This is a genomic window from Streptococcus cristatus (assembly GCF_008369405.1).
Lineage (GTDB): Bacteria > Bacillota > Bacilli > Lactobacillales > Streptococcaceae > Streptococcus > Streptococcus cristatus_G.
Map to the genome: position 1 here is coordinate 1 of NZ_VSJJ01000007.1, position 57,671 is coordinate 57,671.

At 43.5% G+C, this 57,671-nt stretch carries 53 protein-coding genes (1 of these 53 running past the window's edge); 4 read left to right on the plus strand and 49 right to left on the minus strand.

Going from position 1 to position 57,671, the window contains the following annotated elements:
- Positions 1-160: 160 nt before the first annotated feature.
- The 14 genes from budA to FXF62_RS06935 form a co-directional block, all read right to left on the minus strand.
- Positions 161-880, minus strand: coding sequence for an acetolactate decarboxylase (gene budA / locus FXF62_RS06870; RefSeq protein ID WP_149518184.1), 720 nt, complete (start codon positions 878-880; stop codon positions 161-163).
- A 115-nt stretch (positions 881-995) separates the two neighbouring features.
- Positions 996-1,745 carry a PHP domain-containing protein gene (locus FXF62_RS06875; RefSeq protein ID WP_149518185.1) on the minus strand — a complete coding sequence of 250 codons (750 nt, stop codon included), beginning with the start codon at positions 1,743-1,745 and terminating at the stop codon, positions 996-998.
- Between the two features lie 159 nt (positions 1,746-1,904).
- On the minus strand, positions 1,905-2,210 hold the full coding sequence (locus FXF62_RS06880) for a DUF4298 domain-containing protein (protein ID WP_149518186.1): 306 nt from the start codon (positions 2,208-2,210) through the stop codon (positions 1,905-1,907).
- Between the two features lie 100 nt (positions 2,211-2,310).
- Complete coding sequence (locus FXF62_RS06885) at positions 2,311-3,540, minus strand: tetratricopeptide repeat protein (RefSeq protein ID WP_149518187.1); 1,230 nt, start codon at positions 3,538-3,540, stop codon at positions 2,311-2,313.
- Entirely contained in the window at positions 3,533-4,702 is a 1,170-nt protein-coding gene (locus FXF62_RS06890) for an AI-2E family transporter (RefSeq protein ID WP_149518188.1), read from the minus strand. Before FXF62_RS06890 ends, FXF62_RS06885 begins: the two co-directional genes overlap by 8 nt.
- 180 nt (positions 4,703-4,882) lie before the next feature.
- The gene (gene manA, locus FXF62_RS06895) at positions 4,883-5,824 is read right to left on the minus strand and encodes a mannose-6-phosphate isomerase, class I (protein WP_149518189.1); all 942 of its coding nucleotides are present in this window, start codon (positions 5,822-5,824) and stop codon (positions 4,883-4,885) included.
- Between the two features lie 148 nt (positions 5,825-5,972).
- Complete coding sequence (locus FXF62_RS06900; protein WP_149518190.1) at positions 5,973-6,473, minus strand: phosphatase PAP2 family protein; 501 nt, start codon at positions 6,471-6,473, stop codon at positions 5,973-5,975.
- A gap of 301 nt (positions 6,474-6,774) precedes the next feature.
- Positions 6,775-8,205 carry a glycogen synthase GlgA gene (gene glgA, locus FXF62_RS06905; protein WP_149518191.1) on the minus strand — a complete coding sequence of 477 codons (1,431 nt, stop codon included), beginning with the start codon at positions 8,203-8,205 and terminating at the stop codon, positions 6,775-6,777.
- Complete coding sequence (gene glgD / locus FXF62_RS06910) at positions 8,202-9,341, minus strand: glucose-1-phosphate adenylyltransferase subunit GlgD (RefSeq protein ID WP_149518272.1); 1,140 nt, start codon at positions 9,339-9,341, stop codon at positions 8,202-8,204. The genes glgA and glgD overlap by 4 nt, the downstream gene beginning before the upstream one ends.
- Complete coding sequence (locus tag FXF62_RS06915) at positions 9,331-10,473, minus strand: glucose-1-phosphate adenylyltransferase (RefSeq protein WP_149518192.1); 1,143 nt, start codon at positions 10,471-10,473, stop codon at positions 9,331-9,333. The genes glgD and FXF62_RS06915 overlap by 11 nt, the downstream gene beginning before the upstream one ends.
- Before the next feature lie 3 nt (positions 10,474-10,476).
- Complete coding sequence (gene glgB / locus FXF62_RS06920) at positions 10,477-12,390, minus strand: 1,4-alpha-glucan branching protein GlgB (RefSeq protein WP_149518193.1); 1,914 nt, start codon at positions 12,388-12,390, stop codon at positions 10,477-10,479.
- A gap of 378 nt (positions 12,391-12,768) precedes the next feature.
- Entirely contained in the window at positions 12,769-14,193 is a 1,425-nt protein-coding gene (locus FXF62_RS06925) for an NADP-dependent glyceraldehyde-3-phosphate dehydrogenase (protein ID WP_149518194.1), read from the minus strand.
- 236 nt (positions 14,194-14,429) lie between these two features.
- The gene (ptsP, locus tag FXF62_RS06930) at positions 14,430-16,163 is read right to left on the minus strand and encodes a phosphoenolpyruvate--protein phosphotransferase (RefSeq protein WP_061910896.1); all 1,734 of its coding nucleotides are present in this window, start codon (positions 16,161-16,163) and stop codon (positions 14,430-14,432) included.
- Positions 16,164-16,167: 4 nt separating this feature from the next.
- A complete protein-coding gene (locus FXF62_RS06935; protein WP_005589589.1) occupies positions 16,168-16,431 on the minus strand; it encodes a phosphocarrier protein HPr in 264 nt (87 codons plus the stop codon).
- A 442-nt stretch (positions 16,432-16,873) separates the two neighbouring features.
- On the opposite strand from FXF62_RS06935, the gene nrdH reads away from it, so the two are divergent.
- The 3 genes from nrdH to nrdF all read left to right on the plus strand — a co-directional run bounded on the left by nrdH (position 16,874) and on the right by nrdF (position 20,449).
- Entirely contained in the window at positions 16,874-17,092 is a 219-nt protein-coding gene (gene nrdH / locus FXF62_RS06940; protein WP_149518195.1) for a glutaredoxin-like protein NrdH, read from the plus strand.
- A 94-nt stretch (positions 17,093-17,186) separates the two neighbouring features.
- On the plus strand, positions 17,187-19,346 hold the full coding sequence (gene nrdE / locus FXF62_RS06945) for a class 1b ribonucleoside-diphosphate reductase subunit alpha (RefSeq protein ID WP_149518196.1): 2,160 nt from the start codon (positions 17,187-17,189) through the stop codon (positions 19,344-19,346).
- A 137-nt stretch (positions 19,347-19,483) separates the two neighbouring features.
- The gene (gene nrdF / locus FXF62_RS06950; RefSeq protein WP_062004188.1) at positions 19,484-20,449 is read left to right on the plus strand and encodes a class 1b ribonucleoside-diphosphate reductase subunit beta; all 966 of its coding nucleotides are present in this window, start codon (positions 19,484-19,486) and stop codon (positions 20,447-20,449) included.
- A 62-nt stretch (positions 20,450-20,511) separates the two neighbouring features.
- Here nrdF and FXF62_RS06955 read toward each other — a convergent pair whose 3' ends face one another.
- From FXF62_RS06955 to FXF62_RS07040, 18 genes are all read right to left on the minus strand, one after another.
- Positions 20,512-21,510, minus strand: coding sequence for a PhoH family protein (locus tag FXF62_RS06955; protein ID WP_149518197.1), 999 nt, complete (start codon positions 21,508-21,510; stop codon positions 20,512-20,514).
- 90 nt (positions 21,511-21,600) lie between these two features.
- A complete protein-coding gene (locus FXF62_RS06960) occupies positions 21,601-21,816 on the minus strand; it encodes a YozE family protein (RefSeq protein ID WP_005589581.1) in 216 nt (71 codons plus the stop codon).
- Complete coding sequence (gene cvfB, locus FXF62_RS06965; RefSeq protein WP_015604550.1) at positions 21,817-22,671, minus strand: RNA-binding virulence regulatory protein CvfB; 855 nt, start codon at positions 22,669-22,671, stop codon at positions 21,817-21,819.
- 99 nt (positions 22,672-22,770) lie between these two features.
- Complete coding sequence (gene frr / locus FXF62_RS06970) at positions 22,771-23,328, minus strand: ribosome recycling factor (RefSeq protein ID WP_149518198.1); 558 nt, start codon at positions 23,326-23,328, stop codon at positions 22,771-22,773.
- Positions 23,329-23,346: 18 nt separating this feature from the next.
- Entirely contained in the window at positions 23,347-24,072 is a 726-nt protein-coding gene (pyrH, locus tag FXF62_RS06975; RefSeq protein ID WP_005589574.1) for a UMP kinase, read from the minus strand.
- 129 nt (positions 24,073-24,201) lie between these two features.
- A complete protein-coding gene (locus FXF62_RS06980; protein ID WP_149518199.1) occupies positions 24,202-25,416 on the minus strand; it encodes an ABC transporter permease in 1,215 nt (404 codons plus the stop codon).
- Positions 25,413-26,306: an ABC transporter ATP-binding protein gene (locus FXF62_RS06985; RefSeq protein WP_149518200.1), complete on the minus strand. Its 894-nt coding sequence runs from the start codon at positions 26,304-26,306 to the stop codon at positions 25,413-25,415. Before FXF62_RS06985 ends, FXF62_RS06980 begins: the two co-directional genes overlap by 4 nt.
- Positions 26,307-26,486: 180 nt before the next feature.
- Positions 26,487-27,398 (minus strand): magnesium transporter CorA family protein, encoded by a 912-nt coding sequence (locus tag FXF62_RS06990; protein WP_015604546.1) that lies wholly within the window; start codon positions 27,396-27,398, stop codon positions 26,487-26,489.
- Positions 27,399-27,668: 270 nt separating this feature from the next.
- The gene (locus FXF62_RS06995) at positions 27,669-29,213 is read right to left on the minus strand and encodes a peptide chain release factor 3 (protein ID WP_149518201.1); all 1,545 of its coding nucleotides are present in this window, start codon (positions 29,211-29,213) and stop codon (positions 27,669-27,671) included.
- 295 nt (positions 29,214-29,508) lie between these two features.
- Positions 29,509-30,189: a YwaF family protein gene (locus FXF62_RS07000; protein WP_149518202.1), complete on the minus strand. Its 681-nt coding sequence runs from the start codon at positions 30,187-30,189 to the stop codon at positions 29,509-29,511.
- Between the two features lie 108 nt (positions 30,190-30,297).
- On the minus strand, positions 30,298-30,990 hold the full coding sequence (locus FXF62_RS07005; RefSeq protein WP_149518203.1) for a YwaF family protein: 693 nt from the start codon (positions 30,988-30,990) through the stop codon (positions 30,298-30,300).
- A gap of 193 nt (positions 30,991-31,183) precedes the next feature.
- Positions 31,184-31,795 carry an NUDIX hydrolase N-terminal domain-containing protein gene (locus tag FXF62_RS07010; RefSeq protein WP_149518204.1) on the minus strand — a complete coding sequence of 204 codons (612 nt, stop codon included), beginning with the start codon at positions 31,793-31,795 and terminating at the stop codon, positions 31,184-31,186.
- Complete coding sequence (locus FXF62_RS07015; protein WP_149518205.1) at positions 31,782-33,155, minus strand: UDP-N-acetylmuramoyl-tripeptide--D-alanyl-D-alanine ligase; 1,374 nt, start codon at positions 33,153-33,155, stop codon at positions 31,782-31,784. Before FXF62_RS07015 ends, FXF62_RS07010 begins: the two co-directional genes overlap by 14 nt.
- A gap of 104 nt (positions 33,156-33,259) precedes the next feature.
- A complete protein-coding gene (locus FXF62_RS07020) occupies positions 33,260-34,306 on the minus strand; it encodes a D-alanine--D-alanine ligase (RefSeq protein ID WP_149518206.1) in 1,047 nt (348 codons plus the stop codon).
- Positions 34,307-34,454: 148 nt separating this feature from the next.
- Positions 34,455-35,051: a recombination mediator RecR gene (gene recR, locus FXF62_RS07025; RefSeq protein ID WP_005589561.1), complete on the minus strand. Its 597-nt coding sequence runs from the start codon at positions 35,049-35,051 to the stop codon at positions 34,455-34,457.
- 53 nt (positions 35,052-35,104) lie between these two features.
- A complete protein-coding gene (pbp2b, locus tag FXF62_RS07030; RefSeq protein ID WP_149518207.1) occupies positions 35,105-37,162 on the minus strand; it encodes a penicillin-binding protein PBP2B in 2,058 nt (685 codons plus the stop codon).
- Between the two features lie 129 nt (positions 37,163-37,291).
- On the minus strand, positions 37,292-37,984 hold the full coding sequence (locus FXF62_RS07035) for a phosphoglycerate mutase (protein ID WP_045498451.1): 693 nt from the start codon (positions 37,982-37,984) through the stop codon (positions 37,292-37,294).
- A 151-nt stretch (positions 37,985-38,135) separates the two neighbouring features.
- The gene (locus FXF62_RS07040) at positions 38,136-38,588 is read right to left on the minus strand and encodes a Fur family transcriptional regulator (RefSeq protein WP_125373544.1); all 453 of its coding nucleotides are present in this window, start codon (positions 38,586-38,588) and stop codon (positions 38,136-38,138) included.
- A 346-nt stretch (positions 38,589-38,934) separates the two neighbouring features.
- Between FXF62_RS07040 and FXF62_RS07045 the strand changes: the two genes are divergently transcribed.
- A complete protein-coding gene (locus FXF62_RS07045) occupies positions 38,935-40,128 on the plus strand; it encodes an L-lactate MFS transporter (protein WP_149518208.1) in 1,194 nt (397 codons plus the stop codon).
- A gap of 121 nt (positions 40,129-40,249) precedes the next feature.
- Here FXF62_RS07045 and FXF62_RS07050 read toward each other — a convergent pair whose 3' ends face one another.
- The 17 genes from FXF62_RS07050 to FXF62_RS07125 form a co-directional block, all read right to left on the minus strand.
- Positions 40,250-41,521: a TRZ/ATZ family protein gene (locus FXF62_RS07050; protein WP_149518209.1), complete on the minus strand. Its 1,272-nt coding sequence runs from the start codon at positions 41,519-41,521 to the stop codon at positions 40,250-40,252.
- Between the two features lie 70 nt (positions 41,522-41,591).
- A complete protein-coding gene (locus tag FXF62_RS07055) occupies positions 41,592-42,209 on the minus strand; it encodes a DUF4947 domain-containing protein (protein WP_262881607.1) in 618 nt (205 codons plus the stop codon).
- A gap of 375 nt (positions 42,210-42,584) precedes the next feature.
- Complete coding sequence (locus FXF62_RS07060) at positions 42,585-42,860, minus strand: HU family DNA-binding protein (protein ID WP_005589527.1); 276 nt, start codon at positions 42,858-42,860, stop codon at positions 42,585-42,587.
- Positions 42,861-42,970: 110 nt separating this feature from the next.
- Positions 42,971-43,804, minus strand: a complete 834-nt coding sequence (locus FXF62_RS07065; RefSeq protein ID WP_149518211.1) for a DegV family protein — start codon at positions 43,802-43,804, stop codon at positions 42,971-42,973.
- Positions 43,805-43,989: 185 nt separating this feature from the next.
- On the minus strand, positions 43,990-47,262 hold the full coding sequence (locus FXF62_RS07070) for an SHIRT domain-containing protein (protein WP_262881608.1): 3,273 nt from the start codon (positions 47,260-47,262) through the stop codon (positions 43,990-43,992).
- 45 nt (positions 47,263-47,307) lie between these two features.
- On the minus strand, positions 47,308-47,580 hold the full coding sequence (locus FXF62_RS10895) for a YSIRK-type signal peptide-containing protein (protein ID WP_262881609.1): 273 nt from the start codon (positions 47,578-47,580) through the stop codon (positions 47,308-47,310).
- 237 nt (positions 47,581-47,817) lie between these two features.
- Positions 47,818-48,549 (minus strand): metallophosphoesterase, encoded by a 732-nt coding sequence (locus FXF62_RS07075; protein ID WP_149518212.1) that lies wholly within the window; start codon positions 48,547-48,549, stop codon positions 47,818-47,820.
- Positions 48,550-48,600: 51 nt separating this feature from the next.
- Complete coding sequence (gene recN, locus FXF62_RS07080; protein WP_149518213.1) at positions 48,601-50,259, minus strand: DNA repair protein RecN; 1,659 nt, start codon at positions 50,257-50,259, stop codon at positions 48,601-48,603.
- Between the two features lie 8 nt (positions 50,260-50,267).
- Complete coding sequence (locus FXF62_RS07085) at positions 50,268-50,699, minus strand: arginine repressor (RefSeq protein ID WP_125370988.1); 432 nt, start codon at positions 50,697-50,699, stop codon at positions 50,268-50,270.
- Positions 50,683-51,507: a TlyA family RNA methyltransferase gene (locus tag FXF62_RS07090; RefSeq protein WP_149518214.1), complete on the minus strand. Its 825-nt coding sequence runs from the start codon at positions 51,505-51,507 to the stop codon at positions 50,683-50,685. The genes FXF62_RS07085 and FXF62_RS07090 overlap by 17 nt, the downstream gene beginning before the upstream one ends.
- Positions 51,500-52,375, minus strand: coding sequence for a polyprenyl synthetase family protein (locus FXF62_RS07095; RefSeq protein ID WP_149518215.1), 876 nt, complete (start codon positions 52,373-52,375; stop codon positions 51,500-51,502). Before FXF62_RS07095 ends, FXF62_RS07090 begins: the two co-directional genes overlap by 8 nt.
- Complete coding sequence (locus FXF62_RS07100; protein WP_037614428.1) at positions 52,372-52,584, minus strand: exodeoxyribonuclease VII small subunit; 213 nt, start codon at positions 52,582-52,584, stop codon at positions 52,372-52,374. The genes FXF62_RS07095 and FXF62_RS07100 overlap by 4 nt, the downstream gene beginning before the upstream one ends.
- The gene (gene xseA / locus FXF62_RS07105) at positions 52,562-53,902 is read right to left on the minus strand and encodes an exodeoxyribonuclease VII large subunit (RefSeq protein WP_149518216.1); all 1,341 of its coding nucleotides are present in this window, start codon (positions 53,900-53,902) and stop codon (positions 52,562-52,564) included. Before xseA ends, FXF62_RS07100 begins: the two co-directional genes overlap by 23 nt.
- Positions 53,903-54,073: 171 nt before the next feature.
- The gene (locus FXF62_RS07110; protein WP_149518217.1) at positions 54,074-54,916 is read right to left on the minus strand and encodes an NAD(P)H-hydrate dehydratase; all 843 of its coding nucleotides are present in this window, start codon (positions 54,914-54,916) and stop codon (positions 54,074-54,076) included.
- 856 nt (positions 54,917-55,772) lie between these two features.
- Entirely contained in the window at positions 55,773-56,483 is a 711-nt protein-coding gene (locus tag FXF62_RS07115; protein WP_005589511.1) for an ABC transporter ATP-binding protein, read from the minus strand.
- Complete coding sequence (locus FXF62_RS07120) at positions 56,483-57,247, minus strand: ABC transporter ATP-binding protein (protein ID WP_125373736.1); 765 nt, start codon at positions 57,245-57,247, stop codon at positions 56,483-56,485. Before FXF62_RS07120 ends, FXF62_RS07115 begins: the two co-directional genes overlap by 1 nt.
- Positions 57,247-57,671, minus strand: partial view of a branched-chain amino acid ABC transporter permease gene (locus FXF62_RS07125; protein WP_149518218.1) — the final stretch only. 529 nt of this gene lie beyond the right edge of the window; the window shows 425 of its 954 coding nt (coding positions 530-954); the start codon falls outside the window, past its right edge — the gene reads right to left on this strand; the stop codon is at positions 57,247-57,249. Before FXF62_RS07125 ends, FXF62_RS07120 begins: the two co-directional genes overlap by 1 nt.

A 57,671-nucleotide genomic window follows, 5' to 3' on the forward strand; every position in this document is an offset into this window, starting at 1 on the left:
AATAGCTACTGTCTTATCTCTTTTTTTACTTAAAGCCTTGATAGACTTGACAAATGGTAGAAAAGAGCCAATTAAAAATTCTAGTTATCTTTCAGAGGTTGGGACCGCGGATTCCTAGCCTCTTTTTTTATCAGAAGTAGACAATTGTCACAGTAATTGACTACTCAACCTTGTCCATATCTGATCTTACTTCATCGACATTGAATTTTGCAAAGAGGAACTTACGGTCTTGAACTGGGAAACGTTGATCCAACTGATCGACAGCACCTAGCTCCACAATCCCTTCCTTGATAACAAAGTCCATAACGTGACCACCAAAGGTATGGTCGTCCGAAATAAAGTGAAGATGATAGCCGGCTACACTGACACCGTGGAAAATTTCGGGTGTCCAAAAACCAACAATGGTGCCGGAGACATTATCAGCATGGTACTCAGGCTGACTTACGGCTACTTCAGCAAACTTTTTCTCTGAGGTTGATTTTGGAATCATTCGCACATGCATGTGGGAAAATTCTCCATGAATCTTGATGGAGCGAAATAGATTTTCCCCATCGTAATAGGATTCAATTCGCTGTTCCAGCTCCTCATCTGTCATTTCGAAGCGTTGGCGGAAAATGACCTCCGCTTGATGTGGGACAACCGCAGCGTAGGGCACTGTCACATCATCTGAAACTTCAACAACTTCAGGCACATTGCCAGATCCCTTAGCCTGATAGGCCTTACCATCAAGAACTATCAATTCCCCATCAATGGAATCCAGTGTACCAATCCCTAAATCGCCGTATTTCAGGAGCTCCCCAATCGTCATGCTCCCACCATAAAGTCCAGCCATCAAAGCTCCTAGGGTATTATACTGAAATAATTTCACTGGCTCTGCCATTTTTTCTCCTATATCAACAAATTTCTGTATTTTCTAAGATAATTAAGTATATCATATTCTGGTCAAAATTCAAAAAATGCGTTTAATGGAGGTTTGAAAAACCGCACGGGATGCCTTAAATCAGCTGGCTTTCCTCAATACCAGCATCAGCGAGGATTTGAGCCACACGGTCAAACTTCAAGCGGAAATGTTCTAGTTTATGGCCATCGGAGCCAACTGAAAAGCGCTGACCACCCAGCTCCTTGACCAGACCAAGAGCATAGATATAGAGTTCCTCGTGACCGTAAAGATACATGGACTTACAGTTGAGCTCAAAGGCCAGTCCATGATTAATCATCTTTTGAAAAAGCTGTCGCAGCTCTGGTTCAAAAGTTTTTAACTCCTCTACGGTAAGCGCAAATTTTCGGAAACCATAATCAAAGTGAGCTAGTACATCTGCTGGCACAGCCTCGATAGCCTCTTCTAACTCTCTCAGGTAGCGGGGAATTAACTCCATCTTATCCAGCTGCAAGACTGGCTCTTCCAGATAGTCAAAACTGCCATTGTGGTGAACAGATAGGAGCTTGAGATCATAGTCCTTGTCCGCTAGGAAAGCCAGAATATCCTCCTTACGCGGGGCGTAATAGCCAATTTCAATGCCCTTTTTGATGCGGTTGCCATATTGCTGTTTCAGCTCTGCTATTTTTGCTGAATAGGCCTCATAGTCAGGCACATCATCGTGGGGCGAGTCAGCTTCGTAAGGGTAGGGATTGGACAAATCATAGTGCTCTGTGGTGACAATCTCGCCCTCGTAATGGTCCAGATAGTCACAGAAATCTGCCTCAGAATCATAGGAAAAATAGGTATGAAGATGGTTGTCGCGCATGCTTGTCGCCTTTCTGCAAATCTTGTGTCCTTTAATAATGTCAATAGTTGGTCGGATTTTGTTTAGGATTTTCTACATTTCCGACTTTTTAAGTTACCCTTATTCCATGCTCTAGCTTTTCAACAGAAGTCATTTTATTTCACGAATCTTCCTAGGATTCTACCTTTCTTTCAGCATGGCACTGGATAGATCTAGTAGCTGCAACGCCATCTCAAAGTGCTCTCCCATCAGGTCATAGACAGCATCTTCGCTAAGAACGCCACAGTCCACATCCTCAGGAAAGTCAGGTCGATTGGAAAATTCCAAATCGTCAAAGAAAGCTTGGCTGGTGTAATAATCTCGGAGCTGGATATAATGCTTCTGGCTGCCCTCTAGCTCAGCCAAAGCTGATTGAGCTGCAGCCAGCGTCTGAGCGTATTGATTCAAATGTTCTTCCATTTCTTGGATTCGTTTCAATTGGGACATTATATCCACTCCTTCTTTAATCAAACTATCGTGTCCGTAAGAAAATATTCTTGCTAATATGCCCCAAAGCTAGCAAGGCAAGAGATTTTCCAAAAAAACTTTACAAACTTTCGTACAAATCTGCCATAGTAGTATCATCTGGAACCAAACGCAGGTACTTGCCAGCCTGTATTTTCGCTTCTTCCACACGCCCTAATTCACGTAAGAGATAAACATATTCTTCCAGAAATTCAGGATTTTCCTGCAAGTCTACTGCCAGTTCCTGATAAAGCTCCCCAGCTTTCTCCAGATTTTCCAATGCCTGATAAGCACGTGCCAGATTCCAACGGGTCAAGACATTGTCTAGCTCTTGTTCCTCAAAAGCTAAGACCTCATCGTAGCGTTCCTGCTCCAGATAGAGATTGGTCAGGCGCAGAGCAATTTCCTCCAAATCATCTGCGTTTTCCTGAGCTGACAGCAAGTAGTTTTCAGATTTTTCCACATCATGCAGTTCATAAGATAGTTGGGAAGCAAAGAGAAGAAGGCGAGTCTCGAAAGGATTTTTGGTCAAGCCTTGCTCAGTCATTGCCAAAGCTTCCTCGATCTTATGCTCCGCATGGAGAGACTGCGCGTAGGCATACTCATAGCCTTCAAAATCTGGCGAAATCGTATCCAGCTGCTTGAAGTACAAATTAGCTTTTTGGTATTCCTCTTGCTCATACAAGATAGCTGCTAATTCATAGACCGTCTCTTCGTCATACTCTAGCTCCACAGCCTTTTCCAAAAATTCTATGGCAGCTTCAATTTTCCCCAGACTGGCATAGCAAAGACCGATGCGCTGATAGGTAGATACGCCTGTCTGCTCGTAGATAGAGCGATTATCTAGCTGGGCATATTCCTTGATAGCCTGGGCAAAATTTTCCAATTCAAACTCAATTTCTGCTAAACCAAAAGTCACCAAAGGTTCGTCCGACAGTTTGGTAGCTTCCAGCAATTTCTCGCGAGCCACATCTGGCAATCCTTCTAGCTGATAGAGGTCAGCCTTGGCCAAGAGAGCAGTCACATACCATTCACTAGCCGGGTCAATTTCCTCTAAATAAGCAAAAGCTTCTTCCAAGTCACCATCGTCAGTAGCGATCGTTGCCAGACTGATATAGGACTCGGGGAAAATCGGAGCCAATTTTTCATAAATTCGCTTGGCTTGAGGGAAAAAGCCGATACTTTCCAAGTAATCGGCTAATTCTAATAACTCTTGATCGGTATCTTGGCTCAAAGCCTCTTCAAAATACTTCTCAGCCTGCGCTAAATCCTGATTTTGCAGGGCTGTTAACATTTGTTCACTCTTACTCACTGCCTTCTCCTAATTCTTGAACACTTTCTTCATACAAACCGCTGACCTTCTTGTACCACTTAAAGAGCGCTGTGATGGCAACCTTGGCTGACGCATAAGCTGGAATCCCCAGCAAGACGCCCCAGATACCAAACATGGTTCCTGAAGTCAGCAAAACAAATAAAATCGTAATCGGATGGATGCTTAATTGGCTTCCCAAGATCAATGGAGACACGAAGCGCCCCTCAATAGTCTGCTCCACGATAAAGACAATAATGACTTTCAACAGCATGATCGGACCAGCAATCAAGCCAAGAACCAAGGCTGGTAACATGGCAAGGAAGCTTCCCAGATAAGGAACTAAGTTCAAAACTCCTGCCACAACGGCTAGAGTCACACCGTAACGTAAGCCGATGATCTTGAAAAGAATCATAAACATAAAGGCCACAATAATCGCTACGGTCACCTGACCACGAACATAATTGGCCAGCTGGGTGTTAACATCCGTCATAACCTGACCAAATGACTCGCGGAATTTCGTTGGCAAGAACTGAACTACATAGCCTTTGAGATTTTTCCCATCGCGCAGCAAATAGAAAAGAATAAAAGGCATGATGATAATAGCCACAATGATTTGTGAAGCCGTACTAATCAAATTGCTGGCCCAATTGACTGCCTTAGATGAAAAATTGCTAGCCCATGAAGTAATCTGGGTCGAAAGCTTATTCGTAACTTGCTCGATTTGTGGCTTCAAATCATCTGAAATATGATTGGCCAAAACATCTTCAATCATTTTATTGGCTTGCTTGAGATAGGCGGGAACATTCTTTGAAAAACTCACTATCTGATGCTGCAAGCTAGGAATAGCAACTGCCAAGCCCCACACAATCAAGATACCAATCAAGACAAAGACAATCGTAATTCCAGCCACACGGCTAATCTTGCGCTTTTCCATCCAGTCGACAATGGGATTGAGCAGATAGTAAAGCAGCCCAGCCAAAATCACTGGCAACATAATGACACCAATAAACTCAATCACTGGTGTAAAAATAAAGCTAATTTTGCTAAGAATAAAAATGTTCAAACCGATGAGCAAGGTCACCAAAAATACGGTAATGGCCTTATTATCCAAGAACCATCTAAAAAACCAGGATAAACTAAAATCTTTTTCTTTGTGTTCCATATTCGACTCCTTTGGATATTCCTCTTCATTGTAACATTTTTCAGAAAAAATATCTTCAAGCAACCATGATGAAATGCCTTATTTATTAGACTTTTTCACTGATTGTAACTAAAGGCCTATTTTTCTGCGAAAATAAAGAAAAATAGACCGAGATGAGCACTCGGTCTATGTATTTTTTCACTATGGATGGCTGACAATTAGTTGCAAGTCGCCAGACAAGGTCCATTCTGTGACATCGCTCGGCAGGATGAAATGAGAGGCTTTTTCGATTGGATACACTAGTCCATCCACTGTCAACTCGCCAGTACCTTCCAAAACGCTGAACAGACTGTAATCTGCTGTCTTTTTAAATTCAACAGAACCGGCAATATCCCACTTGTAAACAGCAAAGAAGTTATTGGCCACCAAAAGAGCAGAAGTCAAATCATCTGCCTGAATGGTAACGGGACGGCTATTAGCAGGCTCGCCGATAGTCAAAACATCAATAGATTGCTCCAAATGCAACTCACGAAGATTGCCAGCATCGTCCTTGCGATCAAAGTCATAGACCCGATAAGTGGTATCACTAGACTGCTGAGTTTCTAAAATCAGAATGCCTGAGCCGATGGCATGCATGGTGCCACTTGGCACATAAAAGAAATCACCAGCCTTGACCGGAATTTTGGTCAAAAGATGATCCCAGTCCTTGCTCTCGATTTGCTGGCGTAGCTCTTCTTTGCTCTGGGCATTGTGACCATAGATAATCTCTGCTCCTTCGTCTGCAGCGATAACATACCAACACTCAGTCTTGCCAAGTTCTCCTTCGTGCTCCAGTCCATAAGCATCATCTGGATGGACCTGAACACTGAGCCAGTCATTGGCATCTAAAATCTTGGTCAAAAGCGGAAAGACAGGCTCTGGACGATTACCAAAGAGCTCACGGTGCTCGGCATAGAGCGCATCTAGCTTCTGACCTGCAAAACGGCCATTCTTGACGGTTGAGACACCGTTGGGATGAGCCGAAATCGCCCAATACTCGCCCACATGGTCGCTGGGAATTTCATAGCCAAAGACATCGCGCAGCTTAGTGCCACCCCAAATCTTCTCCTGCATCACAGACTGTAGAAATAACGGTTCTGACATAATAGTCTCCTTACATATTTTTCATCTTCCAAAATCCCATATTCCTTGGAGATGAAAGTTTGGTACTGCTTACATTATAATATAGACTCGGGTCCTTTGTCTACTCCTACCTTACTTTACATAAAAAAATCTGGCTCTGGCCAGACCTTTATAATAAAAAGAGTAAAGCTCCCCAGCAAATGCCACAAAGATATCCGACCAGCACATCCTTTGGATAGTGCACCCCGCCAATCACGCGCACCGCAGCCAGCCCTGCTGAAAGCAAGAGGCAGATAAGCCCCGGCAGCCAGAAAAAGTAGAGTAGGCACATGGAAATCACTGTCGCCGAAAAGACATGGCGGCTGGGCATGGACTTTCCTGATGTATCCTTGGCCAGCAAGGGTTGAATAGCCCATTTTTCGTAAGGGCGCGCTTGATTCAGCCGTTTACGAATCGCTGTCAACAGGCCAAATCCGATAGCTGGCAGGAAGAATAAAGCAAGCAGCCCTTTCCAACCTTCTATCAGAAAGGCATCAATCAAGACCAATCCATACACTAGAGGCATAAAAACAGTCATCCCCCTATTAAAATAGGCCATCCCTTTCACTATCCTAGGGCAACTGCGAAAGGGAGCCGTTAATTGTTGATAAAAAATCGTGTAGTCTTTCATGCTTGCTTACCCTGCTTTTCTAAAAGTTGGACTCTCATACTTTCTTTACTATAGCATATTTTTAGACAAGATGGTAGATGGATAGCAAAAGAGACTGAGACCCAAGCCCCAATCTCTTATTGTTCATGTTTTTTGAAGAGGTTTATTTCTCCAAGTTCCAGATTTCCTTTTTTACGAATCAACTTCCTTTCTTTTAGGAAAAGGCATCAGTCTGGATAAGATGTCAACATAAGAAAGACCACTTACCCGACAAATCCTCTCTTGTCAAAACAAGAGAGGATTGCTGTTCTAATGCAACATACTAGAGTAGTGACTCATATAAATCACTATATGCTCGACTGGCTGTATCCCAAGAGAAATCTCTTTCCATAGCCTGAGTTTGCAGACTGCGCCAAGCTTCTCGGTCATGCCAGTAAAGATTGAGGGCTTCTTTGAAAGTCCAGGTTAGCCAATAACCAGAGAAGTTATTGAAGCTAAAACCTGTTCCCTGTCCACTATAAACATTGTAAGGTTCAACCGTATCCCGAAGACCACCAACCTCGTGAACCAGTGGCAGTGTCCCGTAACGCATGGACATCATCTGAGACAGACCACAAGGTTCAAAGCGGCTCGGCATGAGGAAAATATCACTCGCTGCATAGATTTCCTGAGCCAAAGTAACATCAAAAAGGATATTAGCGGATAGTTTTTCAGGATAAGCCTGGCCAAACCAAGCGAAGGCACGTTCAAATGCAGGGTCACCTGTTCCAAGTAGCACAATTTGTACATCTTCCTGAAGTAGATTATGCAGCTCTTCCACCACCAAATCAAAGCCTTTTTGACGTGTCAAACGAGAGACGATACCAACGACAGGAACATCATCCCGAACTGGCAAGCCTACTTTTGCTTGAAGAGCCCGTTTGTTTTCCAATTTCCCAGTCAAATCATCTTTATTAAAGTGGTAAGCCAGCAATTTATCGGTTTCTGGATTGTAGATATCTGTGTCAATACCATTGACAATACCGATCAACTTGCCTGACTCCATCCGAAGAATCTGATCCAGACCGCAACCAAACTCAGCCGTCCGAATTTCGTTGGCATAGCTTGGTGAAACAGTTGTCACACGATCTGCATAGAGAATGCCCGCCTTCATCCAGTTGAGGCAGTCGTTCCATCGGAGAGTTCCGTCCGCATAACGTTCATAGCCGACACCAAAGAGTTCCCAGAGCATGCTGTCCGAAAACTGTCCCTGAAACTCTAAGTTGTGAATCGTCAGCACTGTCTTGATGTTATTATAGGCCTGAATCCAGCGATATTTTTCCTTGACCAAGAAAGGAATCATAGCCGTATGGTAGTCGTGCGCATGGAGAACATCTGGAATAAAATCAATGCGCTCCATCAGTTCGATTGCTGCTAATTGGAAGTAGGCAAAGCGTTCGCCGTCATCAAAATCACCATAGACATGCCCACGGAAGAAATAATGCTGATTGTCGATAAAGTAGAAGTTCACACCTTCCAACTCAATCTTTTTGACACCGACATACTCCCGACGCCAGCCGACACTGACTTCAAAGGAGAAGAGGTCTTCAACTTGATCACCAAATTTAGCATCCGTCATGTCATAGTATGGCAGAATAACCCCAACTTCATGGCCAGCTTTGACCAAGGATTTGGGAAGGGCGCCGATAACGTCTCCCAAACCACCCGTCTTGGAAAAAGGTGCTCCTTCTGCTGCTACAAATAAAATTTTCATGAAACGATGTCCTCTGTAACTTTTTGACCTTTCTTCAGCACAACTGGATGTTCCGCTGTACCTCGAACGACTACTCCTTCAGCAATCTCAACGCCCTTGTCCACAATTGCATATTCTACCACTGTATTTTTTCCAACGACAACACGTGGGAAGAGAAGACTGTCTTTGACACTGCTACCCGCTAAAATTCTTGTATTCCGCGAGATAACAGAGTTTACAACTTCACCTTCTACAATACTACCTGACGCAAACTGAGAGCGATTTACTTTTGATGTAGTTGCATAGTAAGTCGGCTCTTCATTTTTCACCTTTGTATAAATCTTGTGATTTGGTGAGAAGAGAGAATAGAATTTCTGCTGTTCAAGCATGTCAATGTTAGCTTTATAGTAAGAACCAACAGAGTGGATATTTGCTAGATAGCCTGTGTATTCGTAAGCAAAAGCTCCAACTTCAGCTGCCAAGTCCCGAAGAACATAGCGCAGTTTTTGCGGGAATTCTTTTTGGGCTTCTTCTTCCAATTTTTCAATCAACCACGGCGTATCTACTACAAAAATATCTGTAGACATATTGAAAAGCTCGCCCTCGTCTCTATCACTATGCAGCTTATGTCCTAGGACATGGTCTGTTTCACTGACTTGCAGAACTGCATTGACATCTGAAATATCTTTAGATGGCAATTTCTTGTAAACCACTGTCATCGGTTGTTTGGTTGTATTATGCAAGTGGAAGACTTGATTAAGGTCAATGTTGATCAACACATCACAGTTGAGGGCTACAGTTTGGTTAGAGCCTGAACGCTTCAAGTAAGTCAATAACTGTTCATAATATTCCTTACCAACTGTGCTGCTTTCTACACGAGTATTGTAAATGCCTAGATAGTAGTGGCTCAAAAGTGTGGACAAGCCCCACTCACGACCTGAACGAATATGGTCAAATACAGAGCTGATATTGTCTTGCTGAAAGATACCAAAGACGCTACGAACACCAGCATTAGCAAGGCTAGAAAGTGGGAAATCAATCAAACGGTATTTCCCACCAAATGGCAAACTGGCAACTGGACGATGCTCTGTTAAGGTTGACATGTCGTGGAAACCGACCGTATTTCCTAAAATCGCTGAATATTTATCAATCTTCATCTGTTGGTACCCCCACTTTTTCATTATATCCGACTACTTGCACTTCATCTGTTCCGTCAATCTCTACACCATCAGAAACGACTGCGCCCTCACCAATGATTGCACGTTTAATCTTAGCTCCCTGCCCGATAATAGCGCCACTCATAATGACAGAATCAGTGACTTCTGCGCCTTCACGAACTTGAGCGCCTGTTGAAAGAATAGAATGCTTAACAGTTCCATCCACAAAACAGCCGTCAACTACTAAAGAATCTTCAACATGAGCATTTGCACCAAGGTAGTTTGGTGGTGAAATCAAGTTACGTGAGTAAATTTTCCACTGACGATCACGACTGTCTAAAGCATTTTCTGGACTAATGTATTCCATGTTCGCTTCCCAAAGTGACTCAATCGTACCAACGTCTTTCCAGTAGCCACTAAATTCATAAGCATAAACGCTTTCGCCAGATTCAAGATAGTTAGGGATAACATTTTTACCAAAGTCGGACATATCTACATTGGTCTTTTCAGCAGCAATCAGCATATTGCGGAGACGTTGCCAGTCAAAGATATAGATACCCATAGAAGCCTTGGTTGATTTAGGATTTTCCGGTTTCTCTTCAAATTCAACGATTCGATTGTTGGCATCGGTATTCATGATACCAAAACGGCTAGCTTCCTTAAGAGGCACATCCAAGACAGCAACCGTCAAACTAGCGCTGTTATCCTTATGGGATTGGAGCATATCATCATAGTCCATCTTGTAGATATGATCTCCAGATAGGATTAAGACATATTCAGGATTGATACTGTCAATATAGTCAATATTTTGGAAAATAGCGTGGCTAGTTCCCTCAAACCAACGATTTCCTTCACTGGCAGAGTAAGGCTGAAGAATGGATACACCTGTGTTGATACCATCCAAGCCCCAGCTTGAACCGTTCCCGATGTGGCTGTTCAAAGCAAGTGGTTGGTACTGTGTAATCACACCGACATTGTTAATCCCAGAGTTGGCACAGTTTGACAAGGCGAAATCAATGATACGATAACGACCGCCAAACTGTACTGCTGGTTTCGCAATACTTTGTGTGAGCTTTCCAAGACGAGTTCCTTGCCCACCGGCAAGAATCAAAGCTAGCATTTCATTCTTCATATCCTACTCCTTTGTGGAATCTTTTTTAGCATTTTTACGAACATTCACACGACGCTTGATTTTCCAAATACTTGCTCCCAAAGCTGGTAGTGTAAAGGTCAAGGTCTGCGGATAATCTTTCCATAGTCCCTCTTGAGACTGAACTGTTTCGTTGTGTTCTTTCCAAACACCTCCCCATTTCTCTAATTCAGTATTCCATACTTCTTCATAAACGGCTGCCACTGGCACACCAATTGTAAAGTTTTTGCGCTCTACTGGCACCATATTGAACACACAGACTAGCATATCCCCTTTTTCCGTCTTACGGATAAAAGAAAGGACGCTCTGATCGGTATTGTCGGCATCAATGATTTCGATGCCATCATAGCTCAAATCAATCTCCCAAAGCGGTCGATTGTCTTTATAGAAGGCATTGAGCTCAGAAGTGAAGGTTTGCATCTGCTTATTCATATAATCGTCCAGATTTGACCATTCCAACTGCTCTTCTGACTTCCACTCTAGGAATTGACCAAATTCTGAACCCATAAAGAGCAATTTCTTGCCTGGATGGCAGATTTGATAGGTCAAGAGGTTGCGGAGACCAGCAAATTGATTATAGCGGTCACCCCACATCTTATGCATCATACTCTTCTTGCCATGAACGACTTCGTCGTGAGAGAAAGGCAAGAGGAAATTTTCAGAAAAAGCATACATAAAGCTGAAGGTCACCAGATTAAAATCGTACTTGCGATAAATCGGGTCTTCTTCGTAGAAACGGAGAATATCGTTCATCCAACCCATATTCCACTTGAAGTCAAAGCCCAAACCGCCCATCTCTCTCATGCCCGTAATCTTGGTTTCGGACGAGCTCTCTTCAGCAATCATCATAACATCTGGATGAAATAGCTTGATGACTGTGTTCAAACGTTGCAAGAAATAATAGCCTTCATAGTTACGATTACCCCCGTCCTTGTTTGGCTGCCAAGGACCACTATCGTAGTCTAGATAGAGCATGTTGCTAACCGCATCCACACGAACCCCATCTAGATGGTAGAAATCAATCCAGAACTTGATGCTAGAGATCAAGAAGGATTGCACTTCATTTTTTCCTAAGTCAAAATTCAAGGCACCCCAGCCATAGTTGTGAGCTCGGTCATGATCCTGGTACTCAAAGGTTGGTGTTCCATCATAGTAGGCCAAGGCATCGTCATTGATGGTAAAGTGACCTGGAACCCAGTCCACAATGACACCAATATTATTCAAGTGACATTCTTCGACGAAGTCCTGAAATTCCTCTGGCGTTCCGTAAGTATGTTCAAAGGCAAAGTAACCCATGAGCTGGTAACCCCAGCTGAGTCCCAAAGGATGAGCCATGAGCGGCATGAACTCAACATGCGTGTAGTTCATTTCGACCAGATAAGGAATCAACTCCTCCTTAAGCTGAGCCATAGAGTATGGACTGCCGTCAGGATTGCGTTTCCAAGAACCGGCATGCACTTCATAAATATTGACTGGTCTTGAGAAAAAGCCCCAACGCTTTCTCCGAGCCAACCAAAGCCCATCTTGCCACTTCTTCTCTGGAATAGTCCGAACAATAGCTCCCGTACCTGGGCGCTCTTCCAAATAGATAGCCAGCGGATCAATTTTCAAGATTTCCTGACCACTACTGCGTTTGATATTGTACTTATAAATATCTCCTTCCTTAGGCAAATCCGTGAAGACCTCCCAGACACCGCCTTCATTGCGAGTCATAGGAATCTGCTCTCCATACCAGTTGGTAAAATCTCCAATCAGATGCACATTCTGCGCATTTGGAGCCCAGACTCTAAAGGTGTAGCCAGCCTTACCATCCACCACATCCTGATGCACTCCTAAATAATGCTGCAAATGAAAGTTTTCACCTGTTGTAAAGGTTCTTAATGCTTCTTTTTTGTCCATTTAGTCACCTTTCTATTTGTAAGCGTTTTCTATGTTTCTATTTTACCCCATTTTCTTATATTTTTCAAGTAAATTTCCAAAAACTATCTCAAAAATTTCAAAAGCCCAATTTCTTCAAAAGAATGAGTTGCTATATCAATAGATCGTTGAAGAAGATCTCATAAAATACTGATTCTACAGGCTTTTACCCGAATTATTTGATATAAAATTAGAGATAAAACGATTAAAAATTGTATAGACCAATATGTAAATTTACATTTTAAAATGATAAGCAATCAAAAATATAAATGCTTACTTATTTTTATATTGTTCGAACACTTGTTAGATTTACAAGTTCATCAGGATAAGAAAAAAGGCCGCACAAAGCCGCCTTTCTCATTATTTCACATCAAACACGATGGATTTCACTTGTGTCATCGCTTCGATACTGTAACGAATCCCTTGCACTCCGGCTCCAGACCCTTTAACACCAAGGAATGGGAAGTTATCTGGACCACGCTGGGTCTTATTATTGATATGTACAGTACCCACTTCCAGCTTTTCAGAAATTTCAAATGCTTTCGGGAAATCATTTGTAAAGACTGAAGATTGAAGACCAAATTCTGACTGGTTACAAATCTGAATAGCCTCTTCAACGGAAGTCACACGAATAATCGGAAGAACAGGACCAAATGGCTCTTCCCAAGCTAATTTCATATCCAGTGTCACATGGTCAAACAAGGCAGGCCAGATGAGATTTGCTTCACGTTTGATTTCTGTCAAGGCTGACGCTCCCTTTTCTTGAGCATCTTCAATCAAGCCCCAGATGAAATCTGCTGATGCATTATCAATGACTGGTGTGATATCCGCATTATCAAAGGGATCCCCAACCGTCAGTTTCTCTACCTCTGCCTTAATCAGCGCTACTAATTTATCTGCAACGCTCTCCATGACAATGACACGTTTAATAGCCGTACAGCGCTGACCGGAATAACTGTATGCCCCGCCAACAATCTGCTTAGCTGCATGCTCCAAGTCAGCATCTTCCAGCACAACTGCAGCATCCTTACCACCCAATTCTAACATAATTGGACGCATACCAGCTAACTTACCGATGCGTTCACCGATTGGAGTGGAGCCAGTAAAGTTAATGTAGTTTACTTCCTTATGCTCAATAATGTAGTCCCCGATTTCTGAACCACGTCCTGTGATGGTATTGAAAACACCAGCAGGCAGACCAGCCTCAGCAAAAGCCTGAGCCAAGAGCAGACCAGAAATTGAACCTTGTGTAGGTGGCTTAAACATCACGACGTTTCCGCCGATAAGGGCAGGAGCAATCTTAGAACCAGACAAGTTGACTGGGTAGTTGAATGGCGCAATAGCCAAGACAACTCCTACAGGCTCACGACGAACCATAGCCAGTTTTTTCTTGCTGGCAGCTTCAAAGCCGCCACCTTCCATAACCTGACCGTGAATACGAATTCCCTCTTCAGCCGCATAGCGAATCAAGTCTGCTGTCCGAACAACTTCTCCAATCGCCGCTTTAATACCCTTGGCAACTTCTTTTGCAAGGATTTCTCCAATCTTCTCCTGATCGCGCTCCAAAATATCCGCGGCCTTATGCAGATAAGCTGCACGTTCGACTGCTGAAAGGGCGCGCCAAGCTGGCAAAGCCGCACGAGCGCTCGCCATCGCATAATCAACCTCTGCCTGACTCATGGCAGGCACAGTTCCTAAAATCTCATTATTGATAGGAGATGAGATGGTGATTTCATTTTCAGAAGCTCTCCACTCTCCATTTATATAGCTCTTATATTGTGTCACGTGTCCCCTCCAAAATGTTATTAAGTATCATTTTATCAAATTTTCTGAAAATTTCAACTAAATTTTATAAATTTAAAGAAATTTTTCACAAATTTCATGAATCATCTTCTTTTGTTCATATGAACTTTCTATATTTCTATCTTTTTTATCGATCTTCATTTTCTACACTAGGTCTACTATAACGCTGAAGAAAACTAAAAAAGACCAGGAAAATTTTCCTGATCTTAATTTTCAGATTAATCGAAGTCAAGATATTCTTTTTCAAGTTCAAGGACTTCTTCCATCGTTGCACATTCAGTCAATGCGCGTTGTGCAAGTTCTTCCATCTTCTTCGTATCCAATTTCTTCATAAGGCTACGAGTCCGAAGGACAGAAGTGGCACTCATAGAGAATTCATCCAAGCCCATTCCGACAAGAAGCGGCACAGCTGTTTGGTCACCAGCCATTTCTCCACACATACCTGCCCATTTGCCTTCAGCGTGAGCTGCCTTGATAACGTTGTTGATCAAGCGAAGGATTGATGGGTTGTATGGTTGGTAGAGGTATGAAACTTGTTCGTTCATGCGGTCAGCAGCCATTGTGTATTGGATCAAGTCGTTAGTACCGATAGAGAAGAAGTCAACTTCTTTGGCAAATTGATCCGCTAGCATTGCTGCTGCTGGAATTTCAATCATGATACCTACTTGAATATTGTCCGCTACAGCAACACCTTCAGCTTGCAATTTTGCTTTTTCTTCTTCGTAAACTGCTTTAGCTTTACGGAATTCTGTCAAGAGGGCAACCATTGGGAACATGATACGCAATTGTCCATGTACAGAAGCACGCAAGAGAGCGCGGATTTGTGTACGGAACATGGCGTCACCAGTTTCAGAGATAGAGATACGCAATGCACGGAAACCAAGGAATGGGTTCATTTCATGCGGCATATCGAAGTAAGGAAGTTCCTTATCTCCACCGATGTCCATCGTACGGACAACCACTGGTTTTCCATTCATGCCTTCCAAGACAGCCTTGTAAGCTTCGTATTGCTCATCTTCTGTTGGAAAGTCTTGTGAATCCATGTAAAGGAATTCTGTACGGTAAAGACCTACGGCTTCAGCACCATTTGCATTGACACCTTCAACGTCTTTTGGTGTACCGATATTAGCAGCGAGTTCAAAGTGTTTGCCATCAGCAGTCACTGTTTGAGCATCTTTCAAGAGAGCCCATTCAGCTTTTTGCTTCGCATAAGCTTCACCAGCTGCCTTGAATGCTGCTGCCTGCTCTTCAGTTGGGTTAATGATAACTTCACCAGTGATACCATTTGCTGCAATGATATCGCCGTCTTTAACGAGTTCAGTGATATTATTGGTTCCCAATACCGCTGCGATTTCAAGCGTACGCGCCATGATTGCAGAGTGGCTTGTACGTCCACCGATATTGGTTACAAACGCTTTAACAAATTTCTTGTCTAATTGAGCTGTATCAGAAGGAGTCAAGTCATGTGCAATGACAACTGATTCTTCATTGATAGAAGCTGGATTTGGTAATTTCTTGCCCAAAAGGTTTGCCAAAACACGCTTCGTCACGTCACGAATGTCTGCCGCACGTTCTTGCATGTATGGATTGTCTTCCATACCTTCAAAAATAGCGATAAACATGTCTGTAACTTCTTTCAGACCAGCTTCCGCATTTACTTTCTTAGTACGGATCGTTTCTTTGATTTGACCAACCATTTCAGGGTCAGCGAGTACCATTAAGTGAGCGTCAAATACTTGAGCCGCTTCCTCACCAAGGCTATCTACTGCTTTCTCACGGATAACAGAAAGCTCGTTCTGTGAAGCTTCAAGAGCTGCATCCAAACGAGCCTCTTCTGCATTCGTATCATCGACTGAAACAGTCTCAAATGACAAATCCGGTTGAACTAATAGATATGCCTTAGCAACAGCAACACCATCAGATGCCGCAATTCCTTTAAGCATTTCTGTCATTTTCTTATGCCAATCCTTCTTTTTCCATTGTTTCTGAGATAGCAGCGATAGCATCATCCGCGTCTGCACCTTCAGCTGAGATTGTAACGTCAGCACCTTGGCCAACGCCAAGACTCATAACACCCATGATTGATTTAAGGTTTACTGATTTACCTTTGTACTCAAGAGTGATATCTGAAGCAAATTTGCTAGCTGTTTGTACCAACAATGTTGCTGGACGCGCGTGAATACCTGTTTCTGCCACAATGTGGAAATCTTTAGAAGCCATAGTTAGACTCTCCTTTAAAATAATTCTTTTTGAGTTAAAGTGATAACCCTTACAAATTGATATTATATCACTTTTTGAAATCTTTTTCAAGAATTTTATAGCCCGCTTACAAAATATTTCGTTAGAGTTTGAAAATGAATTCTGTTTTAAAATAGTAAATTAAATCGTCAGCTCCCTCTCTTTTCTAAATAGTTTCAAGGCTTTCTTCCTTATAATGAATTCTTCTTGGTCTAGCTTCCCTTAAAGTACAGTAAGCGCTGTTACTTCTTGTGGTTATTTCTCTTTGTTTCGATGTTTTACACACTATATATTGTATCTCAATAGTTTCTATAAGAAAATATCATACAATATTTAGTTCAAAACTGTTGACATCGAATTCGCTTTTAGATATACTAGTTTCAGATTAAAATTTAAGAAAATGAAAGTATAGAGGAATTATCTAATGGTAACTATTTACTCTAAAAACGATTGTGTTCAATGCAAGATGACCAAACGTTTTCTTGATACCAACAATGTGGAATATCGCGAAATCAACCTTGATGAGCAACCAGAATACATCGACCATGTTAAAAACCTCGGTTTCAATGCAGCGCCTGTTATTCAAACGCCAACTGAAGCATTCTCTGGTTTCCAACCTGGCAAACTTAAAAAATTATCATAATCTCGTCAGTATTTAGAGCTTTATTGCCGCTCCTATCATTCGTAGGAGCCCTTTATATTGTTAAAGCAAAAACCATTTTAGAAAAAGGAAAATTATGGGACTCAAACACTTAGAAGATGTGACTTACTTCCGTCTAAATAACGAAATCAATCGTCCAGTCAATGGGCAAATTATGCTTCACAAAGACAAAGAAGCCTTGGATGCCTTCTTTAAAGAAAATGTTGAACCAAACACGATGAAGTTTGCTTCTATTACTGAAAAAATTCAGTATCTAATTGAAGAAAACTACTTGGAAAAAGAATTTATCCAGCTCTATTCACCTGAATATATTGAAGAGTTAGCTGCTTTTATCCATGCTCAAGATTTCAAGTTCAAATCTTTCATGGCAGCCTACAAATTCTACAACCAGTATGCGCTGAAGACAAATGATGGTGAATACTATCTGGAAAGCATGGAAGATCGGGTACTCTTTAACGCCCTCTACTTTGCTAACGGAGATGAAGCCATTGCCAAGGATATTGCCAATGAAATTATTCACCAGCGCTATCAACCGGCTACACCAAGCTTCCTCAACGCTGGTCGGGCTCGTCGCGGCGAATTGGTTTCCTGCTTCCTCATCCAAGTAACAGATGATATGAACTCAATCGGCCGCTCCATCAACTCTGCCCTGCAATTGTCTCGTATCGGAGGCGGAGTCGGAATTTCCCTCAGCAATCTGCGGGAAGCCGGGGCTCCTATCAAGGGCTATGAGGGTGCTGCGTCTGGCGTTGTGCCTGTTATGAAACTGTTTGAAGATAGCTTCTCCTATTCTAACCAGCTGGGCCAACGTCAGGGGGCTGGGGTTGTTTACCTCAATGTCTTCCACCCAGATATCATCGCCTTCCTTTCTACCAAGAAAGAAAATGCTGACGAAAAAGTTCGGGTTAAAACCCTCTCACTCGGTGTCGTCATTCCAGATAAGTTCTATGAATTGGCGCGTAAGAATGAAGATATGTACCTCTTCAGCCCCTACTCAATCGAACATGAATACGGTGTACCATTTGCCTATATCGATATCACAGAGAAATACGATGAGCTAGTTGCCAATCCTAAGATCACCAAGACTAAGATCAAGGCCCGTGATTTGGAAACAGAGATTTCTAAATTGCAACAAGAGTCTGGCTATCCGTATGTCGTAAATATCGATACAGCTAACCGTTCAAATCCAATTGACGGTAAAATCATCATGAGCAACCTTTGCTCTGAAATCCTGCAGGTACAAGAGCCTAGCCTTTTAAATGATGCACAAGAGTATCTCCACTTGGGAACAGATGTGTCATGTAACTTGGGATCTACAAACGTTGTCAACATGATGACTTCGCCTGACTTCGGAAAATCCATCCGAACCATGACACGCGCTCTTACTTTCGTTACTGATAGTTCACACATTACAGCTGTGCCTTCGATTGACCATGGTAACAGTCTGGCCCATACCTTTGGTCTGGGAGCTATGGGACTGCACAGCTATTTGGCGCAGCAACTGATTGATTATGGATCAGCGGAAGCTGTAGAGTTCACTAGCATCTACTTCATGCTCATGAACTACTGGACCTTGGTTGAGTCTAACAATATCGCTCGCGAGCGCGGTGTGACCTTCCACAACTTTGAAAAATCTGACTATGCCAACGGCACTTACTTTGACAAATACCTGACGGGTGAATTTGTACCTAAGTCTGACCGTGTCAAAGAACTTTTCAAAGATATCTTTATCCCAACCGCTGCTGACTGGGCAGAACTTCGTGACAAGGTAAAAGCGGACGGTCTCTATCACCAAAACCGCCTAGCTGTTGCACCAAATGGCTCTATCAGCTACATCAATGACGTTTCTGCTTCAATTCACCCAATTACCCAGCGGATCGAAGAACGTCAGGAAAAGAAAATCGGTAAGATTTACTATCCTGCGGCAGGTTTGTCAACTGAAACCATTCCTTACTATACTTCTGCCTATGACATGGACATGCGCAAGGTTATCGATGTCTACGCAGCTGCAACTGAGCACGTTGACCAAGGACTTTCACTGACACTCTTCATGCGCAGCGATATTCCTAAAGGCCTCTACGAGTGGAAAAAAGAAAGCAAGCAAACAACCCGCGACCTTTCTATCCTGCGTAACTATGCCTTCAACAAGGGAATCAAGTCCATCTACTACGTCCGCACCTTTACTGATGATGGCGGCGAAGTAGGCGCTAACCAATGTGAAAGCTGTGTGATCTAGCAAGTACCGAATTGCCAAACTAGGTCACTTAGTTCAACCAAATAAGCAATTTTTGAAAACGCCTATCGCAATGTTGCTGAAGGAAACAGTTTCCTTCACGACATAAGCAAGTATTAAAAATTTAAAGCGAGATTATCATGGAAACTTACTATAAAGCCATAAACTGGAATGCCATCGAAGATGTCATCGACAAATCAACTTGGGAAAAGCTGACGGAGCAATTCTGGCTCGATACTCGTATCCCTCTGTCAAATGACCTAGACGACTGGAGAAAACTTTCAAACAAAGAAAAAGACTTGGTAGGAAAAGTCTTTGGTGGGTTGACTCTTCTTGATACCATGCAATCTGAAACGGGTGTACAGGCTCTTCGCTCAGACATCCGTACACCGCATGAAGAAGCAGTTTTCAATAACATTCAATTTATGGAATCTGTCCACGCAAAATCTTATTCTTCTATCTTTTCTACCTTGAATACCAAGGCTGAAATCGAAGAGATCTTTGAATGGACTAACACTAACCCCTACCTACAAAGAAAAGCAGAAATTATCAATGAAATCTACCTCAATGGTAGCCCCCTTGAAAAGAAAGTTGCCAGCGTCTTTCTTGAAACCTTCCTCTTCTACTCTGGTTTCTTTACTCCCCTCTACTATCTTGGCAATAACAAGCTGGCCAACGTTGCGGAAATCATCAAACTGATCATCCGTGATGAGTCTGTTCACGGAACTTACATTGGTTACAAATTCCAACTTGGTTTCAATGAATTGCCTGAAGAAGAGCAAGAAAAGCTCAAAGAATGGATGTACGACCTTCTCTATACCCTCTACGAGAACGAAGAGGGCTATACAGAAAGCCTCTATGACGGTGTTGGTTGGACCGAAGAAGTCAAAACCTTCCTTCGCTACAATGCCAATAAGGCTCTCATGAACCTGGGACAAGATCCACTCTTCCCAGATTCAGCGGATGATGTCAATCCTATCGTCATGAACGGGATCTCAACAGGAACATCCAACCACGACTTCTTCTCTCAAGTCGGAAATGGTTACCTTCTTGGTGAAGTTGAAGCCATGCAAGACGACGACTACAACTATGGTTTAACCAAATAATTTGCAGACACTAGAAAACGACTAACTTGCTCATCAAGTTAGTCGTTTTTTATCATTTATCATCAGCTAGTGCTTTCGTCCTTAGCTATTTCACGATCCTCTTTCTTAGGAGCTAGCGGTTCATAGGCACGGATAATCTGTGCCACTACTGGATGGCGAACCACATCCTTGGCTGAGAAATGCACAAAGTCAATCTGTGAGATGTTTTTCAATTTCTCTTGAGCGTCGATGAGGCCAGATTTGACATTGCGAGGCAGGTCGATCTGACTGATATCTCCATTGACAATCATCTTGGACTGGAAGCCGAGACGAGTCAGAAACATCTTCATCTGCATAATGGTGGTATTCTGTGCCTCGTCCAGAATCACAAAGGCATCATCCAGCGTCCGCCCCCGCATGTAGGCTAAAGGTGCAATCTCAATGATTTCTCGCTCCATGAGGCGCGTCGTCTGGTCCTTGCCCAAAATCTGATACAAGGCATCATAGACTGGACGCAGATAAGGATCCACCTTTTCCTTAAGGTCACCAGGCAGAAAGCCTAGACTCTCACCAGCTTCTACTGCTGGTCGCGTCAAGATGATTCGTTTGGCTTGCCCACGCTTGAGAGCCGTCACCGCTAAGGTCACCGCTAGAAAGGTCTTCCCTGTTCCAGCTGGTCCGATCCCAAAGACAATATCATGATTTTTGACACTGTCCACATAGATTTTTTGACCAAGTGTCTTGACCCGAATCGGCTTGCCATAGCTGTCCTTGATAATCTCTTCTTCGTAAAGAGCTACAAACTTATCAATCTCGTCATTTTTGACCATGGTAATGGCTGTTACCACATCGGGCGTTCCGATAGTCATGCCACGATTGACCAAGACCAAGAGAGCCTGAATGACCTGGCGAGTCTCCTCACAGGCAGCCTCCGTGCCCAAAATCTGAACAATCTCGGTTCGGGCATGAATGGTAACCTGCAATTCCTGCTCCATCAGGCGCAGATGGCGTTCGTTAGAGCCAAAGAGATGAAAGGCATCATCTGGATGACCTAGTTTCAATTCTACTGAATGTTCCTGCAAACAAAGAACCTCTCTATATTAATTTTTTGAATGAATTATTTTTATTATATCAAAGCAAGCGGAAAATGACTATCCCCAGCCACTATCCACTCAATGGGCCTGATACTCTTCCCAAATCGCATCGAACTCGCCCAAGTTAAAGGAAAAATTTGCATGCTCCTCTAGAAAGCGGCTGACCTCATCAAAATCATCCGTGTGCTTGGGAAAGGCCGTATCCTGAAATGCCAAGTCCGCCAAAATAGCCTTTGGCTTATTACTTTTGGGATTACGCTCCGTCATCAGCCAGCTGTAAAAAGATTTTCTCATTTACACTAACTCCGTTCCAGTCGGGTCCTGCTTGATTTTACCAGCTTTCATCAGCCCACCCAGAGCTTTTTTAAACTGGCCTTTGGAAATGCCAAAGGTAGCCTTAATGTCGTCTGGTGAAGATTTATCGTTCAAAGTCATGAAGCCGCCATTGCTCTCCAGATAGGTCAGGATCATCTGGGCATCGTTTTCCAGCATTTCAAAGGAGCGAGGCTTGAGGGAGAGGTTAAGGGTGCGGTCTACTTCACGGAAGCCAATTACTCGTGCATCCAATACCTGCCCCAGACGTGGCTCTGCATAACGCTCGCTTGGATGGATAAAGCCCAGCATATTATTCTCTGGCAGGTAGACAAAGGTACCAGAAAGCTTGAGACGATAAACGATGGCTGGCCAATTTTGATTCTGCATGTTATTGTAGGCAGGACGAGCCAAGCGCTGGAAGTCCTCCTGATAGGCCAGCTGTCCCCAGATGCGGTCTTTCTTATCCACATCCAGACGAATATAGAGGCGATCTCCCTTTTTTGGCCAGAGTTCCTTGATTTCTGGCAAGATGTCTAGTGACACCACGATTTGCTTATCTGGCAAACCGGTATCGACAAAGACGCCCAGATCCTTGCGAACCTCCGTCACTGTTCCCCAACCAAACTGCTCTTGAGTAGCTGTGACTTCAAGAGTCGTTAGGCGAAGCTTCTGCTTCATATCGCTGTAAGCAAAGCCCTTGACAGATTGACCGAGCTCATGCGGTCCCTCTTCCTTAGAAAGCGCATAAGTCTGTCCGTCCTTCTGAACGAAGTAAAACCGATCGTTTTCATCTGTGATAATCCCCACGATGAAGCTAGCAAGATTTGTATTCATATAGTCCTATTTCTACCTTGCTTCTTCAAACTGCAAGGATTTTAATGTTAAAACAACTCAGTCAGCCAAAGCCAACTGAGTTTTGATTCTGCTAAAATATTAAACTTCTAGAAGTTCTTTTTCCTTATTCGCTGTCATATCATCGATATGTTTGACAGCATCATCAGTGACTTTTTGGATATCTTTTTCAAGAATCTTCAATTCATCTTCAGTGATTTCTTTGGCTTTCTCCTGCTTCTTAGCTTCGTCCATCGCATCACGGCGGATGTTACGGATCGCAATCTTAGCATTTTCACCGACTTTTTTCACTTCCTTAGCCAAGTCACGGCGAGTTTCCTCAGTCAAGGCTGGAATAACCAAACGAATGACAGAGCCGTCACTAGATGGGGTAATACCTAAGTCAGATGCATTAATCGCACGCTCGATATCCTTGATAGAAGACTTATCAAAAGGCGTCACCAAAAGCACACGCGCTTCTGGAATCGTAATAGAAGAAAGCTGGTTAAGCGGTGTCTCTACTCCATAGTATTCCACATGGATACGATCCAAAAGGCTAGCATTGGCGCGACCTGCACGGATGCTACCAAATTCACGCGCCAAGCTTTGGTGCGAGTGGGTCATTCTTTCTTTTGCTTTTTCTACAATTGCATTTGCCATTTTCTTTTCTCCTGATTTTTATAAATTATTTGAGACAGTTGTCCCGATTTGCTCGCCAAAGACTACTCGTTTGATATTGCCAGGTTCATTCATATTAAAAACAACTAGGTCAATATCATTGTCCATAGAAAGGGTAGAAGCAGTCGAGTCCATGATGCGTAAGCCTTTGTTAATAACGTCACGGTGGGTCAATTCATCAAACTTCACAGCTGTTTTATCCTTGTTTGGATCGGCATTATAGACTCCATCTACACCATTTTTAGCCATGAGGATAGCATCTGCCTCAATTTCCGCAGCCCGCAGAGCAGCTGTCGTATCTGTTGAAAAATATGGTGAACCAATACCAGCACCGAAAATAACGATCCGACCTTTTTCTAGGTGACGAAGAGCACGTCCACGAATATAAGGCTCAGCTACCTGCTGCATGGCAATTGCTGTTTGAACGCGGGTGTCAACGCCCACTTGCTGCAAGGAATCTGCCATTACAAGTGCATTCATGACGGTTCCCAACATGCCAGTATAGTCCGCTTGAACGCGATCCATGCCTGCTTCTGCTGCTGGCTCGCCTCGCCAAAGATTACCACCACCGATAACCAAGGCAATTTGAATGCCCAGTTCATGGACTTCCTTGATTTCTTCAGCCATTTTTTGGACAGTGGCGATGTTGATACCCACACCTTTTTCGCCAGCCAAAGCTTCTCCAGATAGTTTAATCAAAATACGCTTATATTTAGGTTCTACCATTTTTCCACTCCTTGTTTTATCTGTACTATTTTACCATAAATTCCACATTTTACCTAGCCCTATTATTCAAAATATTAAATTAAAATACAAAAAGAAAACTTCACCAGATGACTCTAGTGAAGTGATGAACTATTTATAATTTAAAGCACGTTTGAAGGTCTTCCAAGCTCCCAAATCATCTGTCTGCAGGACAAGGCTGGAGTAAATCCGCGCGATGAAAACCGTCATCATAACCGCAAAAGCAGCTGTAATTCCTAGAGAAATCCAAGCTTCCAAGCTGGTCGCATAACCATTGATAGCTCGGAAAGGCATGAAAAAGGTTGAGATGAAAGGAAGATAAGAACCAACCTTCAAAATCACATTATCTCCTGCTGCCCCCAAAGCTGAAACTCCCATGAAGCCGACTAAAATCAGCATGATAACCGGCGAAAGTACTTTTCCTGTATCTTCTGCTCGCGCCACCATCGAACCAAGAAAGGCCGACAAAACGACATACATAAAGATGCTGACAGCTACAAAAGCTAGGGTATTCAAAGACACAGCTTCTCCGATATACTGCTGAATGGCTGGATTACTCTTCAAGACTTGGGATACAAGAGGAATGCTGTCCGCAAAGAGAAAGGCTGCCAGTCCACCAAGCACATAAATGCCCAGATGGCTAAGAATCACTGCAAAAATCCCAATCATACGGGCATAGAAATAATCGGTCGCCTTAATGCTGGAGAAGATAACTTCCATGATTTTTGTGCCCTTTTCACTGGCCACATCTTGGGCAGTAACGCTGGCATAAGTAATCAGAATCATATAGAGCAGGAAGCCCAGCCCCATTGCAGCAAAGGTCTGAACCATCTTCTTACTTTCTTTATTTTCATCAATTTTCTCTTCAAACTGGACTGTCCGTGCAAGAATCTGACTCTGCTCATCTGACAAATTGGCCTGAGCCAAGTTTAAAGCCTGCTGGACCTGAATAAGGGAATTGGACAGAGACATTTTCGTTGCAGCATTCATACTGGTTTCTGCATAGTAGGTCGCATAAAGCTGTCCCTCTCTTTCCTCAATCGTCAAATAACCTGCGATTTTCTTATCTTTTACAGCTTGCTTGGCTGCGGCTTCATCTTTGTACTGAAAACTCAGCTGATCTTCAGCTCTTAAAACTTCCCTGACAGAATCAAGCTGGGTCAGTACTGCTACCTTTTGAGAGGAAGCCATAGAGCTTCCCTGCAGATAACCAATCCCCAAGCTCAGCCCAAGAAAGAGAAAAGGAGACAAGACCATAAAGACAAAACTCCAAGACTTGACATGACGCAGGTAGGTTTCTTTGATAACGATTAACACTTGTTTCATACTTCCACCCCTGATTCTAATTTGAAAATTTCATCAATTGTCGGTGCCTGCTGGTCAAAAGTTGCCACATAACTTCCCTTGGTCAAGCGATCAAACAATTCAGGACCAGCTGTTTCGTCGTCCAAAATCAATTTCCAGATTCCTTGCTTGGTCTGCGTCGCCTTGACAACGTGAGGCAGGGCTTCTAATTCAGCCTGGGACAGGTCACTTGAAACGAAAAGACGAGTCTTGCCATATTGGTTGCGGACTTTTTGCACATCCCCATTGAGGACCACTTGCCCGTCACGAATCATCAGGACATCATCGCACAGCTCTTCCACATTTGTCATGACATGATCCGAGAAAATAATCGTCGCTCCGCGCTTCTTCTCCTCAACAATGACTTCCTTCAGGATTTCAGTATTGACGGGATCCAGACCGCTGAAGGGCTCATCTAAGATGATCAAGTCTGGCTCATGCAAGAGCGTGATAATCAGCTGAACCTTTTGCTGGTTCCCCTTGGACAAACTCTTGATTTTGTCGGTTAATTTGCCCTTGACCTGGAGCTTTTCCATCCACTGGGGCAGTTTTTCTTTGACAACAGCTGTCGGCACACCCTTTAGATTTGCCAGATAGCGCACTTGCTCAAAGACCGTCAGCTTGGGCATCAGGCTTCTTTCCTCAGGCAGATAGCCAATCCTATTATAGGTCTCCTGCTTGATAGCCTGCCCTTCGAAACGAATCTCTCCACTATAGTCTAGGAAGCGCAAAATACTGTGAAAAATCGTTGTTTTCCCAGCACCGTTTTTCCCAATCAAACCAAGGATATGCCCCGGCTGGGCTTCAAAATCAATACCGAACAGCACTTGCTTTTGCCCAAAACTTTTTTCTAGTTTTTCTACATGCAGCATATGAAACCTCCTATTATGATACTAAGATTATTATACTACTTTGAAAGCAGTTTTTCATCTTTTTGTCCTACTATACAAGAAATTTTCTCTCTATTTTTCATAAATAGAATATGAAATTCACTTCAGCTAGCACCACAAAAAAATGAGGCTCGAAAACCTCATTCGTTTAACGTATTTTATTCATCGCTCTTTATTGACAACCCAGTTGAGAAGCTTGGTCAGAAGAACCCAAAGAACAATACTGATGGTGACAATGTAAAGCCAAGCATTCTTGTCCGTTGCCCAAGGTAGGGGCACATTCATACCAAAGAAGCCAGTGATGACTGCTAGAACTGCCAGAAGAACCGAAATAATGGTCAAGACAGTCAAATTATCATTCAGATTGTTGTTCAGGATATTATTGTAGGAGCCCGAAAGCTGGCTAAGAACCTGAGCAATCAAATCCGTCATTGAAACCAGCTGACGTGCCTCAATCATGGCATCTTCAAACTGCTCGGTTTCTAGTTCATCAAAGCCACGATAAACAGCATGTCTCTTGATGTGCTCCAGAAGTATAGTATTTTGCTTGGATGCCGCCACCAGATAGACCATGGAGGTTTCCAAGTCAGAGAGGGCAAACAAGTGCTTTTTAGTAGTTTTCTGACGCAAAAGTCGGTTAATCTCATCCTTGCGCTTGTCCATCTGCTCAATGACCGGATAGTAGGAATTGGAAATCAACTCCAGACTGGCAAAAAGAAATTTATAAACCGACACAGGCTCATGATTCTCCGTATAGGCTTTCATTATATCAACCACATAGGCATTGTCTTGATTGCTGATCGTAATGAGACGATCCTGCTGCACCACGAAAGTCATCGGAATGGTCTCATAGTAGTCCTTCTCTGTCGCTAAGTTCAGGACATTATAGATGAAAAGAACTGTCCCATTCTCACGATTGTAGTCCATGTGAGCCCGCTCGTTTTTATCCAGCGCATACTCGATGGTTTCCAGGTCGATATTGTAATCCTGATAAATCTGTCCATTCTTTTTAACATCATCTGAGTCAATGTTGATCCAGACAGATTGGTCTTTTAGTTTTCTTTCCAGAAACATAGAACTCCTTTCTGGGATCTAGAATGATTGTCTAATAGCTCACGCCTAATGTCCACACTTAGCCTCATAGCTAAAGCTCCTATATCCTGACAATAACCAAGCAAATCGGTTTCATTTGCCAAACGTAGTTAGGTAGCCTGACTATTACGACGTAAAGTTTTACGAATCGATACTATTCGTAAAACTTTACTAGTGGAGCGCCTAGCCAAGTTCCATAGAAACTTGGCGTTAGTTACTTAGATTGTTACACAATCAAGTAACTTTGGTGATCTACATTTTCTCTTCCAACTCTACATCTGGATATTTATCCGCAAACCAGCGTAGGGCAAAGTCGTTTTCAAAGAGGAAAACTGGTTGGTCGAAACGGTCTTTAGCCAAGATATTGCGGCTTGAGGACATCCGTTCATCCAAGTCCTCAGGCTTGATCCAACGAACGGTCTTTTTACCCATTGGACTCATGACCACTTCTGCATTGTACTCGCCTTCCATACGGTGCTTAAAGACTTCAAACTGGAGTTGTCCGACAGCTCCTAGCATGTACTCACCAGTTTGGTAATTCTTGTAAAGCTGAATGGCTCCCTCTTGTACCAACTGCTCAATCCCCTTATGGAAGGATTTTTGCTTCATGACGTTCTTAGCAGAAACTTTCATGAAAATCTCAGGTGTAAAGGTTGGCAGTGGTTCAAACTCAAACTTGTTTTTTCCAACCGTCAAGGTGTCTCCAACCTGATAAGTACCGGTATCGTAAACCCCGATAATATCTCCTGCCACGGCATTGGTCACATTCTCACGACTTTCCGCCATAAACTGGGTAACATTAGAAAGCTTGGCAGTCTTCCCAGTACGAGGCAGATTGACACTCATGCCTCGCTCAAATTCGCCCGATACGATCCGAACAAAGGCAATGCGGTCACGGTGACGAGGGTCCATGTTGGCTTGGATTTTAAAGACGAATCCTGAGAAATCCTTGTCATAAGGATCGACAATTTCTCCGTCTGTTTTCTTGTGTCCATGAGGTTCTGGAGCAAATTTCAAGAAAGTTTCAAGGAAGGTCTGCACACCAAAGTTAGTAAGAGCTGAACCAAAGAAGACTGGTGTTAATTCACCCGCTAAAATAGCTTCTTCTGAGAACTCGTTCCCAGCTTCGTTTAAAAGTTCAATATCATCTTTGACTTGCTCGTAGAAAGGATTGCTTCCAAAGAGCTTGTCCCCTTCTTCCAGACTGGCAAAGCGTTCATCCCCTTTATAAAGTTCCAAGCGTTGGTTATAGAGGTCATACAAGCCTTCAAAGGCTTTCCCCATCCCGATTGGCCAGTTCATAGGGTAGCTAGCGATACCCAAGACTTCTTCCAATTCTTGCAAGAGGTCTAGTGGCTCACGTCCATCACGGTCCAGCTTGTTCATAAAGGTAAAGACGGGAATTCCACGGTGTTTCACAACCTCAAATAATTTCTTGGTTTGAGCCTCGATACCCTTGGCAGAGTCCACGACCATGACCGCAGCATCCACCGCCATCAAGGTCCGATAGGTATCTTCAGAGAAGTCCTCGTGCCCTGGTGTGTCAAGGATGTTGACGCGTTTTCCGTCGTAGTCAAATTGCATAACAGATGAAGTGACCGAAATCCCACGTTGTTTCTCGATATCCATCCAGTCAGACTTGGCAAAGGTCCCTGTTTTCTTACCTTTTACAGTACCAGCCTCACGAATTTCGCCCCCAAAGTAGAGCAACTGTTCAGTGATGGTCGTTTTCCCCGCGTCCGGGTGGGAAATAATGGCAAAGGTACGTCGTTTCTTAATTTCTTCTTGTAAAGTCATTTTCTTCTCTTTCTTTCATTTTAGGATAATGGTGAATGTAAGTATTTTTATATTTTACATTGGAGTATTCTAATCCTTTCAACCTACCTATTATAGCGGATTTGGCGCTTTTTTTCAATTATCTGAAGAACATAAAAATCGCTCTTCCAAGCGATGCTATTCTTTACATTTGGCTAACTTGTCTTAAAATTTGACAATGACACTGCTAAAGGGGAAAATTGCAAAGGTTAAGATTAAAATCAGATTTAAGAAAAGTCCTGCCAAATTAACTTGACAGGAGCTACAAAATTTCATTTTAAACAATTTCTAGCTGCTTTTTCCAGCGTTTCTTAAATATTTCATCAAAAAGAAGCAAGGCCGCGGACAAAATAATCGACACAGCTAGATATTTTACTAAAAGATTGTGCTGACTGATAAAAGGCGGGCTTTTTAGCAGACCGTAATTCCCACCCGTCACTTGATTGACAGCGACAAGAAAGGCATCAAGCACAAAAGTGTAGAGGACAATCATGTATTTCTTGAGCTGGGTCTTGTCGTAGTGATTCATCAGATAAATCAGGGAATTAACCAAGAGGGCATAGTGACCAATCAGGAAAGAGAAGCTAGTAATATGCGGGAAATCATAAGGATCGAAAACTGGGTAGCCAAGGGCAAAAACTGCTCCGCTGGCTCCTAGAAGAGCAAAATACTGCTTGCTGGGCCATTTATCTGGCAGAAAGACTACCGCAAACATGGCCAAACGACAATGGTACAAAGGCAGGCTATTGGCCAGAGGAAGCTGAAAACCTACATACCAACTATAAAGAATTGCCAGTTGGCACAACTGAAGGATTTTCATGCTTTTGACAAAGCTAGGATTCTTATGGTATTTTATCGATGCGTAGATGGATAGCAAAAGCAGTGCCATCATCAAAGAGTAGGCCAAAGCTGAAACAAAAGGTGGTTCAGTTTGGTTGGTAGTCAAAAAATGATGCATCCAGTTTCCTTTCTACTTTTAAAATCTGTATAATCTAGCTCCTAGGAAACTATGGAGGCTAGCCAGACTTTTTCTAGTTGCTAGAGAAATCAGCTTCTCTTAAAATTCTTATTGGATCAATCGCTCTGCCTGTCTTTCCTTCATTTCTTTGAACAAGTAAGAAAATAGAAGCAAGGCAGCCGCTAAGACCATCGACACAATCAGATAGTTGCCAAGCATACCATGATCTCCTACCAGAGGTGGCTCCTTTAAGAAACCGTAGTTTCCTCCAAATACAATATTTGCAAGCAGGATGAGAAAGTCTAAGCCAAAGGTGATTTCTACAATACGGCGATAGGACAGATTGAGTCTGTCATAATGCTTTATCAGGTAGATAATCGAATTGCCTAATAGAGCCAAATGACCGATGAAAAACGAAAATAGGGTTATATGCGGAAATGGGTAGGGATCCAAAATCGGATAAACAATGGCACAAATCGGTCCAAATACTCCCAATAAGGCGAAATATTGCTTATAAGCTACTTTATCTGGCAGTAGCAAGACAGCAAACATCGCCACTCGACAATGGTACAAGGGGAGACTCTCTGACAAAGGCTCCTGAATAGCCAAGTACCAGCCATACAAAGAGACTAATTGCACGATTTGGGCAACTCTAAAAAAAGTCTGCACTTTCTTTTGCTCAAAATAACGACTAGCAACATAGATGACGGACACTAGGCTCATCATGAGCAGAATATAAGCAAAAGGCGTCATCACAGGCGGTTCTGTTTTGTGACTAGTAAAAAAATCTAGTAAATTCATCTTTAAAATTTTCATCCTAATACATAATTTTTAAGGACATTGGGCTTGCTGTTCCTAGCAAAGTCCTTCATTTCTTTTTAAAAAGTTTTTCAACTTTCTAGAGTAATAGCTTCTGGCCCTTATAACTCTGGACAGATTGAGCTAGATTATCTGGTCTACTAGATATAAGCATCCAGTCAGCATCAACTTCAATCTAGTCTATATATTGTTCTTGCTGATTCTGATAAATATCCCAGAGAAGCTGCATCTGCTCTTTTGTTATCCTTTTCTCGGATAAAAGAGGCAAATCCTGTGGGTCAAAGAAACTCAGCTCAGCGATTTCTAAATTGGGCTGAAAATCTCCCTCTTTCAGCTGACATTCAAACACGAGCTTGACATACTGCTTACTCTGTGGCTGAAATTTATTGCTATCAAAGACAGCCAGCAAGCGTACTACGCTAGCTTGAAATCCAGTTTCTTCCTGAATTTCTTTTACAATATTTTCTTTGGGAGATAAGCCTACTTCGCAGAAACCACCCGGCAGAGCCCATGTCTCCTCTTGCTGTCCTCGTACTAGACAAATCTTGCCCTGCTGAACGATAAAAGCTCGGACATCGACCAAAGGAGTCGCATAAAAATCTGTCGGACGGAGCAAGTCAGACAGCTCATCCGGTTCCAGATGGCTGGTCTCGCTGAGCAGCTGATTCAGATTGTCTCTGATATCCGCATAGCGTTCTCGATCAAAGTCACTGGCTGCAAAAGACAAACCTGTATCCGTTATAGCCAGCAGTCGTTGCAGAATTAAAGCTGTATCACTTGTCCCCATGCTCCAAGACCTCCACTAGTTTATCCAACTTCATCGAATTACTGCCCTTGAGCAAGATTTGGTCGGAGGATTGCAACCAAGTCTTAACGGTCTTGGTCAAATCTTCAAACTGATCTTTGTCAGCATTTTTGACAAAATAATGCACCCGATTTGGTGGGTAGATTTCCCGAGCATAGACATAGAGGGCTTCCATATCCTCTCCATAGAGGAAAAGATCGGTGATAATCTCTGGATTGAGACTGGTAATCATGGCTCCGTGCATCAGCTTGGAGTCAGCACCCAGCTCTTTCATATCGGCTAATACTGCAGCCTTGCGGCCATCCTGACTGGCTGGAATCGTTGAGAAAGTCTCAAGAATCAAGCGCATAGCTGTTGGATTGGCATTGTAGACATCTGACAGGATATCGGCTCCATTAGCTGCCTTCTTCCACTCGGTTCGATTGCGGGTCAATTCCAGCTGGGCAAAAGCCTGACGGATCGCCGACTCACTGACACCCTCCTGCAAGGCAACGTAAGACGCAATCATGGCGTTAGTCGCATTGTATTTGCCAGTCACGGGCAAGTCAATCGCCTGCTCCAGAAAATTCGCTTCAAAGGTCAAGCTGTCTTTGCGCTCTTCCAAGCGAGTCAAGTAAATATCTGCATCTGGCCCAAAGCGAACCACTTTTTGCTGGTCTGGCAGAAAATCATTGACGATCTTATCAGCCGGAGCCAAAAGCAGACCACCTTTCTTCATGCCATCCGCAATCTGCATCTTGCCTTTAGCAATCTCCGTACGGCTTCCGAAAAATTCTAAGTGAGCTTCGCCAATCAAGGTCACAATTCCAGTCTTTGGCTTGGCAATTTCAGACAGAAGATGGATATCCCCCAAGTGATCCTGTCCCATTTCCAAAACTAGCTTTTCTGTATCATCTGGCATATGGAGCACCGTGTAGGGCAGACCGATCTCATTATTATAGTTGCCTTGAGTTTTATAGGTTTTGTAGCTAGTAGCCAATAGCTGTGCCAGCATGTCCTTGGTTGTGGTCTTTCCATTGGAGCCTGTCACAGCGAGCACATCTACGCCTGTCTTTTCCAGATAGTATTGAGCCAAAGCTTGAAAGGCCGCTAGCACATCATCGACCAAGACATAAGGTCCTTCTGCTATTGGACGCTCAGACAAGGTAGCCGCAGCTCCCTGAGCGAAGGCTGTCGCGATAAAGTCATGGCCGTCACGCGCGCCCTTGAGCGGGATAAAAAGATCCCCCGCCTCAATCAAACGGCTGTCAAATTCAGCATTTCTAAAAGTCACATTTTCAAACTGACTGACATCATTTTTCGCAGCCAAGACTTCTGCTATTTCATATAAATCTAATTTCATATTTTTAACTCATTTTTCCGCTTTTTCCCAAAAAAGAAGGGAGTGAGGCCAAACTCAATGTTGAACATTCAGTCTGTCATCTCAGTCCCTCTATTATATCATATTTATAAAAGATGCGCCTCTCTCTTAGCAAAGGCCTCTTCAGCTAGATTTACCAAGTTCTCAATCAAATCGGAATAAGACAGTCCCATATTTTCCCAAAGTAAAGGATACATAGACCATTGGGTAAAGCCAGGCATGGTATTGAGCTCATTGAGGAAAATGTCGCCATCCTCTGTGTAGAAGAAATCACAGCGCGCCAATCCCTGTCCACCCAAGGCACGAAAGGCTGTCTCAGCATTTGTACGCATGACTGCAATAACCTCGTCCGAGATTTTCGCAGGAATGTCCATGGTAATCTTATTGTCAATATACTTGGCCTCGTAGTCGTAGAAAGCCACATCCTTGACTACTTCACCCGGCAAGGTGCTCTTGACAGCATAATTTCCTAAAAGGCCAACCTCAATCTCACGCGCATTGACACCCTGCTCGACCAAGACACGGCTGTCGTACTTGAAGGCTAAGTCCAATGCTGCCCGCAACTCCTCTTGATTATCAGACTTGGAAATGCCCACACTAGAACCCATATTAGACGGTTTGGTAAAAATCGGATAAGTCAATTTTTCTTCGATTTCGGCAATTTTCTCTTCCAGATTTTCGCCCTCAATCACCGCTACATAAGGCACCTGCGGGATTCCAGCAGACTCCAGAATGCGTTTGGTGGTAATTTTGTCCATAGCAACACTTGAAGACAAGATATTGCAGCCCACATAGGGAAGCCGCAGCACTTCAAGAAAGCCTTGAATAGAGCCATCCTCGCCCATTGGGCCATGCAGAACAGGAAAGACAACTGCATTTTCCTCATAAATATCACTCGGTTTCACTTGCCGTGAAAAATCAACCGTTTCATTGGTCATGAGCTTTTCATCTGCAGATGGCTTTTCTGTGAATTCCTGCGTCTTGATAAAATCGCCAGCTTTTGTGATGAAATAAGTCTTGACAGAAAATTTGTCATAGTTGATAGCTCGCATGACACTCTCAGCCGACAAGACTGAAACTTCTCGCTCAGCACTACGGCCACCGTATAGTAAAATCAAGGTTTGTTTGACCATTATCTTATCCTAACATTTCTAGCTATAAGTTCATTTTGGGTTGCCCCATCTTCTTTTTAGACTGTTTCAGTATACCATATTTCCCAGCATTTTTGAATAGAAAAAAGACTTCCAAAGCTGTTTTTCAGCAGGAAATCTTTCTTTCATCTTACAATTCTGTCCGATTTTCAATCGCTCGGAGCAAGGTTACTTCATCTGCGTATTCGATATCAGCGCCCACAGCCAGTCCGCGAGCCAGACGAGTCACCTTGATACCCGCAGGCTTGAGCACACGAGAAATATACATAGAAGTCGCTTCTCCGTCAGCCGTTGCATTAGTAGCCACAATCACTTCCATCACTTGGCTGTCCATCAAGCGAGTCAAGAGACTCTTGAGGTTGATATCATCTGGTCCTACACCGTTCATAGGAGAAATGAGGCCATGGAGGACATGATAAAGGCCGTGGTATTCTTGGATATTTTCCATGGCAGACACATCGCGGCTATCCTCAACGATCAAAATCACAGTCTGATCGCGCGTTTGATCCGTACAGATAGCACAGGGATCATCGTCCGTCAGATTACCGCAGATAGAGCAGTAGGTCAGCTCGCGCTTGGCAGCTAGTAGATTTTTGGCAAATTCATTGACATCATCGTCACTCATTCCGATGGTATAAAAAGCCAGACGAGTAGCTGTCTTGATGCCGATACCCGGCAGCTTGGAAAAGCTATCAATCAATTTGGCGATAGGAGTTGGATAAAGCATAATAGTAATAGTTGAGCAGTAAAATCTCGATCCGATTCTACTGCTTTTCCTTTCTAATTCATAGGGTGCTGTTGATTATAAAGGTTGATAATATCACGGGTAATACTGTGGCTGACCGTTGAGGAAAGGTCAGTATTGTGCGGAAAGACCACGGCTACAGCTATTTTAGGATTATCGCTTGGTGCATAGGATACAACATTGGTGTTGATAGCAGATGTACCACCGTTGACAAAAGTTTCGGCAGTCCCTGTTTTGGCGCTGATAGAAACCATAGCACCCTGCGCAATCGTCCGTCCAGTTGTAAAGCCACTCCATCCATTGACCACCTGATAAAAACCTTGTTTTATCAGAGCCATATTTTCCTCAGAAATATTGACCTGATTTAGTTCTTTTGTTTCCTTCTTCTCAATCAAGTCTCCCAGTCCACCTTGGTCATTGTTGGCGTAAATGCCTTCAACCAGATGCGGAGCTACCCGTTTGCCGTTATTGGCTACCGTCGACGCATATTGAGCCAACTGAAGTGGGGTGTAGTTATCAAACTGACCAAAAGCATCCGTAATATAATTGCTGACTGTGAAGTTTTTGGGAATATAGCCTGTAGATTCTGTCGGTAAATCAATTCCTGTCTCAGTCCCTAGACCATATTCTGCAAAAGTCGAACGGAGTTTTTTCATTGAAGCATCGACATTGTTATTTCCTAAAGCCATATTTGGGCTATATGGAGTCCCCAGCATATTTAGGGCCACCTGAACCATATAGGTATTAGACGAGTATTCCAGAGCCTCCACCGCCGTAATAGAACGTGAACCGTAGGCCGTAAACCAAGAATTGATGGGAGCAGAACCCGCGAAAAGAATCGGCTGATCAACCAAGGATTGATTTCCTGAAATGGCTCCGTACTGCCAACCAGCTGTTAAGGTAGCCGCTTTAACGACAGAACCAGGAACAAAGACATTTGTAATGGTACCCAGCGCATCCGCTGAGATATCGCCTGTTTCCAGATCGTGCTTGACACCAGCCAGGGCCAAGATTGACCCTGTATTGGGATCCATAGCCACGGCATAGACACCTTCTGAATAGGTGGCATTACCTTTGGCTAGCTCCATATTAAAGGCATTTCTGAGAACATCCTCAACTCCCTGCTGGAAGGTCAGATCTACGGTTAGCTTCAGGTTGTTCCCTTTGCTTCCCTCGGAAATGGTCTCAACGCTCTCCATGTTGCCATTTTTGTCCAGCCGAATTTCTTTTTCTGCTCGTTTTCCTTGTAAAACAGACTCATACTCTTTTTCCAGATAAGAAATTCCCACTCGGTCATTCAGAGAATAGCCCTTCTTGACATAGTCATCCGCTTCCTCAGCTGGCAGACCTGTTTTTTCGGTTGAAATTTGACCAACAATTGAAGCTAACGATGTTTCCAAGACTTTTCGATTCCAGCTGGTTGAAATACTAATACCCGGAAGCTCTTTGCCGATGGACGCAATTGTAGCGACCTGCTCCTTCGTCAAGTCATCCGTCTGAATCGTCCCTGTTGAAAAGTTTGGCACGGCATTCATCTGGCTAAATAGAGCGATAATCCTCTTTTCCTCATCTGTATAGCCTAGCTGGCTTGGATCAATACTCTCTGCTGCTGCCTTATAGATCTTAGCTTCAGGCAAACGATTGCCATCCGTATCAAATTTATCTTCCTTAGGTAATTTTTCAACCACTTCACGGTAGACCCTATTATCCGCCAGATAATAGTCAACTTCTTGGCGCTCGGTCACCTTTAGATCCGATACAGATACATATTGCAGTAACTTTTGTGCTGTTTCACGGATTTCTTCTGCTGTCAGTTTATTGTCTCGCGTAAAGGTCACCACTTGCTTGGTTGTATTCTCCACCAGGGGCTTGCCCGAAGCGTCATAGATTTGCCCACGAACCGAACTCGATTTAATCTTCGTTTTACTTGCTTTAGCTAATTTATCTGTATAAAATTCTTGATTGACGACCTGCATGTAGCCCAGACGAGCGATCAGCACCAAAAATAAGGCTCCGACAATTCCAAATAGAAGGTAGAGTCGGCCTGTGATAGAATGACTATCAAATTTTCTCTTAGACATTTCTTCTCTCATCCTCGTAAAAATCTATCTTTTATTTTACCACATTTCCCCAGCAATGAAGCATGGAAATCTAAAAGGATCGAAAAAGAATTTTTCTCCAACAATGAGAAAAAGCCCTGCTAGGCAGAGCTTCATAATCAATTATTTTCCAAGGTAGTATTCAGCAACTACGTTTAATTTTTCGTCAAATTCGAATACCAATGGTGGGAAGTTAGGGATTTCCACATCCATGATTTCGTCATCTGACAAGCGTTTGATGTGTTTTACAAGGGCACGGATTGAGTTACCGTGAGCTCCTACGAATACGTTTTTACCATCTTTAAGTGCTGGAGCGATCTTGTCTTCCCAGAATGGAAGTGCACGTTCCAAAGTCACTTTCAAGTTTTCAGCATCTGGAATGACTGAGTCGTCAAGTGAAGCGTAACGACGGTCAGTGTGAGCTGAATGCTCATCATCGCGATCCATGTTTGGAGGCAATACATCGTATGAACGACGCCAGATGTGAACTTGCTCATCACCAAATTGCTCAGCTGCTTCAGCCTTGTTTTTACCAGTCAAACCACCGTAGTGACGTTCGTTCAAGCGCCATGATTTTTCAACTGGAACCCAAAGTTGGTCAGCTGCTTCAAGCGCCAAGTTTGTTGTTTTGATCGCACGTTTCAAAACTGAAGTATAAGCTTGGTCAAATTCTATACCAGCTTCTTTGATCAATTTACCAGCGTCGATTGCTTGTTGTGTACCTTTTTCAGAAAGATCTACATCAGCCCAACCAGTGAAAAGGTTAGCTTTGTTCCATTCAGACTCACCATGGCGAGCAAAAACCAATTTTACCATTAGATGGATTCTCCTTTTATTTTCCGGGGTTTACCCCGTTTATCTATTCTATTTTACAAAATTTTCTCTCAAAAATCTAGTCTCAGTGAGATATTTGTGAAATTTTCCACTTGCTCAGACTTTTGAAAAAATCAATTCTCACTCAAGACTTCTAGCTAGCCACTTGTTCTTGCTGGGCGCACTCTGGACAAATACCATAAACGACCATCTGGCTCTTCGTGATTTGATAGCCCGTCTGCTCTGCTGCTTCCTGCTGAACGTCTGGCAAATCCAAGTCCATATCTGCAATTCGACCACATTTTTCACAAATAACATTGAGGTGCTGATGCCCCATAAAATCATAATAGGTCGTCGTGTCATTTCGGACTTTGAGCTCAGATACAAAGCCCTCATCAATCAACACTTTTAGGTTGTTATAAACAGTCGCCAAGCTCATATTGGGAAATTCAGGCAAGAGGGCTTGGTAAATCATCTCTGCACTAGGATGGTCATGACTGCTGATGATAAAAGCAATCACGGCCTTTCTCGTCTCTGTAATTCGAACACCTTTCAGCCTCAGATGTTCGATTACTTCCTGATAATTCTTTTCATATTCTTCATGCATCTTCTCTATACTCCATCTACATTCATTTCTAGCTTATTTCCATTATATCATGACAAACATAGATTTTCTATTAAGAATGATTGTAAATAAGGAAAAATATTAATCTGCCTAATAGACCTATTCATTTTAATTAAGTAGATTTTTGCCTCAAAGCACGATATGATAGAGATGTTAACAAACATGTAAGCGCTTAAATTATTTGACATGTCAGCTTTATAGTAAGAAATTCTGTAGCCAATCTTCTGCTATTTTACCTGCCTTGCAGGAAACATGCAAGACAAGTATTTGGGTACAGCTGGTTTTCTATCACTTTTTAGAAAAAAATTATATAAATGAGGATATCATTATGAAAAAAACACCAAATCGCTGGTTCATTTTAGCAGCAGCTATCTTAACCAACCTTTCTTTAGGTGCTGGATACGCCTGGTCTGTTTTTCAAAAAGCGCTGCTGGAAGCCAATGCTAGCCAAGGATGGGTACAAGCTCAAACCTCTCTAGCCTTCAGTATCTCTTTTGCAATGGTACCAATCGGCATGATTATTTTCGGACCTAAAGTCGATTCATTAGGCCCTAAGAAATTTGTCTTTCTAGGAGGAATTCTCTTTGGTGCGGGTATGTTTGCTACAGGATTTGCAACTTCTCTTCCTGTACTCTACTTGACCTACGGGGTTGTCCTTGGTCTCGGTATCGGATCAGCCTATGGCGCTTCAACTTCTGTCGCTACCAAATGGTTCCCTGATAAAAAAGGTCTCGCGGGTGGTTTAACCGCAGCTGGCTTTGGACTTGGACCACTAATCATCGGACCACTTGCCAAAACTCTCATCGCTTCAATGGGCGTCTATTCTACATTTAAAGTTCTGGGTATTGCCCTGCTTGTCGTTATCTGCTGCTCTTCTCTTATCATGGAAAAAGCTCCGGCAGCTGCTCCAGCAGCAGGAAGCTCTGCACCGACAGGAAAAACTCACAAAGAAATGCTACGCGAAGGCAACTTCTGGTTGCTGTGGCTCATTTACATTTTAGGTGCTACTGGTGGTATGATGATTATCGGTTCAGCAGCGTCTATCTCCGACCAATATAAACTAGTTGGAGAGGCAACTCTATTCGTTATGCTAGTTTCTATTGCCAATACTTTTGGACGGATCTTCTGGGGAGCTGTATCGGACAAAATCGGCCGCTATCCGACCGTAATCGCCATGTTTGCTGCTGTAGCTGGTGGCTTGGCGCTGACTGCTCTCTTTAAAGGGGAAGGAAGCATCCTTGCAATCTTAGGCGTTATGCTTGTCGCCCTGTCCTTCGGTGGCTTCCTTGGATCTTTCCCAGGTATTACAGCTGAAAATTGGGGCGTAGCAAATGTCGGCACAAACTACGGCTGGATGTTCACAGCCTATGGTGTTGCAGCTATCGCTGGACCACAATTAGGAGCTCGACTTGCCCAAGCAAACAACGGAGACTATTCAATGGCCTTCTACATCGTTATTGGTATGGCACTCCTTGGTATCGTCCTACAATTATTCTATATTTCTAAATCAAAGAAAGCTTAAATCTATTACTAACTCTGGGGTAACCCAGAGTTTTTCTTTGACAAAGAAACTCTTAGTCAGCAGAAAGTGAAAAGAGCTTTCCTGACTAACATAAAAGCCGAGACAAACTCGGCTTTTCTTTTTAATTGAATGATTCTAAATCAACTGTCAGTACCTGACCATCTCGAACGACCTGCTGCCCTGCAATGTAGACATCCTGAACATCACTGCCCTTGACTGCGTACACTAGGTGCGACAGCATATTTTCCAAAGGATAAAGGTGAAGTCGTCCCTTAGGCTGAATGGCAATGAAATCGGCTTGCTTGCCCGCTTCCAGACTGCCAATTTTGTTATCCAATCCCAGTGCCTTGGCTCCTTCAATGGTCAAAGCTTTCAAGGCCTGCTCGATCGTAAACTGGGTCGCATCTCCTGCTCGCATCTTCTGGAGGAGGGCTGCAGTCCGACCTTCTTCAAACATGTCCAGATTATTATTGGAAGCAACAGAGTCTGTCGCTAGGCCAACGGTCACCCCAGCGGCTAGTAAGTCTGTCACTGGAGCTACACCAGAAGCCAGCTTGAGGTTGCTGATAGGATTGTGGGCGATGCTGACTGGAGAAGCCGCTAAATCCGCAATCTCTGACGGATTCAGCTCAACCCCGTGAGCAAAAATGGCTGGCTGCTCCAAGTACCCCAGGCCTTTTAAGAAAGCCAGAGGACGTTTACCATAGCGCTCCAGGATAATTTTATTCTCTTCCTGAGTCTCTGCCACGTGAATGTGAAGCTTCAAATCCAGCTCACGCGCAAGCTCAAGACTGCCCTTGAGCAGCTCTTCGCCACAGGCATAAGGCGAATGAGGCGCCACCATGACCTGAAAATCTTCATCATTATAAGAGAGAATTTTCTCAATAATGGCACGAGTACGTGCCAGAGTCTCTTCTACTGTTTCAGCTGCTGAGCTAAAGAGGGTCGGTGAGAAATAGCAACGCATACCAGACTGCCGTACAGTCTGATAAATCCGGTCAATCTCCACTCCTTGTGGATTATACATATCGTTAAAAGTCGTTGTTCCCGACTGGAGCATTTCAGCCAGAGCCAGCTGAACAGCCTCGGTCGTTAGATCCTCCGTGAATTGACTTTCTGCTGGCCAGATATAGTCCTCCAGCCATTCATGCAGATTGCTGTCATCACGAATCCCACGCAGCAAGGTCATGGCTGAGTGCGTATGGCAGTTGACCAGCCCTGGCATGAGCCATGCTCCCTCATAATCCACCAGCTCACTGCATTGTTCTAGCCAGGCCTCGTCATAGGGGCCACAGTAGGCAATGCGTTCATCCTCCACAACCAGCAACCCTTCCCGATAAACATGAAATTCGCTGTCACAGGTCACCAGATTGACATTAGTATAAGCTTTCATCCTTGCTCCTTCCCATTTCTTTTTAGCTATTGTAGCAAGCCTAGTAAACTAGCGCAAGAATTTTCCAAGATTATTTAAAATAAAGATAATCAGGATTGGGAGTCATATAATACAACTCTCCTTTAGAGAAAATCAGATTAATTTTATGTTGCTTGTAGCTATATAAAATATAATCACTCTCCAACTGATAGTCTTGGCTCAAGCTAGCTGCCTGTGCAATATCCACTGCTGTTACATAGAAAGCCTTTGCCTGCTCTTCTGTCACACGCTGACCTTGATAGAGCTCTCTTATATTTTCTAACTCCTGAGCTTTAAAAGTGTCCTTAATGTAGTTCGGATCCTTTATGACGGTCTCTGGCTCGCCAAGAACCTTTTTGACTTGCTCCTCCGTATAGCCTTTGAAATCGGGCGCTTGAGCGCTAAATCCTCCCTCAAAAGAACGATAATAAACCTTAGCATTGCCTGTTGCATAGATCTTGTCTTTATTGGCAGACTGCGCATCTTGAGGCAAACCATCTGTCACTTCATCTGGCGCACTTGTCGCCTTGCTCTCAGAAGCTGGAGCACTAGATGATGAGGTCTGACTGCTCTTTGCTCTTTCTTGCTGACTAGAGCCTGTATCCTTTCCTGCTTCCGCTTTCTTTGGTATTTTTCCTTTTTGCACAGAAGAGGCTTCAGACCTTGGCACCCTTTTCCTTGGATAATAGCAAGATGTCAAAGCCATAACAGCTGCAAGCGTGGTTAAAAAGGTTATTACTTTTTTAAAATTCATAGCTCCCCCATTTCTTAGCTACATTATATCATATTTTAAGTTGAGCAGGAGGATCATCCCGATTTTTGCTGACTTGCTTAACAAACAAGTGCTGTAGCTTCTAGAAAGTTAAGAGAAATAGTTGATATACGAGCTAGAAAGCTTAATACAGTTTACACAAAAGATAGAAGCTGACGTCGTTAAACTTTTAAACAAATTATCTTCTTAGCTTTGCCCCTTTCTTGCCCTCGAACAAAAAAAGCCTACTGCACAAGCTAGAAAGCTTGATACAATAGGCTTTTAATTTTTGTCTTATTTAACAGCGTCTTTAAGAGCTTTACCTGCTTTGAAAGCTGGAACTTTAGAAGCTGCGATTGTGATTTCTTTACCAGTTTGTGGGTTGCGACCTTTACGTGCTGCACGCTCACGAACTTCAAAGTTACCAAAACCAATCAATTGAACTTTTTCACCTTTTGAAAGGTATTCTGTAACTGCTGCAAATACAGCGTCAACTGCTGCTGCTGAATCTTTTTTAGTCAATTCTGTAGCTTCTGCTACTTTTGCGATCAAATCTTGTTTGTTAGCCATTTAACAAATCCTCCAATTTTTTTCTGGGTTAATAACCCTAACAGATATTATCATATCTAAAAAAAGCGTCTAGGTCAAGTCTTAAGCAGATATTTTACAAATAATTTACTCTATTTGTAACGAACTAGAACAGCCCAAGCATTTTCTCCAGTGTGAGTCTGAATAATGGAGCCCGTTTCTAAGACAGGAATTGATTTTTCAACAAATTCCTGCAACTCTGCCTTCATTTGATTGGCAAATTCTGGTCCACCTGCGTAGGAAATGCCGATTTCTTCAATTTCCTTCTCTTTCAGAGACTCTTTCAAATCATCCAACCATTTCTTAAAGGTTTTAGCACCCCGTCCTTTGATAATGGGGCTCAAGGTATGATCTGTCATCTGCATGACAACACGAATATTTAAGAGCGAGCTAATCAGACCTGTCACACGACCGATACGGCCACCTTTGACCAAATTTTCTAAGGTTGATACACCGATGTATAGCTCCGTCTTGGCTTTGACTTCCTCAAGTTTTTCTAAAATCTCCTCCAAAGTCGCTCCAGCTTTTGCCATTTTAGCAGCCTCAACGACTTGGAATTTCATAGCTTGGTCCGTAAAAGAACTATCGACAACTGTTACATCAGCCTTGGCTAAGGTAGCACCCTGACGAGCTGCCTCTACGGTGCCAGATAAAGCATGAGACATGTGAATCGAGATAATTTGGACATCTTCTGCTGAGAAATCTTCGAAAACTTCTGCGAATACTCCAACCGGTGGCTGGCTAGTCTTAGGCAGATTTTTACTAGACTTCATCAACTGAAGGAATTCTCCCTCTTTCAAATTTGCATCCGAGTAGACTACACCGTCAATCATGACTGTCAAAGGAACTATTGTAATATTCAAATCTTTTGCTAGTTCAGGCTCAATCGTAATCGAAGAGTCTGTCACAATTTTAATTTTTGTCATATTTTCCCTACTTTTATCCTGTTATTGACTCTATTATACCAAAAAATCCTAATTTTTGTGAATCAATCTTAGCTTAATCCATAAATCCCATAAAAATAAGAGCCTTCTAAGTAAAATACTACTTAGAAGGCTCTTAACTAGTTGATTGAGTCACTAGCCAAAACTTGCATCAAGGAGATGCCCTTTTATGCCTCATCATCTTTGCGCTTGCGACCAAGAATCATGAATCCTAGGCTTGCAAGAAGAGCACTTGTCGTTGCTCCCAAGATTGAAACTGGAGAAATGCTACCTGTATTTGGTAAGGTCGCTTGTTTAGTCTTATCTCCGGCTGGAGTTGGAACAGCTGGCTTATCATTTGAAACAGGTTTGCTTTCAGGTTTCACTAGCTGATCCGTTTGAGCTTTAGCATCAGTCTCTTGATCTGGCTTCACTGATGGAACCGTACTTGGCTGTGGCTGTGGCTGCGGTTCCGGTTGCGGCTGCGGACTAGGAGCTTGCTTGGCTTCAAAGGCCCATATGCCGATGAAGGTTAAACTTGTTTCCTCTTCCACTTTTTCGTAGCCTACGAATTTCCAAGTACCATTTGCAACAGCCACTTCTACAGGCATTGGTGCTTCTGGAACAAAAGCAATCGCTGCTGAAGAGCTTGTCGTATATGTTCCACTTTGTGGAAGTAAGTTCAATACTTCTGCTGGCAAGTTCTTATCTGCTGTAGCACTTTCGAAGCGGTAAGTCACTTTATAGGTTTCAATTACCGGTGCAGGCAAAACATTAACTGGTACAGACACCTCAATAGAAGAACTATCTGGATAATCAACACGAACTGTACCGCTATAAGTACCTGGTTTTGTAGTATCTATTTGACCCGTAGGCGTGATATCGACTACCTTAGTACCAGCTGGAAGACTTGACAAGTTCGTCACATTATCGATCAAGTTCGGTTTGTCTCCAACCTTGATAATTCCTTCCGTTACTTGAGGCGTATAAGTTTCAGCATTTTTCGGATTTGCCTTGAATTCCCACTTACCGACGAAGGATACATCGGACTTGTTGATAACTACATTATCTGCGTCGTAACCCTTAAACGTCCAGGTGCCATCATTCACTGTATCTGTGTAAGTGGTTTGTGATGGTTGTTGAGCTGAAACAGAAGCACCATTCACATATGTTGTACTGTCGCTTGGGGTCAATGCTGCGATGGCTGATGGAAAAGCTTTATCTGCTGTCGCGCTCTCGAAGCGGTAAGTAGCTTGATACTTGTTGGCTTCAAAGGTCCATTTACCTACAAACTCTACATCTGCCTTGTTGACAACGGCGCTAGCTGCGTCGTAGCCCTTGAAGGTCCATGTGCCGTCGTTCACAGTATCTGTGTAAGTAGTTTGTGATGGTTGCTTAGCTGAAACAGAGGCACCATTCACATAAGTTGCACTGTCGCTTGGAGTCAAGACAGTGATGGCTGACGGAAGAGCTTTGCCTGATGTTGCACTTTCGAAGCGGTAACTTGCTTGGTACTTATTGGCTCTAAATTCCCACTGACCAACAAAGGTAACATCTGCCTGATTGACCACTGCGCCAGCTGGAATATATCTCTTAAAGGTCCAGATACCATCATTCACTATGTCTGGGTAGGTAGTTTGGATTGGCTGCTTAGCCAAAACTGCAACACCATTTAGATAAGTCTCACTGTCGCTTGGAGTCAAGGCTGTGATAGCTACTGGAAGATTCTTCCCAACAGTCGCACTTTCGAAGCGGTAACCTGCTCGATACTGGTTTTCCTTAAATTCCCATTTGCCTACAAAATCCACATTAGCCTTGTTGACAACGGTGCTATCTGCGTCGTAACCCTTAAACGTCCATGTACCGTCATTCACAGTATCTGTGTAAGTCGTTTGAGCGGGTTGTTTAGCTGAAACTGCTGTGCCATTCACATAAGTTGTACTATCATTTGGAGATAAGGCCGTGATAGCTGTTGGAAGATCTTTCCCAGCAGTCGCACTTTCGAATCTGTAAGCTACTTGATACTGATTAGCCTTAAACTCCCACTTACCAACGAAAGCTAGATCAGCCTTTTTCACAGTCTTACTCTTAGCATCGTAACCAACAAAAGTCCAGATACCGTCGTTCACATCATCTGTATGCGTCGTTGTAGTTGGCTCTTCTGGTATAACTTTTTGTGTATTGTAGTAAGTTGAGGTGTCTTTTGGTGTTTTCTTCTGGATAAAGTCAGGTAAAGAAAGTCCAGCCGTCCCACTCTCAAAACGATAGCTTACATGGTGCGGTCTAGGCGTTACTTCCCATATACCAGTATAAATCACGCGCTTGCCATCAAAAGTCGCATTCTTGTGATCATATCCTTTGAAGGTCCATATGTAATCTTTTTCAGCTTCTTCTACTGATTCTTTAGCCGGTTGCTTGGCTACAATTGTGTCTCCAACCTTGTAAGAGGCCTCATCTTTTGGAAGCATGTCCAAGATACTTTGTGGCAATGGAACACCTGCTTTAGATGATTTGAATACATATTCTGGATTAGGAGTGGGGGCCCATCTTCCAACAAAAATCCGTCTTCCTACTCCAATAATGACTTTTTCTTTATCATATCCTTCGAACTTCCAAGTCACCTTATTTGCTCTATCAACATAAGTAGTTTCACTTGGTTGCTCAGCATCTACTTCTGTAAGAAACAGACCGCCCATCTTATAATCAGTTGGATTTTTCGGAGTCAGCTTGGCGATATGATCTGGCAATGCAATATCAGGATTAGTTGATTGGAACTCATAGTCGACACCATTTGGCTCAAAGCTCCACATTCCAGTGATGGTTTTGACTTTCGTTCCTGCAATAGCTTTTCCATATTTAGCTGTATCAAAACCATGGAAAGTCCAAGTACCAGTTGGAACGCTTACTGTAGTTGTCTCAAGTTGAATCACATCTTTGTAATCGTCCGCTTGAGCTACAAATTCACTAGCAGCTAGAAGCATTGAGCGAATCTTATTGGACAGAGGATGGATCGGAGTTGAGTTCTTAAATTTATATTCTACTCTGTAGGTAGTATCAGTCTGTTTTGTAGAATCCTCAGGTAATTTTCCTTTAGAGGAAGTGTCTCCAGACTCTGCTTCTTTTGAAGGAATCTTATCCTTTCCCAAGATGATTTTTGAATTTTTATTACGAAGTCCAGAATTAACGAAGGTCACCAAATTTCGGTAAACTTTATCAATTTCTTCTTGCTTTGTAGCAGTTTGAAGTAAATTATCAGCCGCTGTCATCAAATCATTAAGGATTTCTACACTCTCATCTGTTTTCCTTGAAAAATCCTTGTTACGCAACTCTTTAAGATAGTTCTCTAAAGCACTCTTCTTCAGACTAACGTTTGCAGAGGGCAGCTGGGCAGCTCCTTCTGTGGATGGCTGAACCGTTTCAGCAGCTGGTTGAGAATTTCTAAGAGCAGTTGAATCTGTCACTTGACTTGTCTCTGTCATAGTAGGGGTAGCAGATTTTAAGATGGCTTAATTGTCTTCTTTAGTCTCTGCTTTCACTGATGCAGAAGCCATCGCTGAAGTTGTCTCTTGATTCTCTATTTTTGTTGCTTCAGACGCTCCTTCTGAGGCTTGATTATCTGACTTATTTCCCACTTGTGCTGTAGATTCGAGCTCATCGGCGTGGACTGTTTGGTCCACTCCAATCGCAGTGGGTGCAAACAAAAATCCAATTGCAAGGGACACAGTAGCAACTGATAATTTGCGGATCGAATATTTTATCTTTCTATCCTGAAAAGACATCCTTTCCTCCTCTTTTACTTTCTTGGCAACTGTTATAGCATAAATAGCGATAATTGCATATTAGGAGAGCCTATTCTTCGCGTTTTTGATTTCCTATGAAATAAATAATCATCATAAGTAAAAATAGGTATTGACTATATTTCTATCTCCTAAGTACGAAAAAAGATTGAAAAAACACTAAAAAGAGCTTCTTCAATCTTCTTGATTTCTTTATCGAGACGCTAGCAATCAAATATTCTATTCATCCTCCGCAGCAAAACCATCATTTTTTATGGCATACCGCTCTATGATGCCATTATCACCAAAAAGAATACCATGGAGGACTCCGCCATAAACAGCTCCGCCATCTATCCCAATCTTGCCATCCTCAGTCATCCATAGTTGATCTGTTCCTGGCGCCTCATGCAAGAGGTAAAATGTCGGTGTATGACCAAAAACAATCGTTTTTCCAGTCTGATTGTTGCCTTCGTGAAAAGGCGCTCGAATCCAAACTTTCTGATAATCACTGGTCTCTCGCCAGTCTTTCAGCTCCAAATTTAGGCCAGCATGGACAAAAATGTACTGTTCCGTCTCCAATAGGAAGGGCATCTGGCGGATAAAGGCTGCCAAATCAGCCGCCTCCGTCTTAACACGTTCCGCATCCGCCACCCCATCTACAGGAGCATTGAGAGGCCGGCCTAAAAGCGAATTAATCGTCGTATCTCCGCCATTGCGTCGGTAGTGGTCATAAGATTTTTCAGGATTGTCCAGCCAGGTCAGAAACATATACTCATGATTGCCAGACAGACAAACAGCTCCTTCTTGGTCCACTAGGTCCTTGACCCGCTCCAAAACTGCTCGGCTGTCCTCACCACGATCTATCAAGTCTCCTAGAAAGACTAGTTTGCTGCGACCATCCCAGTGCTGGAGCAATTCATCAAGCATGCCTGCCTTACCATGGACATCACCAATTGCAAAATATTCTGTCATATGCGCCCCTCCTAAAGGAGACCGAAACACTAGTGTCTCAGCCTCGCTTGTTTATTTCTTTAATAATTCTCTGGCTTGAGTCAAGGCAGCATTCGTTACATCTTCACCAGCCAGCATCTTAGCAACTTCCTGAACCCTCTCGTCAGCCGTCAGCAGACGAACCGTTGAGACGGTAGAATTCTCATCCGAAATCTTCTCAATAAAGAACTGATAATCGGCAATCGCAATAACCTGCGGCAAATGGGAAATGGCCAAGACTTGGCCGTTGGAGCCAATCTTGTGAATCTTCTGAGCAATAGCCTGGGCCACTCGGCCAGAAACGCCCGTATCTACTTCGTCAAAGACAATACTAGTCTTGCCTTCCTTACGAGAAAAAGCAGACTTGATTGCCAACATGAGACGGGAGAGTTCCCCGCCAGACGCAACCTTAACCAGAGGTTTGAAATCCTCGCCCGGATTGGCTGAGATGTAGAACTCTACTTGCTCATTGCCTTCACGGTTAAACTTGCCCTTAGTGAACTGCACTTTAAAGCGCGCCTTTTCCATGTAGAGGTCCTGCAGCTCTTGCTTGATTTCTGCTTCCAGCTGGGTTGCTAGACCATGGCGGGCCTGACTCAGCTCCTGGGCCAGCTCCACCAACTCTCTCTCCAAGAGCCTCAGCTCTCGATCCATATCCTCTGAGGACAAGTTGCTGTCAGTTAAAAGGCTGTATTCTTTGGAAATCTGAGCAAAGTATTCCAGCACATCATCTACTTGGCCACCGTACTTACGCGTGATGCTGTTAATCAAGTCTAAGCGACTCTCCACTTGCAGCAGCCGATCTCCGTCAAAATCCAGGCCATCTAAAATGTCCTCTAGGCGCTTGCTGACATCCTCTAAGACATAATAAGTCTCTGACAAGCTGTCGGAAAGCTCCTTGTAGGCTGGATCGTAATCCTCGATAGACTCAAGGTCATTCATAGCTGAGCGGACATTGGCCAGACTGGAAAACTCTTCATTATCCAGCATGGTATAGGCGTTCGTCAGCGTATCGGCAATGAGCTTGTGGTTGAGCAAGCGGTCTCGCTCCTGATGCAGGGCAGTATCTTCACCGCTTTTGAGGGCTGCGCTCTCAATCTCCGCCATCTGAAACTCCAGCATCTCAATCCTGGTCTTATGCTCCTGCTGATTTTTCTGCAAAGTCAGGACTTGCTTGCGCAGGCTTCGATAGCGGTCAAAGGTTTCCTGATAGCGGCCCTTGAGATGCAAAAAGTCTGCTGAACCAAACTCGTCTAGCATGGCAATATGAAGCTGAGGCCTCATCAGCTCTTCCTGATCATGCTGACCATGGATATCCACCAAATGCTGGCCGATAGCCTTTAGAACAGACAAATTAACCATCTGGCCATTGATACGGCTGACACTACGGCCGTTTTGTAGAATTTCCCGACGGATAATCAGCTCATCGGTCAGCTCCCATCCCTGCTCCTCAAAAATCTCTCGCAAAGCTCTGCTATTTTCCAGCGAAAAAAGTCCCTCTATCTCAGCTTTGGGTGCCCCATGACGAATAACATCCGTCGTAGCACGGCTGCCCAGCATCATGTTCATCGCGTCAATAATAATAGACTTGCCGGCTCCGGTTTCCCCGGTCAACACGGTCATACCCTGCTCAAAATTAAGGGAAATCTCCTCAATAATGGCAAAATTTTTAATCGAAATTTCTAATAACATAGACTTTCCTACCAATTATTGATTTCAGCCGTGACTTTTTGGGCTGCACTTTCACTTACTGCAACGACTAAAATACTGTCATTATCCGCAATGATACTGAAAATTTCCTCAGCAAATTCTTTACTCAGGTGGCGTTTGACCACCGCTGCACTCCCTGGCACCAGATTGAGATTGAGCATATTTCCTAGATTTTGACAGGCCAAAATATTATTTTCAGCCAACTTCAGACTATTTCCAGCTGTTTTGGGAAGCTCATATATATAGGTATTATCTTTGAAAGGGATTTTTACAATCCCTAGCTCCTTGATGTCTCGTGAAACCGTTGCCTGTGTCGCTGTAATACCAGACTCCCTGAGATGTTCCACAATTTCCTCTTGGGTGCCAATCTCAAATTCGCTGACAAATCGTCTGATTTTCTCTAATCTATCCTTCTTCTTCATCTTTAAATTCCCTGTGGGCTGCCTCTACGACAGCGACTAAGTCTTGCTCCAGCTCATTTTTCGGCTGCTCGTTTTTCTCCAGAAAGGCTAAAAATTCAACATTGCCATGCCCGCCTTGAATCGGAGAAAAGTCCAAACCTTTAACTGAAAAACCTGCTTCTACCATAAAGGCTGTCACGGTTTCCAGCACCGCCAAATGAACTTTCTTGTCCTTGATAATCCCCTTCTTGCCAATCTGCTCGCGACCAGCCTCGAACTGAGGCTTAATCAAGGCCACGACCTGACCTCCCTCTTCTAAAATCTGATAGAGGGCCGGCAAAATCAAGCTGAGCGAGATAAAGCTGACGTCAATGCTGGCAAAGCTGGGCTGAAAGTCAAAATCAGCTGGCTCGGCATAGCGGAAATTAAACTGCTCCATGCTGACAACCCGTTCGTCTTGGCGGAGTTTCCAAGCCAACTGGTTGGTTCCGACATCAACAGCATAGACTAGTCGTGCTCCCGCCTGCAACATGACATCGGTAAATCCTCCAGTCGACGCACCGATATCCAAGGCTACTCTTTCTGCCACCGAAAGGCCAAACACTTGTAAAGCCTTTTCTAATTTCAGGCCACCACGGCTGACATACTTGAGTTTTTCTCCCTTGAGCTTGAGCTCTGTTGCATCATCGATTTTTTCACCCGGTTTATCAAAGCGCTCTCCATTAGCAAGTGCCACGACTAGGCCTGCCATCACTCCGCGCTTGGCCTGTTCTCGGGTCTCAAAGAGGCCTTGTCGATAGGCCAGTACATCCACTCTTTCCTTAGCCATCCAGTCTCAAACTTTCTATTATTTTTTGAATTTCTTCAGCTGAAAAATCACTTTCTGTTTCTAGTTGCTCCAGCAGGCTTTTTGCTTGTTCCAGTGTTTCATCGAAAAAGGCTCTGGCTCCATCTAAACCTAGTAAAGCTAGATAAGTTGATTTCTCCGCTGCCAAGTCCTTCTGCGGTGTCTTGCCAATCTGATCAAAACTGGCTGTCACATCTAAAATATCATCCCGCACCTGAAAAGCCAACCCCAAGAGTTCTCCCGCTTGACGGAGCTTCCCTAGGACCGATTGACTAGTCTGAGCAATGATTCCCGCTGCTACAAAAGGATAGGCTAAGAGCTTACCTGTCTTATTAGCATGAATGGTCTGGAGCTGGTCCATAGTCAACTTGCGACCTTCGCCCTGCATATCCAAAACCTGTCCGGCCACCATACCAAAGGATCCAGCCGCCAGAGACAGCTCTACTATCAGATCCACCTTAACCTGGCTAGGGAGCTCTGCCATTGCCACCAAACCATAAGGATCCAAAAAGAGAGAATCCCCCGCCAAAATGGCCATATCCTCACCAAATTTCTTGTGGCTGGTCAGACGGCCTCGGCGGTAGTCATCATTATCCATAGCTGGCAAATCATCATGGATCAGACTGCCAGTGTGAATCATCTCCAGAGCTGCTGCCACCTGAAAATGGGCGGGAGTTAATTCCAGACCAAAGCCCTCCAGCAACTCCAAAAGCAAGAGAGGACGAATCCGCTTACCACCAGCCTCGATAGAATAGAGAATGGTCTCAGTCAAATCCGCTGATACTCCCTTGTTCTGATAAAATTCTTGAATGGTCAGGCCAATTTGCCTGATTTTAAACTCTCTTGTCATTCCATATCCGTTTCTGTGCCATCAGCCTGCATGACCTTGACCAAGGTCTTTTCTGCCTGATCTAGCGTCTTTTGCAGCTCTTTAGACAGCTGCATGCCCTTCTGGAATTCAGCAATTGCCTCTTCCAAGGCCACATCCCCATTTTCCAACTTCTGGACAATGGCTTCCAAATCAGCTAAATTTTCTTCAAATTTTTTGTCTTTTGACATCTTTCACCTCAACTTCGACCTGACCGTCTCGCATGAGCAGAGTCAGCTGGTCCTTCTCCTTGATATCCTGACTGGACTCAATTACTTTTTCATTTTTTTGGATAATGGCATAGCCCCGCGCCACAATTCGGCTGGTATCCAGCATGAGCAACGCATCGGATAGCCGCTTGGCTTCAGCCACCTTGTGGTCATAAATCACCGCCATATTACTACGCAACAAGCGTTCCTGCTGGTAAACTTGCTCCTGATAGCGTTGAACCTGCTGCAGAGGTGACAGAGACTCTAAGCGGTGCCAGAGAATCTTGACCTGCTGGACTTCTTCACTATAATATTCGCGAATTTTTTGCTTTAAACGCAGATTGAGCTGGTCTAACTTTTGCAGATAGCCATCATAAAGCCGCTCCGGCTGCCGAAAAATAACAGAGGAAGCTAGCTTGTGCAAGCGTTCTCGCTGGTAAGCCAGTCGATTTGCAGCTGCATTTGACAGACGATTTTGCTGCTGACTCAAATGCCCCAGAAGATCCAGCTTGGTGACTGGCGTGGCCAATTCCGCTGCTGCTGTGGGGGTTGCTGCTCGTCGGTCTGCCACAAAGTCAGCCAGAGTCGTGTCCGTTTCATGCCCCACACTGGAAATAATCGGAATCTGAGACTCAAATATGGCTCGCACGACGATTTCCTCATTAAAAGCCCAAAGATCCTCGATGGAACCGCCGCCCCGACCAATAATCAAAACATCCAAATCTTCTCGCTCATTGGCTCGACAGATATTAGCCGCCACCTCGGCGGCAGCTCCTTCGCCTTGAACCTTGGTCGGATAAAGCAGGATGTCCACGCCTGGGAAACGGCGACTGACTGTCGTGATGATATCTCGGATGACAGCTCCGCTAGGACTGGTCACCACCCCAATTTTCTTAGGAAACTGAGGCAAGGCTTGTTTAAACTTATCTTGGAAAAGTCCTTCTTCTCCCAGCTTCTTTTTGAGCTGCTCGAACTGAACAGCCAAAGCACCAATGCCATCTGGTTCAGCCTTTTCAATGACAATCGAATAAGAACCGCTGGGCTCATAGAACTGAACACGACCAATGATATTGACCTTCATCCCTTCTTCTAACTCAAAGCCCAGCTTTTTATACACACCAGACCAGATAGTCGCCTGAATGACTGCCTTCTCATCCTTAAGCGAAAAATACTGGTGGGTGGGGCGCTTACGAAAATTGGAGACCTGACCAGTCAGATAGACCCGTTCTAGATAAGGGTCCCGGTCAAACTTCATCTTCAGATAGCGGGTCAAAGTCGAAACCGATAAATAATCTGGCATGCCTCCTCCTTTCTATTTCCTAATGTTTTCGTAACTTTTATTATAACAAAAAACTGTATAAAAAACCGATTTCAAACCTAAAAAATGTCTTGAAAAGCTAAAAATCTGGGACTTTCTAAATAGAACCCAGCTTAAGAAATAACTAAGAATAAAATTCACTAATGAAAAAATCTACGGACAGATTTTCTTCATCCACCTTGGGATTGCCCGACTAATCTCCGTCGGTAAGACGACATAGGCCTCCTCGGCTAATTCATCCGCGATGGCTGAATGCAGATGGGTTGCAGCCGTCACCCGGTCAAAAAGTGAAGCCTGCTGAAATTGTCCTGCAAAACCAGCAATCATCCCTGCTAAGGTATCTCCCATCCCACCAGTCGCCTGATAGGGGCCGCCAACCTGCAGCTGATAAAAGTCTTTTACCCCACTCTGAAATACTCGTGTTCTATTGCCTTTCTGAACAACTATAGTACCTTCAGAAAATTGGTCAACAGCTTTTTGACTGGATGTCTCATCTTGTGACTCGATAGGCAAGCCAGACAAGCTTTCCCACTCTTTTTGGTGAGGAGTAAAGATTATCTGGGAGCTTGGAAAGGGCAGAGCTTGCTTGGCAAAAAGCGAGATGGCACCACCATCCATAATCAATATTTGTCGTTTGTCCACAAGATTCAAAACCAGTTGCAATACTGACTTCTCTAAAGGGTTCTCAGCCAAACCCGGACCGATTAAAATCACACTTGCCTTACGAATCTGCTCCATCAGCCGCTCTTGCTCCCGCAAATCAAAGGCCATGGCTTCTGGCAGATGAGCATGGAGAGCGGAAATATTCTCCCGTTCAGTCGCAACTGTCACCAGACCAGCCCCACTGCCTACTGCGGCTAAGGCTGCCATGATAATAGCTCCGCCATAGGGATAGGTTCCGCCAATCAAGAGCAGGCGACCATAGTCTCCTTTATGGCTCTCTGACGGCCGATTTATAATAACCTTTTTCAAAAGATTGTCACTGACTATTTTCATTTTCAATCCTCTACAACTTATTTTAAATATTTTCGAAAACAAATATTGCCCACTCTATCAATCAAAGAAACTCGATCTTTCTCCTCATATCCCTCTTAACATAAAAAATCGGTGCATATACGGATAAGGTCACAACGAAAAGGCTTTTCCTCCTGTGTTGGCATCCCCATTTTTCAAGATAGTTCAATAATAAAGTACCTAAATCTGGATACTAAGAGGCTTTTTCCACTCATAACTTCTGCATCTGAATTTGGATTCCGCAAGATAAATTCGTCAAGCCAACCTGAAAATATCACCCTTTTTCATTTCAGAAACTAAAATTGCTCTGTATCTCGCCAATCACCACCAAGAAGTGCATCGTATTCCTTGAATTTTCTTTCCAAATCTTTCTGAAGAGAGTTAGAGTTTGCATTTAAACCAGAGTAGTTTCCCTTCTCCCATATTTTATCATATTTTCACCCAATACTTAAAATGAAAAAATAGATTTAGGAAAAGACTAATGAGGAACTGCTGCATCTGTTTCCTAACCAACACTTTAAAAATTCACGGAAGTTTCAAACAAAGAAAACTCGCTATCACGAGTTCCTATCTGCAACTTAAAAAGGTCCACTGGATCTTAATTAACGAAAACTCGCTATCGCGAGTTCCTATCTGCAACCTGAAACAATCTCCCAGATTTTGACGAAAACCTCGTTTTCTTTATCCGCAACTTAAAAAGGTCCAATGGACCTTTTCAAAATGTTAAGTTACTACCGTAACTTTCTATCAACAACCTAAAAATGTCTCCCAGACATTTTGAAGAAAACTCGCTTTCGCGAGTTCCCATCTGCAACCTGAAACAATCCCCCGGATTGTTTCAGCCACCTAGATATGCTTTTCGGACTTCGTCAGAAGCGAGAAGCTCTTGACCTGTTCCAGATAGAACAATTTTTCCTGTTTCAAGAACATAACCACGGTCTGCGATAGACAGTGCTTTATTGGCATTTTGCTCAATCAAAAGCACAGTTGTCCCCTGCTTTTGGATATCTTGAATGATATCAAAGATTTCTTGAATGAAAATTGGCGCCAGCCCCATTGATGGCTCATCCAAGAGCAAGAGCTTAGGAGTAGACATGAGCGCTCGCCCCATAGCCAACATCTGCTGCTCACCACCTGAAAGAGTTGCAGCATCTTGGTTTTTACGCTCTTCCAAGCGTGGGAAACGAGAGAAGACCTTTTTGAGATTGGCTTGATTTTCTTCACGATTTTTCTTAAGAAAAGCTCCCATTTCAAGGTTCTCCAAGACAGTCAAACCTGGGAAAATATGGCGTCCTTCTGGAACCTGTGAAAGCCCAGCAGCTACAATCTTTTGAGCAGGCACTTTTTGAATTTCATTTCCTAAAAATTCAATCTTACCAGCACTTGGGCGAACCAAACCAGAGATCGTGCGGAGGATAGTCGTTTTCCCAGCACCGTTGGCACCGATAAGGGAGACCACTTCTCCTTCATTAACTTCAAAGCTGACATCGCGGACAGCCTGAATCATGCCGTAGTGGACGGATAGATTTTCAACTTTGAGCATGGACATTAGGCTTCACCTCCTAGATAAGCTTCAATAACGCGTTTGTCATTCTTAATCTCATCTGGTGTGCCGTGGGCAATCAAGCGACCGTACTCTAGTACGTAGATGCGCTCAGTTACTTCCATAACCAGACTCATATCATGCTCAATCAGCATGATGGTAATGTTAAATTCATTTTTAATCCGACGGATTAGGGCAGTCAGCTCAGCTGTTTCCTGTGGATTCATCCCAGCAGCTGGCTCATCCAAGAAGAGAATCTTAGGCTCTGTGGCAAGCGCTCGGACAATCTCCAGACGACGTTGCTGACCGTAGGCCAGATTTTTAGCCAAGGTTTCTGCTTCCTTATCCAAGTCAAAGATGGCCAGCAATTCCAAAGCTTTCGCTTTCAATTCTTCTTCATTTTTATAAAATGCTGGAAGGCGGAAGAAAGAAGCCAACACATGAGGTTTATGGTGATTACCAAAAGCAATCAACACATTATCCAAGACTGTCAAATCTTTAAAAAGACGGATATTTTGGAATGTCCGGCTGAGCCCCAGAGTCGCAATTTTGTAAGGTGCCTTGCCATTCAGCAAGTGTCCATCCAAAGTGACCGTTCCCTCACTCGGTTCATAAACACCTGTCAAAAGGTTGAAAAGAGTTGTTTTTCCAGCACCGTTGGGCCCGATAAGACCGACCAGTTCCCCTTCGTTTAATTCCAGAGTCACGTCACTAACAGCTGTTAGTCCTCCAAAATTTTTGGTTAATTTTTTCACATCAAGAAGTGCCATTATTCTTTGACCTCCTTATTCTTTTTAAAGATCTTAGCCAAGCTAAATTCCCAAGTACCAAGCAAGCCACCTGGACGGAAAATCATCACCAAGATTAGGGCAAGCGAATAAACAATCATCCGAACACTTGAGATATCTTGTAAAAGCATATTGAGGATACCCAATACTACTGCCGCTACAATTGCTCCAGTCATTGACCCCAGACCACCAAAAACGACGATAATCAAAACGTTAATCGTATTGATAAAAGAGTAGTCTTTTGGTACAACAGAGCCAACAAAGCCTGCCTGCAAAGAGCCTGCGATAGAGGCTGTGATAGCTCCAAAAACAAAAGCAACGACCTTAATTTTTGTTGTATTGACACCGACAGACTCTGCCGCAATCTCGTCCTCACGAACAGACAAGGTGCTGCGTCCAATAGGAC

Excerpts from the sequence above, each read along its gene's own strand:
- FXF62_RS06900 (WP_149518190.1), bottom strand. The coding sequence starts at position 6,473 with ATGAAAGACTACACGATTTTTTATCAACAATTAACGGCTCCCTTTCGC.
- FXF62_RS07115 (WP_005589511.1), bottom strand. The coding sequence starts at position 56,483 with ATGTCCATGCTCAAAGTTGAAAATCTATCCGTCCACTACGGCATGATT.
- FXF62_RS07045 (WP_149518208.1), top strand. The coding sequence starts at position 38,935 with ATGAAAAAAACACCAAATCGCTGGTTCATTTTAGCAGCAGCTATCTTA.
- FXF62_RS10895 (WP_262881609.1), bottom strand. The coding sequence starts at position 47,580 with ATGTCTTTTCAGGATAGAAAGATAAAATATTCGATCCGCAAATTATCA.
- FXF62_RS07065 (WP_149518211.1), bottom strand. The coding sequence starts at position 43,804 with ATGACAAAAATTAAAATTGTGACAGACTCTTCGATTACGATTGAGCCT.
- FXF62_RS06935 (WP_005589589.1), bottom strand. The coding sequence starts at position 16,431 with ATGGCTTCTAAAGATTTCCACATTGTGGCAGAAACAGGTATTCACGCG.
- FXF62_RS06985 (WP_149518200.1), bottom strand. The coding sequence starts at position 26,306 with ATGCTGCATGTAGAAAAACTAGAAAAAAGTTTTGGGCAAAAGCAAGTG.
- FXF62_RS07075 (WP_149518212.1), bottom strand. The coding sequence starts at position 48,549 with ATGACAGAATATTTTGCAATTGGTGATGTCCATGGTAAGGCAGGCATG.
- FXF62_RS07005 (WP_149518203.1), bottom strand. The coding sequence starts at position 30,990 with ATGAATTTACTAGATTTTTTTACTAGTCACAAAACAGAACCGCCTGTG.
- frr (WP_149518198.1), bottom strand. The coding sequence starts at position 23,328 with ATGGCAAATGCAATTGTAGAAAAAGCAAAAGAAAGAATGACCCACTCG.
- budA (WP_149518184.1), bottom strand. The coding sequence starts at position 880 with ATGGCAGAGCCAGTGAAATTATTTCAGTATAATACCCTAGGAGCTTTG.
- recR (WP_005589561.1), bottom strand. The coding sequence starts at position 35,051 with ATGCTTTATCCAACTCCTATCGCCAAATTGATTGATAGCTTTTCCAAG.
- FXF62_RS07050 (WP_149518209.1), bottom strand. The coding sequence starts at position 41,521 with ATGAAAGCTTATACTAATGTCAATCTGGTGACCTGTGACAGCGAATTT.
- FXF62_RS07085 (WP_125370988.1), bottom strand. The coding sequence starts at position 50,699 with ATGAAGAAGAAGGATAGATTAGAGAAAATCAGACGATTTGTCAGCGAA.
- FXF62_RS06890 (WP_149518188.1), bottom strand. The coding sequence starts at position 4,702 with ATGGAACACAAAGAAAAAGATTTTAGTTTATCCTGGTTTTTTAGATGG.
- FXF62_RS07015 (WP_149518205.1), bottom strand. The coding sequence starts at position 33,155 with ATGAAATTAGATTTATATGAAATAGCAGAAGTCTTGGCTGCGAAAAAT.
- recN (WP_149518213.1), bottom strand. The coding sequence starts at position 50,259 with ATGTTATTAGAAATTTCGATTAAAAATTTTGCCATTATTGAGGAGATT.
- cvfB (WP_015604550.1), bottom strand. The coding sequence starts at position 22,671 with ATGAATACAAATCTTGCTAGCTTCATCGTGGGGATTATCACAGATGAA.
- xseA (WP_149518216.1), bottom strand. The coding sequence starts at position 53,902 with ATGCCAGATTATTTATCGGTTTCGACTTTGACCCGCTATCTGAAGATG.
- glgA (WP_149518191.1), bottom strand. The coding sequence starts at position 8,205 with ATGAAAATTTTATTTGTAGCAGCAGAAGGAGCACCTTTTTCCAAGACG.
- FXF62_RS07000 (WP_149518202.1), bottom strand. The coding sequence starts at position 30,189 with ATGCATCATTTTTTGACTACCAACCAAACTGAACCACCTTTTGTTTCA.
- FXF62_RS07035 (WP_045498451.1), bottom strand. The coding sequence starts at position 37,984 with ATGGTAAAATTGGTTTTTGCTCGCCATGGTGAGTCTGAATGGAACAAA.
- FXF62_RS07120 (WP_125373736.1), bottom strand. The coding sequence starts at position 57,247 with ATGGCACTTCTTGATGTGAAAAAATTAACCAAAAATTTTGGAGGACTA.
- FXF62_RS06960 (WP_005589581.1), bottom strand. The coding sequence starts at position 21,816 with ATGAGAAAATCTTTTTACAGCTGGCTGATGACGGAGCGTAATCCCAAA.
- FXF62_RS07040 (WP_125373544.1), bottom strand. The coding sequence starts at position 38,588 with ATGCATGAAGAATATGAAAAGAATTATCAGGAAGTAATCGAACATCTG.
- FXF62_RS07090 (WP_149518214.1), bottom strand. The coding sequence starts at position 51,507 with ATGGCTAAGGAAAGAGTGGATGTACTGGCCTATCGACAAGGCCTCTTT.
- pyrH (WP_005589574.1), bottom strand. The coding sequence starts at position 24,072 with ATGGTAGAACCTAAATATAAGCGTATTTTGATTAAACTATCTGGAGAA.
- FXF62_RS06880 (WP_149518186.1), bottom strand. The coding sequence starts at position 2,210 with ATGTCCCAATTGAAACGAATCCAAGAAATGGAAGAACATTTGAATCAA.
- FXF62_RS07100 (WP_037614428.1), bottom strand. The coding sequence starts at position 52,584 with ATGTCAAAAGACAAAAAATTTGAAGAAAATTTAGCTGATTTGGAAGCC.
- FXF62_RS06980 (WP_149518199.1), bottom strand. The coding sequence starts at position 25,416 with ATGAAACAAGTGTTAATCGTTATCAAAGAAACCTACCTGCGTCATGTC.
- nrdF (WP_062004188.1), top strand. The coding sequence starts at position 19,484 with ATGGAAACTTACTATAAAGCCATAAACTGGAATGCCATCGAAGATGTC.
- FXF62_RS07020 (WP_149518206.1), bottom strand. The coding sequence starts at position 34,306 with ATGGTCAAACAAACCTTGATTTTACTATACGGTGGCCGTAGTGCTGAG.
- manA (WP_149518189.1), bottom strand. The coding sequence starts at position 5,824 with ATGTCAGAACCGTTATTTCTACAGTCTGTGATGCAGGAGAAGATTTGG.
- glgB (WP_149518193.1), bottom strand. The coding sequence starts at position 12,390 with ATGGACAAAAAAGAAGCATTAAGAACCTTTACAACAGGTGAAAACTTT.
- glgD (WP_149518272.1), bottom strand. The coding sequence starts at position 9,341 with ATGAAGATTGATAAATATTCAGCGATTTTAGGAAATACGGTCGGTTTC.
- FXF62_RS06875 (WP_149518185.1), bottom strand. The coding sequence starts at position 1,745 with ATGCGCGACAACCATCTTCATACCTATTTTTCCTATGATTCTGAGGCA.
- nrdE (WP_149518196.1), top strand. The coding sequence starts at position 17,187 with ATGGGACTCAAACACTTAGAAGATGTGACTTACTTCCGTCTAAATAAC.
- FXF62_RS06915 (WP_149518192.1), bottom strand. The coding sequence starts at position 10,473 with ATGAAGAATGAAATGCTAGCTTTGATTCTTGCCGGTGGGCAAGGAACT.
- FXF62_RS06995 (WP_149518201.1), bottom strand. The coding sequence starts at position 29,213 with ATGACTTTACAAGAAGAAATTAAGAAACGACGTACCTTTGCCATTATT.
- FXF62_RS06990 (WP_015604546.1), bottom strand. The coding sequence starts at position 27,398 with ATGTTTCTGGAAAGAAAACTAAAAGACCAATCTGTCTGGATCAACATT.
- FXF62_RS07060 (WP_005589527.1), bottom strand. The coding sequence starts at position 42,860 with ATGGCTAACAAACAAGATTTGATCGCAAAAGTAGCAGAAGCTACAGAA.
- FXF62_RS07110 (WP_149518217.1), bottom strand. The coding sequence starts at position 54,916 with ATGAAAATAGTCAGTGACAATCTTTTGAAAAAGGTTATTATAAATCGG.
- FXF62_RS07010 (WP_149518204.1), bottom strand. The coding sequence starts at position 31,795 with ATGGGGACAAGTGATACAGCTTTAATTCTGCAACGACTGCTGGCTATA.
- nrdH (WP_149518195.1), top strand. The coding sequence starts at position 16,874 with ATGGTAACTATTTACTCTAAAAACGATTGTGTTCAATGCAAGATGACC.
- ptsP (WP_061910896.1), bottom strand. The coding sequence starts at position 16,163 with ATGACAGAAATGCTTAAAGGAATTGCGGCATCTGATGGTGTTGCTGTT.
- pbp2b (WP_149518207.1), bottom strand. The coding sequence starts at position 37,162 with ATGAGAGAAGAAATGTCTAAGAGAAAATTTGATAGTCATTCTATCACA.
- FXF62_RS07095 (WP_149518215.1), bottom strand. The coding sequence starts at position 52,375 with ATGACAAGAGAGTTTAAAATCAGGCAAATTGGCCTGACCATTCAAGAA.